Origin of the sequence: Labrys okinawensis (genome assembly GCF_002982075.1) — a bacterium.
Classification (GTDB): Bacteria; Pseudomonadota; Alphaproteobacteria; order Rhizobiales; family Labraceae; genus Labrys; species Labrys okinawensis_A.
Window position 1 is genome coordinate 57,672 of sequence record NZ_PUEJ01000013.1, and the last position, 57,328, is coordinate 114,999.

Genomic DNA, 57,328 nt, shown 5'->3' on the forward strand with positions numbered 1-57,328 from the left:
AGCCAGGCACCTGGCGCATCGAGGCCAGGAAGTTGGCGACGCTGGCGTGCGTTACTTCGACCCCCTTGGGCTTGCCCGTCGAGCCGGAGGTGAAGATGACATAAGCGAGATCCTCGCCTGCCACCCTGGCGCCTGAGGTGGGCAAGGGCTGGCGTGCGGCAATCGCATCGCGGTCGCGATCGACCAGGATCGTCATGGGCGCGGCCGAAGCGATGTCTTCATAGGCCGCCTGAGTTACCACGGCTGCGACGTCGGCCTCGGCCAGAATGCCATTGAGGCGAGCTGCCGGGTGATTGGTGGCAAGCGGGACATAGGCGCAGCCCGCCTTCAGCACCGCCAGCAGCGAGACGAGCATATCGAGCGAGCGATCGACCAGTACGGCGACACGGGCGCCCCTCCCGAGACCGAGATCGTGCAGATGCGCCGCGAGCTGGCCGGCCCGCCGGTCGAGATCACCATAGGTGAGTTGCTGGTCCTCGAAGAGTGCCGCCACGGCCTCCGGATTGACCGCCGTCTGTGCCTCGATCAGCCCATGAATGGTGAGCAGGCTTGGATCGGAAGGTGCCGGCAGGGAGGGCCCGGCCAGGGAGGCAGGCACATCGCCGGGGGCCAGCAACGGCAAACGCTCGATCGGCGTCGTGACGTCGTCGGCGATCGCCTGCAGCAAGGTGCGGTAATGCCCCAGCCAGCGGAGGATCGTAGCCTCGTCGAAGAGATCGGCATTGTAGTCGCAATCAATGCGCAAGCCGTTGGCGGATTCCGTCACATTCGCGAAGAGATCGAAGGTGGAGAAGCGCTTAGGGTTGGGGACGACCTCAGTCGTCAGGCCCGGAAAAGCCAGGTCTCCGCCCAGGCGTTCCAGATTGAACTGCACCTCGGCAAGCGGGAGCCGGCTGGCATCGCGCGGGAGCGTCAGCTTGCGCAGGATGGTGCCGAGCGTGCAACTGCGATGGTCATAGGCCTCGAGCACGCTCTGCTTGGTTTGGGCCAGAAACTCGGCAAAGCTCGTGCCGTCCTGCCAATTCGCACGCAGCGGCAGCAGATTGACGCAATGCCCGACCAGCGCCCGATCATCCTCCACCAGGGATTGGCCAGCCGCCGGTATGCCGACAACCACTTCATTCTGGCCGGCAAGGCGCCCCATCAGGATCTCGAAGGCAGCGAGCAGCGTGGCAAACAGGGTGCTGCCCCGTTTGGCCCCGGCCTTGCGGACCGCCTCATAGAGCGGCCTTTCGATGGCGAACTGGACCGAGCCGCCATTGAAGGTCTTGATCGGCGGCCGCGCGCGATCGCTGGGCAATTCGAGAGGCGGCGGCGCGGTGCGGAACTGCCCGACCCAATAGGCTTCGTCATCGGCCACTTCCTGCACGGTCTGGGCATAGCTGCTGAAGGGGAGCGGTTCGGCCAGCACGGGCTGACTATTCTCGACTCTGGCGCGATAGAACTCCGAGAGTTCGCCGATCAGCACATTGACGGACCAGCCGTCGCAGACGATGTGATGGGCGGTGAAGACGAGGACGTGCCGGTCCGGCGAGAGCCGAACCAGTTCGCCGCGGACAAGGGGCCCGCCAACGAGATCGAAGGCGGTCCTGGCATCCTGTTCGATCCGCGCCTTCAGAGCCTGCTGCGGCGAGGCTTCCCCGGAAACATCCACGAGCGGCAGGTCGAGATGGAGCTCGGGTGCAAAGCTCATGCGGGTGCCTGTCGCATCGAAGTGGATGCGCAGGGCATCGTGGCGCGCGATGACGTCGTTGAGGGATGCCCGTAGAGCCACTTCATCGAGGGGACCATCGAAACTCAGGCTGATCGACTCGTTGAAGGCACAGGAGGCCTCGTCGCCAAGCTGTGCCGACAGCCAAACTTCTGTCTGGGAAGCGGTCGGTGCAATCGGCCCCGTGATGGCAGCCGCCTTTGCTGCCGCTTCGGTCTTGTCGTCACCGCCTGAAAGCGGAGGACCGCCAGGAAGCATGCCGTCGGCCTGCATGGCCTCGATGCTCTCGCGGAAAGCCTGCACGATCCGAGCGACATCCTCGTCCGTATGCTCGGTGGTGAGAAAGCAGGGGAAGCCCTCGTGCACATAGATGCCGCGGGCACGCAGATGATAGTAGAGCAGGCTGCCGAAACGGTAGTCATGGCTCGGATTGATGTAGAACAGGCTGCCATAGCTTGGGACCGGCAGGGACAGGCCGCATTCGGTGAAACAGCGCGACAGCTGTTCGACCAGACGCCCCATCCGGGCCGAGACCTCCTCCTGCAGGGCTGGTCCCCTGGCTTTCAGATGCTCGAGCACGGCCTCGAGCGCGGCCAGGACCAGCGGATGGCGGACGAAAGTGCCGGCAAAGAAGGTGACGCCGACTTCCGGATAGGAGTCGTCGCCATAGCGCCAGGCGCCGCCGTCCAGCGCATCCATGAAGCTCGCCTTGCCGGCCAGCACGCCGACCGGCAGACCACCGCCGACCACCTTGCCGTAGCAGGCGAGATCAGCCTTGATGTCGAACAGATGCTGCATGCCGGCGGGATGCATGCGGAAACCCGTCACGACCTCGTCGAACACCAGCGCCGTGCCGGAGGCTTCGGTAATGGCGCGAACCTGCTTGAGGAATTCGACGGGGCGCAGGTCCGGACGGCGGCTTTGCACCGGCTCGACCACCACGGCGGCGAGTTCGCCGGCATGCTCGCGGATCCAGGCAAGAGCCTCCTCGGCGCCATATTCCAGAACGGTGACATTCTCCACCGACTGCGGCGGAATACCCGGCGCGACCGGAAGGGAGCGATGTTCGCCCTGACGGACCTGTCCCCTGACCAGAACTTCGTCGAACTGGCCGTGATAGTCGCCGGCGAACATGACGACGCGCTTGCGCCCGGTGACCGTACGCGCCACGCGCATGGCGGCCATCACCGCTTCCGAACCGGTGTTGCAGAAAGTGGCGCGTTCATTGCCGGTCATCTCGCAGAAGAGAGCCGCAACCTTGCCGGCCCTGGCGGATTGCGGACCGATGGCGAAGCCTTCCTGCAACTGCCGGTCGACCGCCTCGACCACGAAATCGGGGGCATGGCCGAACATCGTCTGGCCATAGCCGTTGACCAGGTCGATATATTCGTTGCCGTCGACGTCCCAGATGCGCGAGCCTTTCGAGCGGGCCGCGATCACGGGATAGACCATCTCCTTCCAGTCCGGATTGAAGCCGGAAGCGGCGCGGGGGTCGGCAAGGACGTTGCGGTAGTCCTGCGTCAACTGTTTTGAGCCGGGACTGCGGGTGTTCCAAAGCGAGGTCAGCGCCTCGATATGGCTGCGCTGGCGGGCATCCAGCCCCTGGTCCTGCGACTTCTGGCTGTTCTTGTAGACGCCGAAGCGCGAGGGCAGTTCCTTGACCGGAGCCGCATCGGCCCTGGGCACCGCGGCAGGCTGCGGAACGACTTCGGCCTGAAGCGGCGCCGCTGCCGCGGCGACGGGCGGAGCCATGACGGCCTGGACGGCCGGCGCCTGCAAAACCGCACCGCCGCGCAACACCTCGAGCTGTTGCTGCATCAGCTGGGCCATGACCTGCAACTGGTCGCGCATCAGGCCCTCCGCCCCGGCGCCCGTGCCGGCGAGCGGGATCGCTGCCGGAAGAAGCGGCGCTGGCTGGACGACCGGAGAAACGACGGCAGGCGCCGGAGCAACGGCCGGCGCCGCCGCTGCCGGGACCGGCGCAGCTTCGATGGGGGCCGGTGCGAACTTCTCGGGCGGCAACGCCGCTGCAACATGTTCTGTCAGGGCCTCGATGCTGCCGAGGTCCCCCAGAAGGGCACGGAAGGTGACCTTGAGGCCGAACTTGTTCAACAATTCCTGGGCAGCCTGGGTGAGGAACAGGGAATCGAAACCCATTTCCAAGAAGGTCGTGCCGGGTTCGGCGGAAGCCACGTCCTCGCCGGACAGATCGGCGAAGATCGAGATGATGGCGGCCTTGATGGTGTCGGTGCGGGCGGTCATGTCGGACATCACGGTTTGCTCGGGGAGCGGCATTGGGAGGATCGCGGCGGGCGGCGCATTTTGGGAAAGCGCCGCTTCGGATCGTGGAATAGCTTGCGGACTGGCCGCAGGCGCTGTCTCGCGCACCGGCGGTTCGATCCAGTAGCGCTTGCGTTCGAAAGGATAGGTCGGCAGGGACACTCTGCGCCGTGTGGGTCGGCTCGACTGCAAGGTCCAGTCGACGGCCGCGCCGGCAGTCCACAACCGGCCCAGGGCCTCGGCCATGGTCTCCAGGTCGGGCCGCTCGCGCGCCGCGTCGGGCAGGCAGGAAACCACCGCCCTGCCCCTTGCAGCACCCTGCAGAGCCAGTGTGGTCAAGGTGTTGCCGGCACCGACTTCGAGCAGGACCGCCGCTGTGTCCCCGAGCAGGAGCGACAGGCCGTCGGCAAAACGGACCGGCTCGCGGAAATGACGAGCCCAATAATCGGGGGATGTCGCCGCTTCACCCGTGATCCATTGGCCCGTGACGCCGGAGACATAGGGAATGGTCGGCGCCTTCAGCCCGATCTTGCGCACTTCCTCGGTGAAGGGCGTGATGATCGGATCCATCATGGGAGAGTGGAAGGCATGCGAGGTGTGCAGCCGGCGGCTGACGACACCACGCGCCTTCAGCTGCGCTTCCAGCGCATCGACGGCATCGTCCGGCCCGGCTGCGACACACAGAGCAGGGCCGTTGATGGCGGCGATGGCAAGATCGGCGCCCAGCAAAGGCGCAAGTTCGGCCTCGGACAACCTTACCGCGAGCATTCCCCCCGGCGGGAGGTCCTGCATCAGGCGGCCACGGGCCGCAACGAGCGGCAGCACCTCTTCGAGCGTAAAGACCCCGGCAAGGCAGGCCGCGACGAATTCACCGACGCTGTGCCCTATCATCGCGCTGGGCACGATCCCCCGGCTGATCCACAGCCGCGCCAAGGCATACTCGACCGTGAAGATCGCCGGCTGTGCATAGCAGGTGGCCGCCAGGCGCTTGTGATCGTCGGCCTCGCGCTTGGCGGGATAGAGCACTTCCTTGAGATCGCAATCCAGATGAGGGCGCAGGATCGCCGCACAACGGTCGATGTCGGCCCGGAAGCCTGCTTCGGCTTCATAAAGGCCCCTCCCCATATCGGGATATTGCGATCCCTGTCCGGGGAACATGAACACGACGCCCGCATCGCTGACGGCCTTGAAGGCCCGAGCAGCCGGGTCGTTCAGAGCAGCGACAGCCGCCGTCCTATCGCTGCAGGCCACCGACCAACGATAGTCGAAGGCCTTGCGCCCCACCTGCAGCGTATGGGCGACATCCGCAAGCTCCAGAGCCGGATTGGCGGCCAGCCGGCCAGCCAGCTCGGCGCGGGCCTTGGCCAGGGCGGATTCGCTTCGCGCCGACAGGGTAAGGACTTCGACATCCCGGCCCACAGCACGCGGCTCCAGCGACGGCGCCTCTTCCAGCACCACATGCACATTGGTGCCGCCAACGCCGAAAGCGCTGACACCCGCACGGCGCGGCTCGGGGCCCTCCTGCCAGTCCGTCAGCGCCGCATTGACAAAGAACGGACTGTCCTCGATGCCGAGGCGCGGATTGGGCGTCTTGAAATGCAGGGTTGCCGGCAGTTGGCGATTTTCGAGGCTGAGCGCCGTCTTGATGAAGCCGACCACACCGGCCGCCGCATCCAGATGCCCGACATTGCTCTTCACCGAGCCGATCGCGCAATACTGCCTGCCGTCGTCGCCGGTGGCCCGGAAGGCCTTTGTCAGGCCTGCAATCTCGATCGGGTCTCCGAGTGGCGTCGCGGTACCGTGGCATTCGACATAGCTGATCGAGCGGGGGTCTACCCCGGCATTGGCATGCGCCATCATGATGGCGGCGGCCTGCCCTTCCGAGCTCGGTGCGGTATAGCCGACCTTGGCGGAACCGTCATTATTGACGCCACTGCCGCGCACCACGGCATAGATGTGATCCCCGTCGGCAAGCGCGTCCTCAAGCCGCTTCAGCAGCACGGCACCGGCGCCGCTGCCGAAGACGGTGCCCCGGGCATCGGCGTCGAAGGGGCGGCAGCGCCCATCCTCCGACACCATGCCGCCTTCCTGGGTCAGATAGCCGCGCTTTTGAGGGAAGGTGATGGAAACGCCGCCGGCAATGACCATGTCGCTCTGGAACAGCAGCAATTGCTGGCAAGCCTGCGCGATAGCCATCAGCGAGGTCGAGCAGGCCGTATTCAGGCTGAAGCTCGGGCCGTTCAGGTTGAACTTGTAGGATACACGCGTCGCCAGGAACTCCCGGCTGGCGCCAAGCAGCATCGGGTATTGCCCGACCTGGAAGGCGTTGGTGAAGTCCTCCGAGACGTCGCGATTGCCGACGACATGATGGAGGAAATATGTGTTCATGCTGCAGCCGGCGATGACGCCGATGCTGCCAGGATAGCTAGCCGGATCATAGCCGCCATCCTCGAGCGCTTCCCAGGCGCATTCGAGGAAGACGCGATGCTGCGGGTCTGTCAGTTCCGCCTCGCGCGGATACATGCCGAAGAACTCTGCGTCGAAATATTCGACATCGGACAGGATCGGCCGGGCCCGTACGAAATTGGGCGCGCGCCGAACGTCCGGCCCGAAGGTATCTTCGAGTTCGCTGTCCTCGAAACGGGTGATCGATTCCACGCCGTTGCGCAGGTTCTGCCAAAACTCACCGACAGAACGGGCGCCGGGAAAACGGCCCGCCATGCCGATCACCGCGATGGCGTTGAGCGGAGGGTCGGAGATGGAGCTCACCTTGCCGCTCCCATTTGGCGTTGGCGCATGCGCTGGAGCGCCTCCGCCTGCTGGCGGGCGCGCAGATTTTCGGGCCTGGCCGCAGGGGCCGCGGCAGGCGCGGTGCTCGAGCGGATGAAATTGGCGAGAGCCGCGATGGTGGGACGCTCGAACACATCGCTCAGGCGAAGCTCGGGATGGATGCTTTCCTGGATTTCGGCGAGAACCGTGAGGATCTGCAGTGAACTGCCGCCCTGGTCGAAGAAGTTGACCTTGGTGCTGACGTCGGGCACGGACAGAACCCGCGACCAGATGGCCGCAATCTTCTGTTCAAGCTCGTCGCGCGCCTCGGGCACGATCGGACTGGTGGTAAAAGTCGGGCTCGGCAGCGCCTTGCGGTCGAGCTTGCCATTCTCGGTCATCGGCAATTCGCCGAGATCGACGAAGGCGAAGGGAAGCATGTAGTCCGGCAGCGTCTGCGCCAGATGCGCCTTCAGGGTAGCGGCATCCGCAGGCGTTGCCGAAGGCACGATATAGGCGACCAGCTTCGCCTCGCCAGGGCCGTCCGTGCGAGCAATCACGGCGCAAGCCGTTACGGCCGGGTGGCGCATGAGCTGATTTTCGATTTCCCCGGTCTCGATGCGGAAGCCGCGGATCTTCACCTGATGATCGCTGCGCCCGAGATATTCGAGATCGCCATCCGCCGTACGCCGGACGAGATCGCCGGTCTTGTATAGCTTTTCGACGGGCTGATCGTCCGAGGGACGCCAATCGATGAAACGCTCTGCCGTCAGCTCGGGACGGTTGAGATAACCGAGGCAGACTCCCTCCCCGCCGACATAGATCTCGCCTTCCTCGCCCACCGGCACAGGCTTGCGGTTCTCGTCGAGCACATGCACGGTCAGATCGGGGATCGGCACACCGATCAGGCTCGCCCTGGTGCCGTCGAGTTCGGCCGCAGACACCGGGCGGTAGGTCACGAAGACGGTGGTTTCGGTGATGCCATACATATTGATGATGCGCGGCTTGGTATCACCATAGCGGTTGAACCAGGGGCGCAGCATCTGGAACTCCAGCGCTTCGCCGCCGAGAATCACGTAGCGCAGAGCCAAGACGGATGCCTCCGGCCGGCGCCGGTCCACTTCGATCAAGGTGCGGAAGGCGGAGGGCGTCTGGTTGAGCACGGTCACTTTTTCCCGGACGAGCAGGTCCAGGAAATCCTCGGGCGAGCGGCTGACCCGGTGGGGCACCACCACCACACGCCCGCCATAGACCAGCGCTCCCCAGATTTCCCACACGGAAAAGTCGAAGGCATGCGAATGGAAGAAGGTCCACACATCCTCGGGACCGAAGCCGAACCAATGGTCGGTTGCATGGAAGAGCCGCACGACATTGTGGTGCGACAGCCTGCAACCCTTCGGGCGGCCGGTGGAGCCCGACGTATAGATGACGTAAATGAGCGACTGGGGATCGATCGCTATGTCCGGATTGGTAACCGGTTCGGCGCCGAGACTGCCGGCATCCTGATCCAGCAAAATCATCGGCAGGTCGCTCGGCGGCAGCGTCGGACGGCCCGTGGTCGTGGTCACGAATGCCAGCGGCTTGGCATCCTCCAGCGTGAAGGTCAGCCGCTCGCGTGGATAGCTCGGATCGAGCGGCAGATAGGCGGCACCGGATTTCATGATGCCCAGCATGCCCACGACCATGTCGATCGACCGCTCCAGGCCGATGGCGACCAGCGTGTTGGGCTTCACCCCCATCTTGAGCAGGCGGTGAGCGAGCTGGTTGGCACGAGCGTTCAATTCGCCGAAGGTGATCGAAACGCCGTCGCAGGTCACCGCGAGGCTATCCGGGCGAAGCGCGGCCTGCTCGCTGATCAATTGATGGACGGAAAGATTGGTCTGAAACGCCTTCACGGAGCCCCCATGCAAAATCGTGTAACAACCGCCCCGGAAGATCGCTCTGCCGCAGGCACGCCGCCAAGACGCCGCTACCGGCGCCCTGCAGCTCGAATGTGATATTCTTTGCTTTCCTTCGACTCCTGGGGCGGCGAGAGGTGCCGAGTCACGATAGAGCGCGAACCGGAGTACTCCGGCTTTCGAATGCGTCGCGTGCGCTTTCGCACATTCCCCGGCAAACCAGCCCCGTAATTGAGTCGAACATTCCCAGGTCAGCTATTGCCTTTCTCCGTCCAGATATGAGCGAGCAATATCTCAATATCCATGCGAACTTATGTTTCGAAATTCTGCGTGATTTTACCGTGAAACGAAAAAATCTTCACAGGTAGATTTTCGAACTTACAGGGTATATTACCTTCTACGAAGGAATTATTGGAGTGGTAGGCTCCCTACGCTTCCCTGACTGCGCCCAACCAAAATGAGGGTTTGCGGCAGGCAAGAAAACAGCTGAAGCTCAATGCAGACCCAAAGAACCCATCCAACGAAACACTGCCATTATTGTAGTGTTCGAAGATCACCGCCTCAATTCGGGAAATTGAATGCCCCTCCCCCACCCGATAGGCAAACTCGGACCAAAAGGAGTAGCGCCTATCGATCCCGCGGGCGCACACCACTAAGCCGATAGCCGTACGCTCCGGCTCTAAAGGTGGGAGCGACGGCGGACGCTTCGCAGCGACCGTTCCACACGGGAAAAGTTGCGCGCCGAGCTCAATGCTGATCCTCTAGAATCAATCAATCGCCGTGCCAGTAGAAGCCAAGCTTTCGATGCCCCCTCGTCCGCCCACTCCACCCGCTTCCCGGGACGTTCATGTCTGGCAATGGGATCTCGACGCCGACGAGGGTAGCCTCGACCGCAACTGGGAGATTTTGTCGGAAGAGGAACGCGTGCGCGCCGATAAATTCCGCTTCGAACGGCATCGTCGCCGCTTCGTGGCAGCGCGCGGGAGGCTCAGGCAAATTCTCGCCGATTACCTCGCAATGTCCCCGCAAGCGGTCGGATTCGGCTATGGCGACGAAGGCAAGCCCTTCTGCACCACCCAGCCCTCGGAATGGCGGATCTGCTTCAATCTGAGCCATAGCGACAATAGGGCAGCCCTCGCCGTCGCGAACGATTTCGAGATCGGCATCGACATCGAGCATGTTCGCACGATCGAGGACGGCGTCGCATTGCAAGTGTTCTCACCTGCCGAGCGCACGCAATTCGACGCATTGCCGCCCGGGGAGCGGCAAAGCGTCTTTTTCGAAAATTGGACCCGCAAGGAGGCGTGCCTGAAGGCGCTCGGCACGGGCTTTGCTCACCCGCCGACCCATTTCGAATTCGATCTTGCCATCGGGGGCGACACGGCACCCCGCTTCGTCGGTGGCGATGCCGAAGAAGCGAAATGTTGGCGCATTCGCGCTCTGAGATCCGCTATGAACCGCACTGGCTCGGTGGCAGCACGGCGCCTCGATTGGTCGATCGTCGAAATGAACTGACGGGCGGCACCGGCCACTATGCCGATACGCCGGACAGACGAACGCAAAGGGTCCGCACCCTTTGAGGCCTATGACACCTCGGCAAGCGCTACCGAAACCTGGCGAAGGGATCCGGCTCGCACCCGCGAGGCAATCGCAAGGAGCTGCAGCCAGGCGCCGCAGCTCAATGAACGCCTCTACCCACCCGTAACTGCGGCTTAAGCCGCAACCGCGTGGACCTGCGTCTCGGAGCGCAGAACCGAACCAGTGATCTGGCCGGCTGCAGCGATCCCGGCGCGCATCTCCTCGCTGATCTCGAAAAGACCGGCATAGGTCATCACGCGGCCGATTCTGGTGGGTACACCAATGATATCCGCCGGACAATTGGCGAGCTTGAAGATGCGGGCCATACGCGCATCGTAGACGGACACCACGAAATCGATGCCGGCAAGCATGCCGACCTCGACGATGCCGCACAGCAGCTCGGTCGTGACCGAATGCAGGCGGCGACTGCCGTCACTTGCCAGATCCGGATCGATCGCAAAGCGAGAGCTTTCCCAAATCAGCGGGCTCTCCACAATTTCGCCATCCGGCAGCAGTACTGAAAAGACGTCGCGCAGCATATTGGGACCAGTCGTCGGCAACAGGCGCAGACCACCTTCAACACGGCCCGTGTATTGATTTCGCGATATCAAGTAAACGGGGTCGCAATCATCGAAATAATCGATTTCGCGACCATTCGAAACGTTGACGTCCCAATCAAGCCTGTCTTTAAAGACCCTTGCACGCATCTGGTAAAGTGCATCCAGGGTTTCGGTATGTAAATGACGTTCGTAACTTTGAATGACTTCAATCATCGAACAGACCCTCCGTCGGAATCTGCTCGAATTTATTGGCCACTTATTCCCTTAGAAATACGGCGTATTTGACGGGTTACCTCGATCCGAAAAAAATGCTCATATTCATTGCCTTGGCGACGGCATGAGTAACATTGGTTGCATTCAGTTTTGCTCGAGCCAGATCGAGGTAAAAACGCACCGTCCGATCCGAAAGGGAGAGTATCGTCGCAGTTTCCGAGACTGTTTTGCCGCGGGCAACCCATTTCAGGCATTCGATCTCACGCGGAGAAAGATGGACTTCCTCTTCTTCAACGGCCTCCGTCCGCAGGATGGCATTGTGGATGTGGTAGGCCAAGACCTGGAAGTCGCGCTGGAACGCTCCCAACGTCTGATCCCATTCCTGATCGGAGACGTCGCTGGTGATGGTGAAGAGTGCGCGCTCGCCGTGGCGGCCGCGGATAGGGAAGGTCAGGCCCTGGCGCCCGAGCCCAAATTCGGCAGCCTCGCCGAAAAAGGCACGGAGCTTCGATCCCTTCAGGTCGAATTTGCGCCAGTCAATGGGCAGGACAGCCGAAAACCCCTCCCTTAGAACAGGATCTATTCTAACGTAATTTTCACTCTTATAGTGCTCAACCCAATCATCGGAGTAAGTAACAGCCAAATAGGGATCGTCGCCATTAGAGCTAGGAATATTTACAGCAAAATAAGCCGCTGTGCGCAATCCATAACTCTGAACAACGCGATTCAACATCCCTTTTACGTCGCGAGACGTCGGTACACTGCCAATCTCATCGACAATATCATAATATATCTTGTCGAGCGCTCTCATATGCCGCCCCCTAAACCTCGGGGCGGTATGATAGTGCAAAACGTAGCGGGATGCTAGTTCCTAGATTACTTCGCGAGCGCCTGGCGCGATAGGTTGAAGACTTAGATTATATACTTCAATGTCTCTTTAAATCTCGAAAGTAGAGCGGCAGCACTCTGAGTTCATTTCAGTCTGGTGTTAGTTAGTCGCTAATCAACAAAGGTTGATCGGTTGAGTATCTGTCAAGAAACGGCAGCCGTTTCAATCTTCGATACGACGATGTTTCGCCATTCCCGCGAACGGTGGGGTCGAACCGATGATAAACAAGGGTCACGACGTAATGCCTAAAGTTCAACAGAGTCAATCGATGGTCACCATTGATGACGACACCGGCACGATCACCATCGATCTGGTGGCTTATGGACCGGTGCGAATCGTGATGACGGCCGATGGTGACATTGAAGTCGAGGGACGTAGCATCCTGAACACGGCTCATTGGACGAGTTTTGGTAACGAGCTTCCCAAGCGAGCCTGACAGTCGCCGTCGCGAGCCTGGTTGAGATCGAATATATTCTGCCGATGATGGAAACCCGGGGCGGCCATGTCGCCACGGGTTTCGCTCGTGCCGTCCCGGCCTCGCCGAAACGGGTATTATTCATGGTATCTCCTCAGCAGTATCGGCAAGACCTGGCCTTCGCGCCTGCAGCTTACCCCCTCCTTGCGATTTGCCCGGGCGCGGCGCCACAGGTTCGATCGTATTTCCGCAAGCCTCCAATCCCGTCGATACTGTATATCTTCTCGGTGGTGCACGCTCCTTATCCGGATTCTAGCGCCGATCCGGCGCGCCCATCGATGCTGCTCTGCCCCCGTCCGTCACCGGTAGTGACGTAGCGCTATCAACAGGCGATCAGATTCGTTGCATAAGGCGTGGGGGATACCGCACCGCCCAACATACGCCGCCCGAGAGGTGGCCCCCCCATGCGGGGAAGCCGCCGCCCCCCGGGCATGGCTGGTACCATCCTGCCCGTTCTCGCTCGTGCCATGATCTGAAGGCAATGTGCGAAATCGCACATCGCAGTCCGGCGCCATGGTGTTTCTCACTCAGGCGGTGGGTGGTTGCCCTGGTGTCAAGAAACGGCGTCGAATCCAAGTCATTTCAAGCCTGCTTTCTTGGCTCAGGACGGCGACAAGTCTAATATTTCTCCAAAAAGAAAACTATCTTCGTCTTCGGTCGCGAGAATTTGGAAGTTTGACATTTTGCTGAAAGTCCTTGCCTATTTCGCAATTGGAGGAGGGGAAGCAGGTGAGATCGATCGGTGAAAGCGGTCTGGCACACGAGGGAGAGCGTTACTTGAGGATCCCCGTTAGTGTAATCGACAAGCGTGCCTTCTGGCGCGATTGTCTGACGATGTGCTTGACGACCTCCTCTGCAAATCTTGCAGCCGTCGGCTACGACACCATCGACGATTGGCTGACGTCCTCCACGCATGCCCCTTCGACGATCATCCTGCTATGCGCTACCAATGAAGAGGGCACGGCCCGGGCCATCCAGTCCGGGCTCGATCGCATCCTGTCCAGCGTGCCGGGTGCGCGCGTGGTCATCCTGTCCGACATCGACAATCCGGCCACCATGGTCTCCGCCTTGGAACGGGGCGCGCGCGGCTTTGTAACCATGAGCCTCAGCCTGGAAGTGGCCATTGAAGCAATTCGCATCGTGAATGTTGGCGGCACCTTCGTTCCCGCCAGCGGCCTGCTGTCGGCGCGCCAGGGCCTTACTGCCCCGACCGAGGGCCAATCTCCGGCTGCCGAGGGGCGGCCGCACTTCACCGAACGCCAATTGGCGATCATCGCCTGCGTGCGCAAGGGCGAACCGAACAAGATCATCGCCCACAAGCTCAACATGACCGAAAGCACGGTCAAGGTTCACATCCGCAATATCATGCGCAAGATCAAGGCCAAGAACCGCACCGAAGTTGCATTTCTTACCAACGAGTTGCTGCTTCCCAACGAAGCCTCGAACGATTGAGGCTCGCGCCGCTGCAGCGGAGCATAATGCCCATCGCTTCTCGGCCATGCCGCTGCCAAGACTTGCGACTGCCCTCCCCGGCTCCCTCAGCAACCCTTGTTCTTCGGCGCGATGACGGCTACTGGCTTGTCCGTCATCGTTGGAGTGCGCCCCATGCCCGGAACGATCCGGATTCTCGACGGCGGTATGAGCCGGGAACTGCTTCGCCTCGGCGCCGAATTGCGCCAGCCCGAATGGTCCGCCCTCGCTTTGATGGAAGCGCCCGACATCGTCCGACAGGTTCACGCCGAATTCATCGAGGCCGGTGCGGAGGTGATCACCACCAACAGCTACGCCCTGGTTCCCTTTCACATCGGCGAGCAGCGCTTTCGTGAGCAGGCGCCTGCCCTGACCAACCTCGCCGGCCAGCTTGCACGGCAGGCCGCCGATAGCAGGGCCGGCCGCAAGGTGCTGGTAGCGGGTTCACTGCCGCCGATCTTCGGTTCCTATGAGCCCGAACGCTTCGATCCTTCCCGCGTCCAGGACTATCTGGAAGTGCTGGTTGCCGGCCTCGCACCCCATGTCGATGTCTGGCTCGGCGAAACCCTCAGCCTGATCGCCGAAGGCGAAGCCGTGCGCCGGGCCGTTGCAGCCACGGGCAAGCCGTTCTGGGTCTCCTTCACACTGGCCGACGCGATGGGCGAGGAGAGCTCAGAACCGCGTCTGCGCTCCGGCGAAAGCGTGGCCGACGCCGCCGCCTGGGCGGCCGGATCGGGCGCAAGCGCCCTGCTCTTCAATTGCAGCAGGCCCGAGGTGATGGGGAAGGCCGTGCGCGTGGCTAATCGTGCCCTCCGCGAGCGGCAATCCGATATCGAAATCGGTGTCTATGCCAATGCCTTCGAAGAACAGGAGGGAGATGGCGCCGCCAACGAGACCCTGCACGGGACGCGCGAGGACCTGACGGCGACCGCCTATTCCCGCTTTGCCTGCGAATGGGCCGATGCGGGCGCCACCCTGATCGGGGGATGCTGCGGCATCGGCGCCCGGCACATTCATGATCTTGCCACCGCCCTGAGACGCTGAACGCTTCGCGCGGAGCGACCACCCGCGCCTGCCCGCGCAGAAGCGCCGCGTCATCATCGGCGGCCTAACCGGCTCGACCCAAGGCGATGGCCGATCCCGTGAAAGGCAAGACGAGATCATAGCCTGGAGGAGGCGGCGCGACCGGCGTGGTCGCCGCCGTTCCGAACTGGGTGATGCCCATGCCGACAGTCTGGGCAAGATCGTAGAGCTTGCCGGCAAATTCGAACGGATTGCTCGCGATCAGACGCGCCGAAAACACATTGGTGCCAAGGATGGCTCCGCTTGCTGATGTGAGGGAAGCGGCGACTGTGGTGCCGACCACGAGGCTGGTGCGGCGGAAGGTGGCGATGCATTCGCCCTGTGCGAAGGAGGCCGGATCGGCAAAGGTGGCCCCCGGCCGGCGCTGCAGATACAGCGAGAATTGGCCGACCGGGTCGAGTCCGAGCGAGAGCGCGCCATTGTCGATCCCATCCGCCTTGAACGGCGTGGCGGCGAAGGTGAAATGCGCACTTGTCTCCGACGGCTTGCCGTCGAACAGCGGCGCATCCGCAAACGGCAAATGCAGGAAGTAGCCGTAATCGGCCAGCGATCCATCATTGGCGCGGTAGAAACGGCCGGTAGCGTACCAGGCGAGTTCGGCGGTCATCAAAGCGGTCATGATGAGTCCTCGGCGGGAAAGGGGCGCCACTCTATAGACCGGGAGCAAAGCGCGTTCACGACCGTATGCTTGTTTGCTCTGAAATGGGGAACTCGAAAGATCGGGACGGCACCTCTGCAGTCGATGCCGCATCCTCGTCTCTCCTCAGGATCTGCTCGTTCCAGCCGGTCCACCGGCACTGGCCTGAGAAGGCTTCGACTTGACGGTGACCGTCGCCGTCTGGCCCGCCACCAGGCGAAACCCCTCGGGCAGCTTGTCGAGCGCCACGCGGATCGGCACGCGCTGGGCAAGGCGCACCCAGGAGAAGGTCGGGTTGATATTGGCCAGCAAGTTCGAGCCGTCGCTGCGCTCGCGATCCTCGATGCCGCCGGCGATACTCTCGACATGGCCGGTGATGACGGTCGGCTGGCCCATCAGGTGGATGTCGACCGGATCCCCTATCGCGATGCGGGGCAGCTTGGTTTCTTCGAAATAGCCCTCGACACGCAGCGAGTCGGTGTCGAGAAGAGCGGTCACGGCCTTCCCGGCCGTGACATAGTCCCCGGGATTGAGACTGAAGTTGGTGATCACCCCATTGACGGGTGCCTTGATCTCCGAGCGATCGAGATTGAGCTTGGCCACCGCCTGGTTGGCGAGGGCCTGCTGATAGTTGGCGCTCGCCACGTCCTGGCTTGCCAGGGCCTGCTCGATCTTCTGGGCAGACGCCACGTCCTTGCCGAGTTCGCTATAGCGCGCATAGTCCCGCTTCGCCTGCTCCAGCGTCGCCCTGGTGCCGGAAACGGCCGCATCGGCCTGCTGCAAGGCAAGCTCGAAGCGCTTGGGATCGATACGGACGAGGATGTCGCCGCGATGGACCTGCTGGTTGTCGCGGACCAGCACTTCGCTGACCAGCCCGGACACGTCCGGTGTGACGCCGACGATATCGGCGCGCACATGGCCATCCCGTGTCCACGGGTCGTTCATATAATAATCCCACAACCGCCAGCCGAAACCGGCGGCAAGGGCGACGACGATAAGGGTAATGAGAACTCGCCCCAGCGAGGCAAAAAAGCGTTTCACGATGCAAACCGTTGAAAGATTGAAAATAGCCCGCTCAGGACGATGACGAACAGCGCGAGATCGAACAGCGAGCGATGCCAGACGAGGCGGTAGACGCCGACCCTGGCCAGTACGGAACGAAGCAGAAGATTGGTGATGACGGCGAGGAGTGCGAGGATCATCAGGCTCGGCACATAGACGCCAAAGATATCGATGTCGGCGTTCACGATGCGAGCTCCAATTTGGGAAGGAAGGGCATGGCTGCGGGTGCGGCCAGGTTCACGGGCGCTGGCGAAGCGGGAAACAGAGCTCGCCGCAAGCCTACGAGCGCCTGCACGGCATTCCGGCGCAGGCTCGGCTCCACGCCCTGCGTGAACTCCGACAGGGTCTCGTCGATGATGCCGAGCAACGACGCTGGCGGATCGACCGCCCTGCCCGTCGCCGCGCGCTCAGCGTAGAAGCGGGCGATGGCGTCCAGCACTTGCTGCAGGCGCCGCCGCTGCGCGGATGACAGCTTGCCGCGCAGCCTCTGCAGGTCGAGCACATTGATGCCGACACGCAGTTCCACCAGAAGGTCGGCCGCCGCCACGTCCTCGCTGACGCCCTGGGCCAGCCGGGGCACCAACTGGCCGAGGCGATCGAACACACGTCCGGCAAAGGCCTCGGCATGGGCGTTGCGCCCGCCGCGCGAGGTCGCGGCAATATCCGCCCAGCCGGCCCTGACCAGGCGCCTGGCGACCATCGCCGCCCCGAAGGGCCTGGTGGCCAGGGTCCAGACCAAGGCGAAAGCACCGCCGAGGATCGAGGCGACGGACGAGTTCATGAACGCCGCGAACTCGGCACTGTAATTGGCCTGCAGCCCGACGAAGGATGCCGTGTTCACCGACAGAAGCATGGCGATCATGTTGAATTGCGGGCGCGAAACCAGCGTCCCGACCAGGATGAAGGGCACGGCGAACATCACCACCAGCCCGACATAGTCGTGGGCGAGCGGCAAAAGGGCGAAGAGATACACCGCCGACAGGCCGACGCTGACAGCCGTCCACACCGTGAAGCTGCGGATCTGGCTGACCGGGTTGTCGATGGCGGCAAAGAAGGAGCAGCCGATCGCCGTCATGATCACGCAGCCCGACCCCTCGCTCCAGCCGGTCCATATCCACATCAGGCCCGACAGGATGGTGGCAAGCACGACCGAGCCGGCCTGGAAGGTTAGCAGCGCATAGTCGTAGTGGCTGACCTTGCCGACGGTCCGGCGCATACGGAAGGTCGGGCGCCAACGGCTGATGCGGTCGCCGAGCTCGATCTGCCGCTGCAGCTGGCGGCAGTCCTCCCACAGATCGACCAGCTCCTTCATGCGCTCCAGCGTGCTCGACAGCACCAAGGCCGGCCATTGCGCCTCCTCAGCGCTTTCCAGGTCAGTCTTCGGCTCCAGCGCGGCGATGTCGGCGAGCAATTGATCGGCTTCACCGCGTTCATTACCCTCGCCCGAACGCATCCAATCGAGGAGGCGCATGCGCAAGGCGTCGATGCCGGCGATCTCGCCGCCGGCTTCGCGCAAGGCAGCCAGACGGTCTTCCAGAGAGGACAGCAGCGGCAGCAGCAACGCCATGCGTCCCCGCAATTCACGGGCGATGCGCACCGTCGCCTGGTTCGCGGTATCATAACTGAGCTGGCTGATCAGCATGTCCATCGCCCGAATGTCGGCGGCGAGGCGCTGGCGTTCCGGCGTGGCCCCGTTCCCGGCGCCATCGGTCAGCACGGTGCTCGCCCAGGCTCCCGCGTCGCGCAGCCAGCGCTTGATCTGCTGTCCGAGCACAGGCCCGATCCGGGTCGGAAAGAACAGGGAACTCACCACGGCGGCACAGACGATGCCGAGCGTGATCTCTTCGGCGCGCGAAACGGCGACGTCGAAGATCGTTTCGGGCGCGCTGACAGTCGGCAATGCGATCAGGGGAAGCGTGTAGCCGGCGAGCATGAAGACATAGCTGCGCGGCGTGCGATCCAGCAGGGAGACGAACAGGAAGACGCCGGTCCATAGGCCGACGACGATGATGAACAATTCAGGCGCCGGCGCGAAAATAGGCAGCAGCAGGATCGATCCGGACGTGCCTATGAAGGTGCCGAGGGCCCGATAGAGCGCTTTCGACGTGGTGGCCCCCGCCAGCGGATTGGCGACGACATAAACCGCCGCCATCGCCCAATAAGGGCGCTCCAGCCCGGCGGCCAGGGCGATATAGAGCGCCAGCATCGAGGCCGAGAACGCCTTGAGCGAAAAGACCCAGTCCCGGACCGTTGGTAGGGGGAAGCCGGCGGTCATGTCGCCGCCTCCGCCTGCTGGCGGGCTGATGCCTCCTCGATAGCCCGGAAAACGCGCAGCGTTGCCTCGATGTCGTCCTGCGGCAGATGGCCGAGAATGCGGCTGCGCAGGGCGACGAGTTCCTGCTCGATCACGCTTGTCACTCTCTCGCCCTCAGGAGTGAGCCACAATGTCTTGGCCCTACGGTCAGCCCCCTCCCGTTTTTCGATCAGGCCACTGGCGCAAAGCTGATCGAGAAGGCGCACCAGGGAGGGTCCTTCGATGCCGATCGCATCGGCGACCTCGGTCTGATTCACACCGCCGCCCATGCGCTCGATCTGGATAAGTGGCACCGCCGCAGCGTCAGAGACGCCATGGGTAGCAACGATGTCATGCACCAGGCGACGCCAATGGCGGCCGATCTGCTGGGTTTTACCGGTCAATGCGAAGCGCAGGGCGTCAATCTTTTCCATAGCTAATAATTAGCATCCTAATTAAATGGATGCAAACTATTTACGCCCGCTCTCATCGCCCGCCGAAAAACCTCCTGACAGGATCTGTCACTCAGGCATATAGAATGGCGATACCAAGACCAATGAGACGCCATGGCCCGAACGAGCCGCCTCCTCTCGCTCCTGCAGATCTTGCGCGGCAAGCGCCGCCCGGTGACGGCGGCCGTGCTCGCCGCGGAACTCGCCGTCTCCGAGCGCACGCTCTATCGCGACATCGCCGAGCTGGTCGCCCAGGGCGCGCCCATCCAGGGCGAAGCCGGCATCGGCTATATCCTGCGCCCTGGTCTGTTCCTGCCCCCGCTGATGCTCTCGGAAGATGAAACCGAAGCCATCGTGCTCGGCCTGCGCTATGTCGAGCAGCGCGGCGACGACACGCTCGGCCGCGCAGCCCGCGATGCACTCGCCAAGATCGAGGCGGTCCTGCCGCCGGCTGCGCAGGAAATCGCCCGCAATCCGGTGGCCCTGCCCGGGCCGAGCCACAGGAGCTTTCCCGACAACAGGGTCGCGATCGAGGTGTTTCGCAGCGCCATCCGCGCGCAGGCCAAGCTTCGCATCGATTATGGCGACCTCAACGGCCAGGCGACCACGCGCGTGATCTGGCCCATCGCCATCGGCTTCATGAATGAAGCACGCATGCTGGCGGCCTGGTGCGAATTGCGCCAGGACTTCCGCCATTTCCGCACCGATCGCATCGCGGCAGCCAGCGAGATCGGCGAGCGCTATCCCGGACGACGCAGCCAATTGGTGAAATCCTGGCGCGCCGCGATGGACGAAATCGCCAAGCGCTAGCCCTTTCCTCCGTACCGGCCATTCTTCCGTCTTGCCTCACCATGACAAACCGGGCAAAGGGCCGTGATGCGCATCCTGGTTCCCGGCGGTTACGGTCTGATCGGTTCGGCCATCGTCTCGGCCCTGCTCACGGCTGGCCACGAGGTCACGGGTCTCGGCCGTTCCGTGGGCCAGGCGCGCCTGCGCGAACCGCGCGTGCGCTGGCTGCAGCATGACCTCAAGGATCTCGTCAGCGCCGAGGCCTGGCGTCCGCTCCTGGCAGACGTCGACGCCGTGATCAACGCTGCCGGCGTGCTGCAGGACGGGCCCGGCGACGATGTCATGGTGACCCAATCGCTCGCCATGGTCGCCCTCTTTGAGGCTTGCGAACAGGTTGGGGTGAAGCGCCTCGTCCAGATCTCCGCCGTCGGCGCCTCGCCCGATGCCGCTACCGTGTTCATGCGCAGCAAAGGCATTGCCGACGAGGCGCTTGAAGGCTCGTCGCTCGACTGGACCATCCTGAGGCCCGGGCTGGTTCTGGGCTCCTCGGCCTATGGCGGCAGCGCTCTGCTGCATGCGCTCGCCAGCCTGCCCGGCTTCATTCCGCTGCCGCCGGCGCCATCGATCCGCAGCGTAGCGCTCGATGACGTCGCCGCAACGGCGCTGGCCGTCGTGGAAGGACGCCTCCCTCATCGGCGCATCTATGATCTCGTCGAGGACAGGGCGCATAGCCTCCAGGAAATCGTCGCAACGCTGCGGGCAAGGCTTGGGCTGCCGCCCGCCCGTTTTGCCCGCTGGCCGCTCTGGATCTTTCGCCTCGCCTTTCGGCTTGGCGACCTGGCGGGCCTGCTCGGCTGGCGCCCGCCGATGCGCACCACCTCGCTCGACCAGATCCTGGCCGGCATCGATGGCGATCCGACGCCGCTCGGCGCCGCCAATGGCCGGTCGCTCAAGGCCCTGCCCGAGATTCTGGAAGCCGTCGGCGGCACTGTGCGCGAACGCTGGTTCGCGCGCCTCTTCCTGCTCAAGCCGGTGATCGTTGCGACGCTGGGCCTGTTCTGGCTGCTCTCGGGCCTGATCGGTCTCATCGAGGCGGACAAGGCGAAGGTCGTGCTGACGCTGCGGGGTTTTGCGCCGACGACCGCGGCGCTCTTCGTCCATGGCGGCGCCCTTGCCGATCTCCTGCTCGGCGCGGCCATGCTCTGGCGACGAACCATGCCGGCCGCCGCGACCGGCATGATCGGCGTCACCCTTGCCTATCTCCTCGCCGGAAGCCTGTTCACGCCCGACCTCTGGCTCGACCCGCTCGGCCCCTTCCTCAAAACGCTGCCGGCGGCAGTGCTCGCTCTGGTCGCACTCGCCATCAAGGACGCCCGATGACCTATGCCGACCTGCTCCTCTGGCTCCATGTGATCGGCGCCGCCGTGCTGCTGGGCACCGGGGCCGGCATCGCCTTTTTCATGCTCGTCGCCCATCGCACCGATGACGCCCGGCTGATCGCCCACGTCGCCGGCACCGTCGTCACGGCGGACCTCCTGTTCACCGCCACCGCTGTCGTGCTGCAGCCCCTCACCGGTGCCCTGCTGGCGCAGGAGATCGGCTGGCCGCTGAGCTCGCCATGGATCCTGCTGTCGCTGGGCCTGTATGTCTTCACCGGCCTGTTCTGGCTGCCCGTCGTCGTCATCCAGGTGAAGATGCGCGATCTCGCCAGGAAGGCCGTGCAGGAGAATTCCGCCCTTCCACCAAACTATTACCGGCTTTTCCGCATCTGGTTTGCCTGCGGTTTTCCGGCCTTCGTCGCCGTGCTCGCCATTTTCTGGCTGATGCTGACCAAGCCGCAATTCGGATAAAGCGTTTTGCGATTTGGTGGAACCACCAAGAATCGCAAAGACGCGCCGGAACAAGGAGCTCGAGAAAATGAGCGTTCACGCTTGAACACACTTTGCTCTGGAGCAAGCGCAGCTTGCTTGTTCGCAATCCAGCGCCGACCTATACCCTCAACTTCGAATGCAGCCATCCAAGTGTGGAGGGACCATGCGTATCCTTGTTGTCGGCGCTGGAGCGACGGGTGGCTATTTTGGCGGCCGGCTGATGCAGGCGGGCCGTGACGTGACCTTCCTGGTTCGCCCCGCACGAGCGGAAAAGCTGCGGACGGAAGGCCTCCGGATCGTCAGCCCGTTCGGCAATGCCGAACTGGCACCGAAGCTGGTCACCACCGGCGACATTGCTGAGACCTACGACCTCGTGCTGCTCACCGTGAAGGCCTATGGCCTCGAGGCCGCGCTTGACGACATCGCGCCCGCCATCGCTTCCGAGACGATGATCCTGCCGGTGCTCAACGGCATGCGGCATGTCGATGTCATCAAGGCCCGCTTCGGCGAGAAAGCCCTCCTCGGCGGCGTCTGCCTGATCGCCGCCACCATCGACGGCGAAGAGCGCATCGTACAGCTCACGCCCATGCACAACCTCATCTATGGCGAGATGAGCGGCGAGCGGTCCGAGCGTATCAAGGCCCTCGATGCGACCATGCAGGGCGCCGGCTTCAACGCCAAGCTCTCCGACGACATCGAGCGCGACATGTGGGGCAAATGGATCACTCTCGCCAGCCTCGGCGGCATCTGCTGCCTGATGCGCGGCTCGGTCGGCGAGATCGAAGCCGCTCCGGGCGGCCTTGCCTTCGTGTTGCGCTTCTTCGACGAGGTGGTGAGCGTGGTGAAAGCCGTGGGGAAACTGCCTGGCGCGCCCATCCTCGACATGGCCCGCGCCATGCTCACCCAGAAAGGCTCGGCCATGGCCTCCTCCATGTATCGGGACCTGCAGAAAGGCGCGCCGATCGAAGCGGATCAGATCATCGGCGACCTGCTGACGCGGGCACAGGAAGCAGGAATAGAAACGCCTTTGTTGTCAGCGGCCTATACAAATCTGGCAATCTACCAGGCAAGATGAAGTGAAACCCGGAAAGCTGTCCGCGCGTGAACGACCGGCTCGATGGCCCGCGCTGGGTGAGCATGAGCCTCGATTGAGCCCGCGATGGCGGATCTGCCGCCGCAGTGCTCCGTGCCGCCGCGCCCCACAGCGAGTTGTCCTGCAAAATCGCGGCTGAGGATGGCCATGTGAACACTCACGCTGACAAAAAGCTAACAAAATCATTCGTTTCTGCGCGGAAGGCGAAGCAGCTTCACAGCGGCTGCCCGAGAAAACCGACTACCTTAGCAGCAGACCCATAAATCAAAAATATAATAAATATCAACACGTTAAGGCATTATTTCAAACAAGCGACCTCATTGAGGCACAGGCTAATGTCCGTGGGCCAGGCCGCACTCACCAGCGCAACAGGCGACGGCCGGCGACATATCCCGCGACAGTGACGAGACCTGCCGCCAGGCTGTACCAGGTGGCTACGAAGAGCGGGCTGTCGTCCACGCAATGGCTGGCATAGAGCGTCGCGGCAATGCCGCTGGCGGCCAGACCGGCCACCGCCCCCGCCCTGCCGGGGTTCTCGGGAGCGCCTTGGCGCAGGGCATAGAGCATGCAGGCCAGCGGCCCCAGCGCCAGCAAAGGTATCAGCATCAGGCAATAGCGGGCATTCACGCCCACCCAGCGCGTTCCCCAGGTCGCGGACGGCATGACCACCAATTCCACCACGACCGCGCCGATCAGGAGCAAGGGAGCAATCACCAGGGCAAGGCGCCATCCGCCGGATCGTGCACCCGGCCTGACCAGGCGCAGAATCAGGCCGCAGGCTGAAACAGCCAGGGACGCCGTCACAACGAATTTGAACAGGAAGCGCCAGGTCTCGGCCGCCGCCGCGATATCGGGACGGGGCCGGAATCCCACGAAGAAAATTACGGCCGACAAGGCCGTGCCGACGATCACCGCCAGTCCGAAAGCCCTGCCGAGGGACCATCCGACCGGCGCGTCCTCGGAAATGGCATTGATGAGATCGTCGGTCTTCACGGCTTCTCACTCCGATAGAGCGCTGCGAGCTTCTTGAGGCCCCGATGCAGGGCGACTCGAACGGCCACCTCGGTCATGGACAGCCGGCCGGCCATCTCCCGGATGCTGACGCCACCGAGGGAGATAGCCTCCACGATGTCCCGTTGCGGCGGTTTCAGATGCGCCAACATTTTCTCCGCCTCATGCTGCGACAGTCCGGATGCCGGCTCCTCCGCTTCGAGAACCTCGATCACGTCCTCGATCGGCACCATCACCTGCCGCCCCCGGCGGCGCATGGTATCGATCATCTTGTTGCGCACGATCGCCGACAGCCAGGGACCGAGCGGGCGCGAGGAATCCCAGGTTCCGCGCTTGAGGTGAATGGCGAGCAGCACTTCCTGAACGACATCCTCGATTTCCGCCGGCGGCGCGCCGAAGCGCTCGCAATAGCGGCGCGCCGTGCCGCGCAGATAAGGGATCACCGCCTGCAGGAACCGCCGATAGGCCGGTGCATCTCCGGCGATCGACTGCCGCAACCATGCCGCCCACTCCTCTTCGCGCATGGAATTATGCACGAGCCACCCTCTCTACGGCCGCTCTCACGGCTTTGTTACCGAATGACGGCACCGACTCACTGAGCCGCTGTCGCCTCGGCATAATCGTCCAGCACCGCGCGTATGGCCAGAGACAGGCAGGCCGCCATGTCGAGCCGGCCCGCATGCTCCGCCGCGGCCGGCAGGAACTGGTGTACCAAAGTGGGTGGCAAGGTGCGTCCAGAGAGCGCCTGCGCCAGGCGCGCGACGGCGCCTGCCGCGGCCGGATGCGGCCAGTAGTAGCGGATGCGGTCGCTATAGCTGTAGTGGCGCAGCACATGCTGGCTGGCGGCATCGCCCTGATAATAGCGCTGCCAGTAGCCGGGTTCGGCCAGCATCAGGGCCTCCATCGCCTTGGCCAGCGGGCGCTCGCCATAGGAGGCATCGAGTTCCCCGGCGATGAGATCGAGGCCGTAGAGCGCCTCGCGCCAAGCAAAGGTCAGACCAGGCCCGACCTTGAGGATGGCAAAGCCGTCGGCTACCAGCCTCGCCAGCTTCTCCCGCGGCTGGTAGTCGGTGGAATGGGCCTCGAACACTAGAGAGGGTTCGTCGCCCAGCACGCCGACGAGATCGCGGGCCTTTTCGGGCTGGTAGACCACCACGTCTTCATGCCCGAACTCGACACCGGGTTGCACAACCAGGCCGATCACACGTTCCAGCGCCGCCTCGACGCCCTGCTGGCGAAACACGGTCCGGTGGGTTTCGATAGTCTGGCGCGCCGCGGACGCGGCCGTCGGCTGCAAGCCGTCGAGCGCGTGCCAGGCGCCCCCCGGCACAGGCACCTCGGTGCCGATGATATAGACCGGCAGGGGCAGGCCGTTGTCGCGGGCGGTCTGCTCCGCGACCTTGGTCAGGCGGGCGGCACGCCTTGCCGTGGTCTCGTCGTCGAGCGCCTCGGGCTCGCCCTTGCAGCCCATGCTGGCATCGAGATGGATCTTGCCGAACCCTGCCGCGACATAGGCCGCCATCATGGCCTCGGCCTTGGCCATCGCCTCCTCCGCCTCGAGATGGCGCCAAGGATTGGGGCCGAGATGGTCACCGCCAAGGATCAATCCGGCGGTTTCGTAACCGGCCACTTCAGCCTTCTCGAATACGAAACGCCTGAAATCGGCCGGGGTCATGCCGGTATAGCCGCCCTCCTGGTTCACCTGATTGCAGGTCGCTTCGATCAGGACCTCCCGCCCGCGTTTGCGGCCATGCGCCAGCGTCGTCCCGATCACGTCCGGATGGGCAGAGCAGATGGACGCGATACCCCGCGATTGTCCAGAGCGCCGCGCGGGGGCGAGGTCGAGAAGCGTGGTCATGTCGAGTCTCCGTGAACGATGGATCGCGATCAGGCCGAGGCCCGCATCATCAGTTGGGCTTCGAGCCGCAATTGCTGCTGCCCCTGCAGAGATTCCCCGCCCTCGACCTGGGCGAGCAGCAGCTCGACGCCGAGATTGCCGAGGCGAAAGAAATCCTGCGCCACCGTGGTCAAGGGCGGGCAGCCGAAGCGGCTATAGGGCTGGTCGTCATGACCGGCGACGCGCAGGCGGCAATCGGCCTCACGCCCGACTTTCAGGCCGCGCTGGAAGGCGGCGGCCATCACCCCTACGGCGATGCGGTCATTGGCGCACAGCACCGTCGAGGTCGGAAACCCGGCCCCGTCGATCACCTGCAGCGCCTCTGCATAGGCGATTTCCTCGAAACGCCAGTCCGGCCTGCCAGCCACGGTGATGATCTCGGGCTGGAAGCCGAGCCGCTCCATGGCCTGGACATAGGCGTTACGGCGTTCGGCGGCATTGTGATTGACCGCCGGCATTTCGAAGAAGCTGGGCGGCGTCCCCGTGCGGCAGAGATAATCGGTGATCAGGCCGATGCTCTGCTCGTTGTCGGTGCCGACGAAGGGGGAGCCGTCCTGCAGCGAGGAATCGAGATAAACGACAGGAATATGGGCGCGCAGGGTCTCCATCCGCGTCGCGTCGGTATAGGCGCCGAGGGGAGCGATGATCGCTCCGGCGATCTTGAGCGACAGCAGCGTCTCCACCGAGCGCGCCTCATGCAGGGCATCCCCGCGCGACGACAGCACCAGGACGAAATAACCGTCCTGCGCACAGCGCCGCTCGATATGGCGCACCATCTCAGAATAGAACATGTCCGAGGTGTCGGGCACGATCACGCCGATGATCTTGGGACGTTTTCGGTTGAGGTTCACCGCAAACAGGTTCGGCCGGTAGTCATATTTGGCCAGCGCCCGTTCGATACGGATTCGGGTCGATTTGCGTACGCTGCCGGGATCGTTGAAATATTTCGAGACCGTCGGCCGCGAGATCCCGCTGAGTTCGGCGAACTCGGCCATGTTCCTGATCTTTCGCACCGCCCTGCTGCTCCCCCTCCGCTCGATCGTTCTTATTTTTTACATGAGTAAACAATATTATTTTTTACACGTCGTAAAATTCCATCGTAGGATTTCTGTTTTCTTTGATCCAAAATAAAAAATTATTATTTATTTTCAATTGGTTGGCTTACATTCCTTACGACCAGACAGGATGTATTTTGTCAATTTTATCACGCGCAATATCTTTAATTGACGCCTACGGGGCGAAACCATAGTCTGACAATTCACAAAAGACAAAAACAAATTCAGGGAGGGAGACGGCTCCGCAGGCGCAATCGCACCTGCAGCGCCCGGCCATTCTCGGCATCCTTTCCTCAACTCGATCGGCGGGTCTGCCCGCCGTAGCCGGCTGGATACCTCGCGTCAGAGGAGGGTCCCTGCCGGAGGGATCGACCACTTCGTCAAACCGAGGAAACGACATGAGGAAACTGCTTACGGCCCTCGCGGCTGTCGCCATCGGGGCCAGCGTGCTCGCCGCTCCGGCGCAGGCCCAGGACAAGAAATACACCATCGCCCTCATTCCGGGCCTGACCACCGACGCCTTCTACATATCGATGCGCAAGGGCGCCGAGGCCGCCGCCAAGGTGGTGGGAGCAGAACTCGTGTTCCAGGGCGCGCCCGATTTCAATCCGGTAACGCAGACACCGGTGCTCGACGCCGTCATCGCACGCAAGCCCGACGCCATCCTGATCGCGCCGACGGACAAGGTCCAGCTCGTCCAGCCCCTGAAGAAGGCCGCCGACGCGGGCATTCCGGTGATCACCGTCGATACCTTCATCGGCACCGGCAAGTACCAGACCGGTGCGGGTGACGCCGACTTTCCGCTCTCCTATGTCGCCTCGGACAATATACTGGGCGGCCGCATCGCGGCCCGTGCCCTCGCCAAGGCCATCGGCGAGAAGGGCAAGGTCTATGTCTCCAACGTGAAGCCGGGCATCTCGACCACCGACCAGCGCGAGGAAGGCTTCAAGGATGAGATGAAGAACTACCCCAACGTCACTGTCCTTGAAACGCAATTCAACGACAACGACGCCAACAAGGCCGCCTCGCAGATGCAGTCGGTGTTCGCCCGCAATCCCGATCTTGCCGGCGTCTTCGGCGCCAATCTGTTCTCCGCGCTGGGCGCCGCCAACGGCGTGCAGCAGGCCGGCCAGAGCGGCAAGGTCCGCGTCGCCGCCTTCGACGCCCCGGCCTCGATCGTCGACAATATCAAGTCGGGCCTGGTTGATATCGCCATCGCCCAGCATCCGGCCGAGATCGGCTATTTCGGCGTGCTTTCCGCCTATGCCCATCTCACCGGCCAGTCGATCCCTGCCTCGATCGGCACGGGCTTCACCGTGATGGACAAGTCCAACGTCGACAAGCCGGAAGTCGCTGCCTTCATCTACAAGGAATGAGGCTTTCCCTGCATCTGCGCCGCCGGGGATCCTGGAGCAAAATGCTCCGGCCCGGCGGCCTCTTTATGTCCCCTGAACGGAGCGCCTGATGTCGGCAGCCCAATCTTCCCTCAGCCGGGCGCAGCCCGCGGCAGGACCCCATCCCATCCTTCTGCGCATCGCGGAGCTCAGGGCCTGGCTCTTCCTGGTCCTGCTCCTGGTCTTTTTCGAGTGCTGGGCCCGCATCGCCTATGGCTCGACCTTCGTATTCTCGGTCCCTACCCTGCAGTCGATCTCGATCTATGCCGTCGCGCCGCTCCTGCTGGCGCTCGGCTCGACCTTCGTGATCATCTCGGGCGGCATCGACCTGTCGATCGGCTTCATCATGGGGCTGTCGGCGGTGGTGGCGGCCCATACGGCCAATCTGATGGGCACCTCCATGCCGCCCTTCCCCGCCATGCTGGTCGGCATCGCGGCCGGCGTCGCCGTAGCGACCATCCCCGGCTATATCAACGGCCTCCTGATCTCGAAACTCCGGGTGCCTCCCTTCATCGGCACGCTGGGCATGTATGGCGTGGCGCGCGGCATCGCCTATCTGCTGGCCGGCGGCACCACCGTCCCAGTTTCGAACGGCTGGTTCGCGGCGCTCGGCAATGGCCGCTTCTACGGCGTGCCCGTGGTGGTGATCGTGGCAGCGCTCTTCCTGATCCTGATGCACTATCTGCTCTCGCAGACGCGCTTCGGCCAGCACACCTACGCCATCGGCGCCAGCGAGCAGGCCGCGCTTCGCGCCGGCATCAATGTCAGCCGCCACACCCGCAAACTCTATGTGCTGTCGGCCGTCTGCGCCGGCATCGGCGGCGTGCTCTATGCGGCCCGCTTTACCGCCGGCGCCGCCCAGGCCGGCGAGCCTCTCCTGCTCGATTCGATCGCCGCCGTGGTGATCGGCGGCGCCAGCCTGTTCGGCGGTTCGGGCTCGATCTCGGGCACGCTGGCCGGCGCCCTCGTCATCGCCGTCATCCAGTTCGGCCTCGTCTACATCAATGTCGAACCCTTCTGGCAGTTCGTGTCGGTGGGCGTCGTCATCATCGTTTCCGTGCTGGTCGACCAGGCCCAGCGCAGCATCGCCGGAGGCCGCCGTTCATGAGCAACCAGCCCCTCCTCGACGTGCGCGACGTCTCCAAGCATTTCGGCGGCGTGACCGCGCTCAATGGCGTCTCGCTCCAGCTCAATGCCGGCGAAGTCGTCGCTCTCGCCGGCGACAACGGCGCCGGCAAGTCGACGCTGATCAAGACCATCTCGGGCGTCTACCAGGCCGATGGCGGCGAAATCCGGCTGAAGGGGGAAGTCGTGAAATTCGCGACTCCCGAAGCCGCGCGCGGCCACGGCATCGAGACGATCTACCAGGACCTTGCTCTGGCCGATAATCTTTCCATCGGGGCCAACATCTTTCTGGGACGCGAGCCGATGACGAAAGCCTTCGGCTTTCTGCCCGTGCTCGACCGCAAGAAGATGGCCAAGGCGGCGCAGGAGACCATGGCGCAGCTCGACTTCCATGTGACGCGCCTCGATGCTCCGGTGGGCAATTTCTCCGGTGGCCAGCGCCAGGCGGTCGCCATCGGTCGGGCGGTCTATTGGAACGCGCAGGTACTGATCATGGACGAGCCCACCGCGGCGCTCGGCGTGCCCGAGCAGCGCAAGGTCGTCTCCCTGATCCAAACCCTCAAGGCCCAGGGGCGCGGCATCATCTTCATCTCGCACAATCTGCAGGATATCTTTGCCGTCTCCGACCGGATCGTGGTGCTGCGCCGCGGCACCCTCGCCGGCGAGCGCAAGATCGCCGAAACCAATCATGACGAGATCGTCAAGCTCATGGTGGGCGGCTAGGAAGTGCTAGGAAACAACTGAAGCGCGACCTTTGTCATGCCCTGCAACGACAAAGGTCGAGCCAATTCGATTGGTTTATCTGCCGACGAGAATGTGAACAGGCCCGGGCTTCTCAATTGCGGGGGGGCATGAGATGAAATGCTGGTGACCCGCTGGCTTCTCATATCCCGCCTGCTCTCGATCTTCATGATCGTGAGCCTGCTGATTGCTCCCATGGCGCCTTTCTCGGCAGCCGTGGCGGCCATGCCTATGCCGGCGGCTGACCAGGCAACCATGGCTGCCGACATGCCGTGCTGCCCCAAGGGCAAGCCCTCGCTCCCCGGGGGGCAGAAATCCTGTCCCGTCGCTCTGGTCTGCCTGGCCAAATGCACGGCTGGCGACCCGATCGCCGGATTGATCGTGGCGCCTGCCTTCGAAACCGGCACGCTCGCTTTCTTCGGCAATGATCGCGACAAGACACCTTTCGTGACGGCGCCGCCGGACCGACCTCCCCGCCTCTGAATTCATCCATGGCTCCGCTGGAGCCACTCGTCGCACAGCGTCCGGAGGACGCCGTTGCCCAACCACCGGCGTTTTTAGGACGCCGGTGGATCTGGACGAATTTGGAAGCATCGCAACATGACATCATCAGCCATCAAGCAGGCGGCCATCCCCGCCCTGATCGGGTTTGCCTGGACAATCGCCGCGCCGGCCCAGGCCGGCATCGAAGATTATGAGTTCCAGCTGATCCAACCGGAGATCCGGCAGAGCGAAAGCGCCGAAATCGCCGTCCGCCTCGTCGACAAACGTTCCGGCAAGCCTATCCCCGACGCGGTAATCTTCGCGTCTCGCCTCGACATGGCGCCGGATGGCATGGAGACCATGAAGGCGCCGATCGAGCCGCTCGCTTCCAGCCAGGCCGGCATCTATCGCTTCAAGGCCAGACTGGGCATGGAGGGCGGCTGGCGCTTGTCGCTCGCGGCCAAGCTGCAGGGCGAGACCGGCACGCTCCAGGCCAGGCTCATCTTCAGGGCCGTGCCATGAAGCGAGCCGGCACGACCGTCCTCTTCCTCGCCGCGATCCTCGCGGCGGGGGCGGGAGGCTATTGGGTCGGGCGACAGGGTTTCGCCCATCCCATGCTGCGGCAGATCCTGCCCCGGCTCGACGAGGCCTTGCTCCCGGCAAACACCCAGCCGGCGCCTACCGGACCGGTGATCTATTATCGCGCGCCCGATGCATTGCCGGCCTATTCGGCCATCCCAGCCAAAACCGCCGACGGTCGCGATTTCCTCGCCGTCCACGCCAGCGAGGATGTGGGTTTCGACAAGCCCTCGGTCGAGACCGCCACGGCGTCCGCATCATCGCGGCAGATCCTCTATTACCGAAACCCCATGGGCCTGCCGGATACCTCGCCGGTGCCGAAGAAGGATTCCATGGGGATGGATTACATCCCGGTCCATGCAGACGCAGGCGAGGAAGCAGGAACGGTCAAGGTCGCCTTGGGCAAGCTGCAGCAGACCGGCGTTCGCACCGAGACCGCCGCCAGGCGTTCGCTCGTTCGCCCGTTGCGGGCTCCCGGGAGCGTGCAGCTCGATGAACGCCGCATCAGCGTGGTGACGACCCGCGCCGATGGCTTCATCAACCAGGTCGCCACCGTGACGACCGGCGAGCGGATCGTGAAGGGTCAGGCGCTCTTCCAGCTCTATTCGCCTGAGATCGCTGCCGCCAGCGCGCAATTCCTGACAGACCTCGGCAGTGGCGGACGGGGAAGCCTCACCGGCGGCGGGCGCCAGAGACTGGAGAATCTCGGAGTCCCCGCCGAGGCCATCGCCGACCTCGAACGCAGCCGAAAGGTACCGCTGTCGATGACGTGGCGGTCTCCGCGCGACGGCATCGTACTGCAGCGCAGCGCCAGCGAAGGCATGAAGGCGGCAGCCGGCGACATCCTCTTCCGCCTCGCTGACATCTCGACCGTCTGGGTGCTCGCCGACGTGCCCGAATATGAACTCGGCGGCATCCGGCCGGGCGCCTCGGCGACGATCCGCATACGCAGCCTGCCGGGCCGGAGCTTCGAGGGGCGCGTTTCCCTGCTCTACCCCGAAGTGGCCAGGGAGACCCGCACCGTGCGGGCCAGGATCGAATTGGCCAACCCGGACGGCCTGCTGCGGCCGGACATGTACGCCGATGTCGAGATCGCGGCCGGCGATGCCAATGAGGTGGTCGCGGTTCCCGACAGCGCCGTAATCGACACCGGCACTCGCCAGCTCGTCATCCTTGCCAAGGGCGACGGACGCTTCGAGCCCCGCACTGTCGAGACCGGCGACCGGGGCGGCGGCTTTACCGAGATCCGCCACGGGATCACGGAGGGCGACCGCGTGGTGGTATCAGCCAATTTCCTCATCGATGCCGAAAGCAACCTCAAGGCCGCACTGAACGGCATGACCAGCCCGGAGGTAACGCCATGATCGCCCGGCTCATCGCCTGGTCGGCGCGCAACCTCGTGCTGATTTTCGTCGGCACCGCCTTTGCCGTAGCGGCCGGCCTCTACGCGTTGAAGACCCTGCCTCTCGACGCCATCCCCGATCTCTCGGACGTCCAGGTCATCGTCTACACCGACTATGCCGGCCAGGCCCCGCAGGTCGTCGAGGACCAGGTCACCTATCCCCTCACCTCGGCGATGCTGACGGTGCCGAAATCCAAGGTGGTTCGCGGCTTCTCCTTCTTCGGCGTCTCCTTCGTCTATGTGATCTTCGAGGACGGCACGGACCCCTATTGGGCCCGCAGCCGCGTACTCGAATATCTCAACGCCGCCGCCCAGCGCCTGCCGGCCGGTGTTACCCCGACCCTCGGTCCCGACGCCACCGGCGTCGGCTGGGTCTATCAATATGCCGTCGTCGCCAAGGAGACGTCGCTCGCCGAACTGCGCTCGCTGCAGGATTGGAAGCTGCGCTACGCCGCCTCCAAGGCAGAGGGCGTGGCCGAGGTCGCCAGCGTCGGCGGCTTCGTCAAGCAATACAGCATCGTGGTGGATCCGCTGCGGCTGCGAGCCCAGGGCATTTCCTTGTCGACGGTGCGCGATGCGGTCAGGACCAGCAATCGCGACGTGGGCGCACGCACGCTGGAACTCTCCGAATTCGAATTCATGGTGCGCGGCCGTGGCTATGTTAAATCGCCGGCCGATCTCGAGGAGATCGTACTCAGGACCAGTGCCGGCGTACCTCTTCGTCTCAGGGACGTCGCTCGCGTCGAGATCGGTCCGGACGAGCGCCGCGGCATCACCGAGCTCAATGGCGAAGGCGAGGTGGCGAGCGGCATCGTGCTGCAGCGCGTCGGCGCCAACGCACTCACGGTCATCGACAGTGTCAAGCAGCGGCTGGCCGACATAGCGGCAAGCCTGCCCAAGGGAACCGAGATCGTACCCGTCTATGATCGCTCTCACCTGATCGAGGCGGCGATCGAGACACTCAAGGGAACGCTGTTCGAGGAGAGCGTGATCGTCGCCCTCGTCTGCATCGTGTTTCTTCTTCATCTGCGCAGCGCCCTCGTGGCCATCCTCATGCTGCCCGTCGGTATCCTCATGGCCTTCGCGGCCATGAAGCTGATCGGCCTCGGCTCCAACATCATGAGCCTCGGCGGCATCGCAATCGCCGTCGGAGCCATGATCGACGCCGCCATCGTGATGATCGAGAATGCCCACAAGCATCTCGAACGCGCCGCACCCGGCCAGTCCCGCATTCAGATCCTGACCAATGCCGCCGGCGAGGTCGGTCCGGCCCTGTTCTTCAGCCTGCTCATCATCACGGTGTCCTTCCTGCCGATCTTCACGCTGGAATCGCAGGAAGGGCGGCTGTTCGGGCCGCTTGCCTTCACCAAGACCTTCGCCATGGCCTCCGCCGCCCTCCTGTCGGTCACCCTGGTACCGGCCCTGATGGTGGTGTTCGTGCGCGGCAGGATCATTTCCGAGCACAAAAACCCGGTCAACCGGCTGCTGATCTGGCTCTACCGGCCCGTCATTCACGGCGTCCTGAAAGCCAAGACTCTCACCATCATTCTTGCCTTGGCGGCGCTTGCCGCCACGGTCTGGCCGGCGCGCCAGCTCGGCTCTGAATTCATGCCGACGCTGGACGAGGGCACGCTGATGTATATGCCGACCACCCTGCCGGGTATCTCGATCACCAAGGCCGGTGAATTGCTTCAGATGCAGGACCGCATCATCAAGTCGTTTCCCGAGGTCGCCTCTGTCTATGGCAAAGCGGGACGTGCCTTGACGGCGACCGATCCCGCGCCCACCGAAATGTTCGAAACCATCATCAACCTCAAGCCGAGAGAGCAATGGCGGCCGGGCGTCACCCTCGACAACCTCAAGACGGAAATGGACAGGGCGCTGCAATTTCCAGGTGTGTCGAATGCCTGGACCATGCCGATCCGCGCCCGCATCGACATGCTGTCCACCGGCATCCGCACGCCGGTCGGGGTTAAGGTCTTCGGCACGGACCTTGCCGAGATGGAGAAGATCGCCCGCCAGATCGAGAGCATCCTCAAAACCGTGCCGGGCACCTCCAGCGCCTATGCCGAGCGGGTCATCGGCGGTTACTATCTCGACATCGTGCCGGACAGGGATGCGCTCGGCCGCTACGGCCTCACCATCGGGGATGTCCAGGACGTCATCGCCACGGCACTTGGCGGCGAGACCGTGACCACGACCGTCGAGGGCCGGGAGCGCTATGGCGTGAACATCCGCTACCCGCGCGACCTGCGTTCCAGCCGCCAGGCGATTGCCGCAGACGTGCAGGTTCCCCTGCCCGGTGGCGGCACTATACCGCTGGGCGAGGTGGCGAAGATCGAACTGACACGTGGTGCGACCTCCATCCGTACAGAGAACGGCCTACTCGCGACCTACATCTTCGTGGATATCGCAGGGCGCGATCTCGGCGGTTATGTCGCCGAGGCGCAGAAGGCGGTAGCCGCGCAGGTCACGCTGCCGCCGGGCACTTCGATCGGCTGGAGCGGCCAGTATGAATATCTCCAGCGGGCAGAGGCCCGCCTGAAGATCGTCGTGCCGGTCACGCTGCTCATCATCTTCCTGCTGCTCTATCTCAACTTCCGCAGCCTGACGGAAACGCTGATCGTCATGCTGTCGCTGCCCTTTGCCCTGATCGGCGGCATCTGGCTGATGTGGTGGCTCGGCTTCAACATGTCCGTTGCGGTTGCCGTTGGATTCATCGCTCTGGCGGGCGTGGCTGCGGAAACAGGCGTCGTCATGCTGATCTACCTGCAGCAGGCATTGGCCGAAGTGGAGGCGGAGCGATCCAGCAAGGACCTGCCCTTTACCAGGGCAGATCTTCGCGAAGCGATCATGCTGGGTGCCGTGGAACGGGTTCGCCCCAAGATGATGACGGTCATCGCCATCATGGCTGGGCTCATCCCCATCCTGTGGAGCACGGGGGCCGGATCGGAGGTGATGCAGCGCATCGCGGTTCCCATGATCGGCGGCATGGTGTCCTCGACCCTGCTGACCCTCATGGTCATTCCCGCCATCTATGGCATCATCAAGGGTTGGCATCTGCCCTCCGGCCGAAACCCGGAGGTGGATGCATCGAAGGCGGCCCGGACAATCGATGCCCGAGCCGCCTGACGCCTACGCCGACCTCATACAAATGCGCTCAGCGCAAATCCATGCTCGCCTCGAGCTTGTCGAGGCTGCGTAAGAGCACCTCGGCCTCCGGGCCGAGGGCTGCCAGCATCGTGGCTTCGAAAGCCAGGGCCCGCGGCACGATCTCGGTATAGACGCGCCGGCCCAGCGGCGTGAGGCTGAGGATCTCCTCGCGCCTGTCCTCGACATTCTCGCGGCGCCTGAGCCAGCGGCGTTCCTCCAGCGCCCGCACGGCCCGGCTGACCTTGGTCTTGTGCATCGAGGAATGCGCACCGATCGCCTTCGCACCCATCTCCTCAAATTCGCCCAATGTCGCCAGCACCCGCCATTCGGGCACCGTCAGGTCGTAGTCCGGACCGTAAACGGTCCGGAAGTCGCGTGATACCACCGCGCCGATGCGGTTGAGGCGATAGGGCAGAAAATTCTCGAGCGTGAGCTTGGCCATCCTTTGATAGTTACATTATCGACAGTTACGATTGCAACTTGATAATGAAGCGGTCGTCTCTGCCCTAACGGCCGCATAACCAACGATCGGGGATCGGGAGGATGAAGATGACTTCGATGGCGTCTCGCCTGAAGGTAATGCTTGCCGCTACATTAGGTTCGACACTGGAATGGTATGATTTCTTCATCTTCGCCGCGAGCACGGTGCTCGTTTTCAACAAGGTGTTCTTTCCCGCGGACGACCCCTTTGTCGGCACTCTTCTCGGCCTCGGCACCTTTGCCGCCGGCTTCCTGGCCCGCCCTTTCGGCGGCATCGTCTTCGGCGTGATCGGTGACCGGCTCGGCCGCAAGAACACGCTGATCGTCAGCCTGCTGATGATGGGCGTGGCCACCGTCGCCATCGGCCTCCTGCCGACCTATGAGAGCATCGGCGTCGCAGCTCCCCTCCTGCTTCTGCTCATCCGTATTTTCCAGGGAGTAGCCGTCGGCGGCGAAGCAACCGGCGCCCTGACCATCGTGGCCGAATCCATGCCGGCTCAAAATCGCGGCTTCTGGACCAGCTTTCCGATGGCAAGCGGCCCGGCCGCCAATGTCCTCGCCCTCGGCGTTCTCGGCCTCGTCCAGCTCTGGCTCGGCGAGGAGGCCTTCCTGGCCTGGGGCTGGCGCGTCCCCTTCCTGCTCTCGGTGGTGCTGATCGTTCTCGGCTTCTGGGCCCGCCGACAGGTGGATGAATCGCCAGCCTTCCTGGAGATCAAGGCGGAAACCGAAGTAGCCCATGCGCCGCTGGCCGAAGCCTTCTCGACCCAGAAGGTCTCGATGGCCAAGGTCTTCTTCGTCAAAGCGGCCGAAAACACCCTGCTCTATCTGTTCTCGACCTTCGTGCTGTTGCTTGCGACAACCAGGCTCGGGCTCAGCCGCGCCCAGGCCATCGATGTCGTCCTGATCGCCTCGCTGGCTTCTCTGCCCGTCATTCTCGGTGCAGGCTGGCTCAGCGATCGCATCGGCCGCCGGCCCGTGATGATCGCCGGCTTCATCGGGGCGACCATTGCCGCCTTCGCCCTGTTCACCCTGGCGCAGGGCGCCTCGCCATCGGCCCTTTATCTGCGCGCTGTCCTTGCCCTGTGCACCCATGGTTTCCTGCTCGGCGGCCTTGCGTCCTACGTCACCGAGATGTTTCCGACGCGGGTGCGCTACACCGCTCTTTCCGCATCCTATCAGGCCGCTTCCGTGCTCGGCGGTTCGGTCGCCCCCCTGATCGGCGCGCTCCTGATCGAGCGGACGGGCACGCCCATGTCGGTTGCGGTCTATGCGGCGGCGATGGTGGTGCCGGCCCTGTGCGTGCTCATAGTGACGCCCGAGACACGCGGTAGAAGCGTTGATGACGACGGCCTCGGCCATCCGGTCGCCGCTGCCTTCAGCAAGGAGGATCTGTGATGTCGGCCACAACTTTGATAGTTACAAATGCAACGATTATATCGGCATCAGTCGAATTGAGGAGGTGATCATGAATCTCCAGTCTCCCAAAACCGGTTCCGATCGAGATGGCTCGGTCGCCAGCGCCATCCAGGCCGGCTATATGTCTGGCTTCGGCAACGGTTTCGAAACCGAGGCACTGCCGGGCGCCTTGCCCCTCGGCCGCAATTCTCCGCAACGCTGCGCCTATGGGCTCTATGCCGAGCAACTGAGCGGCTCCCCTTTCACGGCGCCGCGCACCACCAATGAGCGCTCCTGGCTCTACCGCATTCGCCCGACGGTGAGCCATTGGGGCGAGTTCGCCAAGGCCGATATCGGGCTCTGGCGTACGGCACCCGCGCCCGAAATCGATCTGCCGATCGCGCCGCTGCGCTGGGATCCGCTGCCGATCCCGGCGGAGCCGGTTTCCTTCCTCGAGGGCGTGCGCACCCTGACCACGGCCGGCGATGCCACCACCCACGCCGGCATGGGCGCCCATGTCTATCTGATCACCCGCTCGATGGTGGACGAGTATTTCTATGATGCCGACGGCGAACTGCTTTTCGTGCCGCAGCAGGGTTCGCTGCGTCTATGGACGGAATTCGGCATCATCGACATCGAGCCGGGCGAGATCGCCGTCATTCCGCGCGGCGTGAAGATCCGGGTCGAACTCAAGGACGGTCCCGCCCGCGGCTATCTGTGCGAGAATTATGGCGGGGCCTTCACGCTGCCCGAGCGCGGGCCGATCGGGGCCAATTGCCTGGCCAATCAGCGCGACTTCCTCACCCCGGTCGCCGCCTATGAGGACCGGGAGGTCCCTTCCCGCCTCCATGTCAAATGGGGCGGCATTCTCTGGTCCGCCACGATCAACCAATCGCCGCTCGACGTGGTGGCCTGGCACGGCAATTACGCGCCCTATAAATATGACCTCAGGCGCTATTCGCCGGTCGGGCCGGTGCTCTACGACCATGCCGACCCCTCCATCTTCACCGTGCTGACCTCGCCGTCGGAAACGCCGGGCACGGCCAATATCGATTTCGTGATTTTCCCGGATCGCTGGCTCGTGGCCGAGAACACGTTCCGTCCGCCCTGGTACCATATGAACGTGATGAGCGAGTTCATGGGCCTGGTCTATGGCCAATACGATGCCAAGACCGGCGGCGGTTTCGTGCCGGGCGGCGCCTCGCTGCACAACATGATGCTGCCCCATGGGCCCGATCTCGATGCCTTCGAGACGGCAAGCCATATCGAGCTCAAGCCGCACCGGCTGGAACACACCCTGGCCTTCATGTTCGAGAGCCGTTTCCCGCAACGGGTCACCGCCTATGCAGCCAGTTCCGATGCCCTGCAGAAGGATTATGGCGGCTACGGCCACAAGATGACCAAGCATTTCGATCCGAGCAGGCCGTGATGATTGAACTCGACCAGACACACGATCCCAAGCTGACGAGCTGGGTTGCTTCGGCGAACGGCCATGCCGATTTCCCGATCCAGAACCTGCCGCTCGGCATCTTCAGCCCGGGGGGAGCAACACCGCGCGCCGGCGTCGCCATCGGCGACGCCATTCTCGACCTGCGCGCCGTTCTCGACGGCGGCCTTCTCAGCGGCTCAGCCGAACGGGCGGCCCAAGCTGCGCGGGGGAACGATCTCAACAATCTGCTGGCGCTGGGCGCAGGGCCCCGCCGCGCCCTGCGCCAGGCGGTATCCAACCTGCTGGCCGAGGCCAGTTCCCTGCGATCGAGGGTAGAGCCGTTGCTGTACAAGGCCTCGGACTGCCTGCTCGATCTGCCGGCCCGGATCGGGGACTACACCGATTTTTATGTCGGTATTCACCACGCCACCACTGTGGGCAAGCTGTTCCGGCCCGACAATCCGCTCCTGCCCAATTACAAATATGTTCCTATCGGTTATCACGGCCGCGCTTCGTCAGTGCGTCCCTCGGGAATTCCACTCATCCGGCCGCTCGGTCAGGCGAAACGGCCCGAGGCGGAGACACCCACTTTCGGCCCCAGCACAAGGCTGGATTACGAGCTCGAACTCGGCGTCTGGGTGGGCCCCGGCAACGAACTTGGCGTTCCAATCGGCATCTCCGCCGCAGCCGATCATCTTGCAGGCCTCTGCCTGCTCAACGACTGGTCGGCCCGCGACATCCAGGCCTGGGAATATCAGCCTTTGGGGCCCTTCCTCGCCAAGAACTTCGCCACCACCATATCTCCCTGGATCGTCACCGCCGAAGCACTCGCCCCCTTCCGGATCGCACAGCCGCCGCGCCCGGCAGGCGATCCCACGCCACTGCCTTATCTCACCGACGCCGCCGATCAGGCGGAGGGTGCCTTCGACATCGAACTCGAGGTGCTGCTGACCACCGCCGAGATGCGTGCCCGCGGATTGACGGCCCATCCGCTCGCTCGCTCCAATGCCCTGCACATGTATTGGACGGCGGCGCAGATGATCACCCATCACACGTCCAATGGCTGCAATCTGCGTCCCGGCGACCTCCTCGGCACGGGCACGATCTCGGGTCCGGGCCAGGATGGCTGCGGCAGCCTGCTCGAGGCGAGCCAGGGCGGCAAGAATCCCATCCGCCTCGAAACGGGCGAGGAGCGGCATTTCCTCGAAGACGGCGACGAGGTGCTCCTCCGGGGCCGCTGCCGGCGCGAAGGTTTCGCCCCCATCGGCTTCGGGGAATGCCGTGCAGTGATCCGTCCGGCGCTGTAGTCTCGTCGTAAGGATATAGGCTGGCGCGGCTTTGGTGGGCCGATCTCCAGACCGGCCTTGTTATGAGCGATATGGTTCGCAAAAAGATACCGATCCCGCTCCATCTTTCGATGGAGCTGAGGAGATCGGCACACCGGGTTTCGCGCGTATCGGCTCCACCCCTCGCCACGACAGGAAGGCAGCACGCCCATGAAACTTTACACTTATTGGCGCTCCACCTCCTCTTATCGGGTCCGGATCGCGCTTGCCCTCAAGAACCTCGACGCCGAGCATGTTCCCATTCATCTCGTGCGCAATGGCGGCGAACAGCATGCCGAGGCCTATCGGGCGATTAATCCGCAGGAGCGCGTACCGACACTCGAACTCGACGACGGCGCGGCTCTGACGCAATCGTCCGCCATCCTCGAATATCTCGAGGAGACATATCCTACGCCGCCATTGCTGCCTGCCGACCTTACGCAGCGCGCCAAGGTGCGGGCCGTCGCCGCCATCATCGGCAGCGATATCCAGCCTTTGCACAATCTCAGCCCGCTGACCTATCTGCGCCGGACGCTCGGCCAGGCCGAGCCGGAAGTCAGCGCCTGGATCGCAACCTGGGTCGGCTCAGGTCTGAAAGCCGTCGAGGCGCTGATCGGCGATGGCCCCTATTGCTTCGGCGACGCACCGAGCCTGGCCGACGTCTACCTCATCCCGCAGCTCTATGCCGCCCGCCGGTTCGACGTGCCGCTGGATGACTATCCCCGCATCCGCCGCGTCGAGGCCGAGGCCGAAGGGCATCCGGCCTTCGTCAAGGCGCATCCGGCGAACCAGTCCGACGCCGAATGAGAGTGTAGTTGTCCTCAATTGCTCATGAGGAAAGAAATGACTTTTTCTCTATATCTCTTTGTTTAAACGAAATTTCCCTCTCTCGGCGTCGACGCTTGCAGCTCGTGCCTTCACAGCTTCACCCCCTCCGTAATCAGCCCGCGCGTGATGCTGCCGGTGGTCGGCAGCAGCGGGATGAGGCAGGCCTGGAGGGCATGGTAGATGTCGACCTTGCCGTAGAACGGGCCGGTGTTGGGCTGGAGGTCGTCGCCAAGCTGGGGGAACCAGCCGCCATGCACCTTGTCGATGAAGCGCGCGGCGCTGAAGTTCCAGATAGTGCGATACCATTCCTCGTAGAAACCGTCTCCATCGGTGGCGTTGAGGAACGCCGCCGCGCCGATGCCCTCGCAGCAGGGCCACCAATAGCGATCGCGAATGCGCGGCGCACCGGTCCAGTCGAGCGTATAGAAGAAGCCGCCCTTCTCATGGTCCCAGCCGTCCTTGACGGCCTGACGGAACAGGTTCCCGGCGGCGTCGGGCAGCCAGGTGAGCTTGCGCCCGCCCAGTTCCCAGAGCTGCAGCAGCAACCGCGCCCATTCGAGCCAATGACCCGGCGTGGTGCCATAGGGGCGGAAGACCGGGCTGCCGGAATAGTCCTTGTCGAGTTGCCAATCCTGGCTGAAATGCTCGGGCAGATGCCAGCCGTTCCCGGCGGCATGGCGCCGCACGATCAGATCGGCGATGCGCTCGGCCCTGCCGAGATAGGCATTGTCGCCGGTCGCCTCGAAGGCCGCCATCAGGGCCTCCGTCAGATGCATGTTGGAGTTCTGGCCGCGATAGGTGTCGAAGGGCTGCCAGTCGCGGGTGAATTCCTCGGCCGTGGCGCCCGGCCCCTCCTCCCAGAAATGCTCGTCCAGCACGGTGGAGATATCGGTGAGGAGACGGTCGGCATCGGGATGGCCGGCGACCTTGGCGCTCGAGGCCGCCAGCAGCACGAAGGCATGGCCATAGGCCTGCTTAGTGTCGTCGGTCGGGCCCTCATAGCCGACACCCCAGAAATAGCCGCCTTTGTCCTTGTCGCGATGGCCGTTCCAGATGAAGTCCATGCCGTGATCGATCATCACGTCGGCACCGGGGCGCCCCATCAGCTGGGCGATGGCGAAGCAATGCACCATGCGGGTGGTCGAATGGATCTGCCGCGTCGGCGGGCTGCCGGCCGGCTGTCCTGGCGCGAACGGCTTGCAGGCCATGTCGAGGTCGTAGAAGCCGCCGAGGGGGTTGAGGCTGTTCCGCTCGAACACGGAAAACAGGGCTTCGGCCTGCTGCAGCAGCCAGGCCCGATGGGTCGACAACGTCACCCATTTCGGCGTGGCGGAAGCGGAAGCGGCGGACGTCATCGGAAGTCTCCTCGATACGGCACGGATTGGGGCGTCGTTCCCCTGCTTAGAACAGCTCGGGCGCCTGCGCCACAGATTGGTATGAGGAAATGGCGGCTGAGAACGTCGACCGAGCACGGGAATGCCCGTTGCTGCTGGCTGGTGTTGAATGAGATGAGGCGGTTTGAGATGAAGCCCTTCGAGCACCGGGAGGACAGGATGGAGCGAACCATGCGCCTTGCGACACAGGCGGATCTTCCTGCGGTCGAGCGCATCATCGAGGCAGCCTACTCTCCCTATATCGCCCGCATCGGCCGTAAACCCGGACCAATGCTCGATGATCATGCGGCATCGATCCGCGACCGGCATGTGCACCTCATCGAACTCGTGGGGGAGATTCAGGGCATTCTCGTTCTGATTCCCGAGGGTGACGCCCTGCTGCTGGACAATATCGCCATTGCTCCTGCAGCCCAGGGACAGGGTCTTGGTCGCAGCCTGCTGCAAGCTGCCGAGAGCATGGCCCGCAATGCCAGCTATCGCCGCATCCGGCTCTACACCAACGAGGCAATGACGGAAAACATCGCGCTCTACACGCGCCGCGGATATATCGAAACCCATCGCGCCGAGGAAAAAGGCCTGCGCAGGGTCTATATGGAGAAAGACCTGAGCTGATGCAGCCGGATATCCCTCACGCCGCGCCAATGCTTTCCAGTCTGGCCGCGAGAACGGCGATTTCCAACGGCGTGAAAACCTCGAGACCTTCCGCCCGCAGGAGCGCCGCCGTCACGCCAGCGCCGGCATGTTTACGCCCGGCAAACGCTCCATCATAGATGAAGGCACTCCCGCAGGACGGACTTCCGTCGATCAGGAGCGCGAAACGGCAGCCCTCCGCCCGCGCCAAGGCCAGGGCACTCCTTGCTCCGGCGAGATAGAGAGCAGTCACGTCCGCACCGGTGAGATCGACCACGCGTGCCGTGCCTGCCAGCACGTCGCTGCCGGACAAGCCCCTATCGATCTCGGCGGGAGGCCGGGGCACGCTGAATCCTCCGGCGAGTTCGGGGCAGACGACCACGAGACGCCCTTCGTCGCGCCAGCGTGCGAGGTTCGGATGATCCAGCGTCTTCGCGGCTCCGTCATAGCGTACCGGCCGCCCAACGAGGCAGGCACTCACAAGAATCTTGGCCGTCATTGCCCCCTATCACTCCTGCCCATCTGCCCCGTGATAGGAGTAAGCCCTTGCTGCCGCAACCGCCAGCTCCGGATTGAGGCTCGCCGACTGTCGACTCGGCAACCGAACGACATCACGGTACCGCCCTGGTATCAGTCCGGTCACATTCCGGTTCTATGCTCGGGAAGCTGGTATTGGGATTCAGCATGCGGGCCAGACCAATAGCGCGAATTTTCTTAGAATTAGCATATATTAGACAGGCTCAGGTCAGACAATTTTCGACCATCCAAGCAGTGAATCGATTTATCTCGGCGCAAGAGCCATGCAGGCCGTTTTTTGTATTGATGCCTGTAGCCAGCTTTGTTAGGAGGCGGCGCAAGCTTGCGATGAAGTTATGGGGTTGCAAACGCCTTATTTGCCTGGAGATGCTTAACGTTAGCATCCAAGCGCAGATTTCGATTGCAAAAACGTAACGTCATATAGGTAAATACCAGCCGGAGGAGGAAGACGAGCGCTCCCTTCTCCGGCTTTTCTTTGCCTGACGGTCCACGCTCCGCCCGCCCCTCCCGAGCGTCGGCCGGCAGGATGTCTTTTCGCCTCCGCCACGACGATGTCCGCAAACGCGCTGCACCGCCTTTCGAGGGCGCCCCCGGCCGAGAGGCGCTCAAGACAAGGGTATGATGCCAATTGCCTTCTCCCCTAAGAACGGGCGAGTAGGCCCTCACCGGCAGCCTTATCTACAATCCCTTCATCTTGCTCGCCCCTTAGAGCAAAACGCGTTCAAGTGTGAACGCTTATTGTCTCTAACTCTTTGTTCCGACGCGTCTTTGCGATTCGAAGTGATTCCGTCAAATCGCAAAACGCTTTAGGTCAACGTCCGTGGGAGTTCTGCCTCCCCTTGCAGGGCAGGCCTTCGACGCCGGCAAAGCGTGCCCTGGATCCCAAGGCTTCTTCTATGCGCAGGGCCTCGTTCCATTTGGCCATGCGTTCCGAGCGGGCGAAGGATCCGACCTTCAACTGTCCGGCACGCCAGCCTATGGCGAGATGGACGATGGCGACGTCCTCGGTCTCGCCTGAGCGGGCCGACACGATGGTGCCGAAGCCGGCACGCCGTCCCGCCTCGCAGGCTGCCTTGGCCTCGCTGACCGTGCCAGCCTGGTTGACCTTCACCAGCACCGCGTTGACGGTCTGGTTTCTCGCCGCCTGTTCGACCAGCCCGGCATTGGTGACCAGGAAATCATCGCCGATGACCTGAATGCGATGGCCCACGGCCGCGGTAAAGCGGGCCAGTCCTAGAGCATCGTCCTCGGCGAAGGGATCCTCGATCGAAAGGATGGGATAGCGCTCGCACCAGCCCAGGAGATAATCCGCCAAGCCATCCCGATCGAGTTCGCGCCCCTCCAGGCCGAGCCGATACCGCCCGTCGCGGCCGAATTCGGAAGCGGCTATATCGAGCGAGATCGCGACTTCGTCGCCCGGGGTGAAACCAGCGCGCTCGATGGCCAGCACCAGCGTATCGAGTGCCTCTTCATTGGAGTTGAAGGCCGGCCACCAGCCTCCTTCATCCGCAACGCCCTGCAGCAGGCCACGCTCGGCCATGATCTTTCCGGCCGCAAGGTAGACCTCGGCCGTGATCTCCAGCGCCTCGGCGAAGCTCACCGCCTTCGGCGCCATCACCATGAAATCCTGGATGTCGGTGCGGCGGCCGGCATGGGCGCCTCCGCCGAAGATCTGGATCTCCGGCAGGGGAAGGCTGACCTCCCCCTCCCCGGCCAGATATCGCCACAACGGCAGGCCTCGGCTCGCGGCGGCCGCGTGCAGCACGGCGAGCGAAACCGCGACGGTGGCATTGCCGCCGAGTCTCTGCTTGGTCGGCGTGCCGTCCAGTGCGATCAGCGCCGCATCCAGCCCCGCCTGATCGAACGGGTCGCGGCCCATCAGCAGCGGAGCGACCTCCTCGCGGATACCGGCGAGAGCTCCCTGGACGTCGAGGCCTCCCAGCTTTTCGCCGCCATCCCGCCGTTCGAGCGCCTCACGGCTACCCCGGGAGGCGCCGGCCGGGGCGATGCCCCGCCCGATTGTGCCATCGCTGAGTTCGACTTCGGCTTCGACTGTCGGACGACCGCGAGAATCCCAGATCCGGCGCGCAACAAGTCTACGAATGGCTATATCGGTCATTGGCGGATCCAGGCATTGGCGATGGCGATCAGATCTTGCTGCGGGTCGGCGATCAGGGGTCTGGCAAAGCGGCGCACGGCCTCGCGTTCATCCGCATGCGCCAGATATTCGACGGGCGACTTGCCATCCACCCGCGCCAGAAACAGCACCGGCAGCAGGGCAGCGGTCCTGGCCTCGAGATCGGCGCGGTCTTCCCAGTCGATCCTGTCGAAATAGGCGCTGACCAGGGCTTCGAAGGCACCGCGATAGGCCGCGCGCGGCACGCCCCGCCGCGCGCCCTTCAACAGGAGATGATTGAGGCAGAAGGCGAGATCGAAGGCCGGATCGCCAAAGCAGGCACATTCAGCGTCGAGAAAAACCGGGCCTTTCTGCCCGCACAGAATATTCTTGGGGCTGACATCGCCGTGAATCAGCGCCTTCTTGTTGGCGAGCGTGCGAGTGGCGACGGCCTCAATCTTGCCAGCCAGGTCGGGATGAGCGCGGGCCGTGGCAATGAGATAAGGCTCGATGCGGATCGGCTGGAAGGTCGCATCATTGGCAAAACGGGCTGCCAGGCCCGCTTGCCGCGCGCTGGCGGCATGAATGAGGCCTAGATCGGCGCCGACGCGGCCCGCAAAGGTAGCGTCGACTCGCTGCGCCAGCAAATCGACCTTCCAGACCGGGTTGAGTTCGGGAGGCAGAAAGGCCATTGCGAACAGGCCGAGTTGTTCGTCCTGGCCAAGCAAGGTCGGCACGCCGTCGGGCAACCACTGGCCGACCTGACGGATCCAGGCCGCCTCTGCGGCATTGCGGTTCGTCGGCGCCTCCCAGACGGCAGCCACCTTGAGGCGGGCCAAAGCCCGCTTGATGCAAAAGCGCCGGCTCGGCGTTTCGACCAGGTGGATGTCGGAGGAAACTCCCCCGGTCAACGCCGTAAAGCGCGCCTCCTCTCCCGGCCCGAGCAGTCCCATACGGCGCAACGCGGCGGAGATCGTCAGCGCGGCGTCTTCGGAGAGGTGATCGGAATGCGCCATCTGATCCTCATCCAGCCGCAGGACGCAGGCCATCGAGCACGGCCCGGATGAGCGCCCGCCATTCCTCTCCATCCGCCCCCGCCGCAATCGACAGTGCCGCCCTGTCATAGACCGCAGACAGAAGCAGTGCCGCCTCATCGACAGGCACCGGCCGCAACGCCCCGTCTGCAACCGCGGCGGCAATGCCTTCGCGCAGCGTGCGTCCGCCATGGCTGGCATCGATGGCATCCATCGTTTCCCGTCCCAGCACGGCCGGAGCCTCGATCAGCAAGAGCCGGGTACGCCCCGGCTCTGACATGGCGGCCAGAAAAGCCTCCCCGCCCGCGATCAGCGCTTCCATTGCCCCCAGTTCTGCCGGTGCCGCCCGCTCGATCTCGTCGGCCAATGCGGCATTCTCCGTCTCCACGACTGCGCGGAACAGCGCCTGCTTGTCAGCGAAATGATGATAGAGCGCACCGCGCGTCACGCCTGCCTCCGCCACCAGTTCAGGCGTCCCCGTGTCAGCATAGCCCTTGGCCACGAACAAGCGCCGGGCAGCCGCAATCAAGGCCGTTCGAGTTCTGAGCGTGCGATCCGGATTGGTACGTCGGCCACCTTCTTGCATACATGCAGCCTGTATGTTAATAAAAACATTCAGTCTGCATGTTTATAGGAGAGGCGCAGGAATGTCCATGAAGATCACCAGCTACTATCCCGTGATCATGACCAAACAAGTGGCCGCGACTGCGGCTTTCTATGTCGAGCACCTGGGTTTCCGGATCCTGTTCGAAGCCGACTGGTATGTGCATCTGCAATCGGAGGCCGACGAGACGGTCAATCTCGCCGTGCTCGATGGCGATCATCACACCATTCCCGAACAGACGCGCGGCGGGCAGGCCGGCGGTCTTCTGCTCAATTTCGAAGTCGGCGATGTCGATACCGAATATGCAAGACTCAAGCAGGCGGGCCTGCCAATCCTGCTGGACTTGCGCGACGAGGCGTTCGGGCAGCGTCATTTCATCACGGCCGATCCCAATGGCGTGCTGATCGACGTGATCAAACCCATTCCACCCACGCAAGAATTCGCCGGCAATTATGCGTCCAATGCCGCACCCCAGTGAGATCGGGCAAGCGGAAGGCTGCCATCGAAATCGCTGCGCCTCTGCGGCAGGGAACAATCCGGCCCGACAACGGTCATATGGATTCAACAAGGTTGCTGGATAAGCAGCTTTCACGACGCCTCATGCGCGTCATCACGGGCCATCATAGGAGCTTTGGATGTCCGATCTCATTGTCATCGGCTTTGATTCCATCGATGAAGCAGACAAGGTCCTGCTCAAGCTGGATGCGCTGAAGAAGGAATATCTGGTCGATCTCGAAGATGCCGTGGTGGTTACCCGCAATGCCGAGGGCAAGGTTCATCTCAAGCAAAGCATCAACCTGACCGGCATCGGCGCGAGTTCCGGCCTGCTCTCCGGTGCGCTGTGGGGTGGACTTGTCGGCCTGCTCTTCCTCAATCCGCTGGCCGGTTTCGCCATCGGCGGCGCCGTCGGCGCGGGCGTCGGCGCCCTCTCCGGTTCGCTGGCGGATTATGGCATCGACGACGACTTCATCAAGTCGCTCGGCCAGACCATTCCCAACAATTCCTCGGCCCTGTTCGTGCTGGTCCGCAAGGTTCAGCCAGAGAAGGTGCTGGCCGAGTTCAGCGGCCTCAAGGGGCGGGTCATCAAGACCTCGCTGTCGCCGGAACAGGAGCAGAAGCTGCAGGAAGCTTTGTCGGCAGCGCCCGCCCCAATTAGCGGCTGAGTTCGTTTTTCTCCCATGCAGCGCGGCCAGCCCGACAGCCGGCCGCCGACACTCTCGCCTCGGTTCCGTAGCCGGCAGCGGCGTCCTCAGCGCGCCGCTGCTTCCAGCCAGGCAAAATCGCTTCGCGTCATCCGAACGGGCGGCGAAGCGGCATCGCAGGCCGCCCCGCGCGCGGCGGCGGATGATGAATCTCATCCATACGACGTCTCATCGTCCTTTGACGGGGATTCCTGCTCCCTGCGGCTACGACAATCCTTGCGAACGGAAAACTTTGCACTGGTTTGAAAGATTTTGATCGTATATGAGTGTCATTGAAATGAATGCGACTCGCCGCTGCGAGGAAGCGGCGGCATTCATCGCCAGTCCAAGGAGCCTATGCGATGGCCTACCCCCAAACCCGCCTCGACCAGAAACTGCGCAACATTCGAGCGGGCAACTACAAGCGTTCCGACTTCATCATCGCCGATGCCAAGGACGGCGACATGGGCTCCGGCCTGGCCGCGACCGGCTTTGCCCGCAGCGCCGATGGCGGCCAGGGCCGCGTGCGTACGCGCAGCGAATTTATCGACCAGATCCAGGCCATCGTCGAACAGGATATCGTCGACATCATGCTGGTGTCGGCCTCCAATCTCGAACTGCTGCATGAGCGCGGCGTCTTCCGCAATTCGGCGGTGAAGCCCGCCATTCGCGCCAATGACACCACCGATTGCTGGGGCGGCGTGCGTCACCAGGCCTATACCAAGCACCCCTCCCGCCATTTCCGGACCGCCAACCTTTCGCGCGCCATGTACGGCACCAACGAGCCTGCGATCGGCGCTCCCGTGATCGGCACCGATCTCGGCCTCTATTCGGTGACATTCCTCAACGACATCGATCACGATTACGAGGCGCTCGATGCCTTCGCTGCTTTCCGCGAAGAGGCCGCCGATAACAATTTCAAGTACTTCTTCGAGGTCTTCAATCCCAATGTCGATTGCGGCCTCGATCGCGAGCAGATCGGCGAATATATCAATGACAGCATCCTGCGCTGCCTTGCCGGCGTGACCAAGGCGGACCGCCCGCAATTCCTCAAGATCGTCTATAACGGCCCCAAGGCCTTGGAGGAATTGGCGAGCTTCGATCCCAGCCTGGTGGTCGGCGTGCTCGGCGGGGGCGCCGGCACCACCCGCGATACCTTCGAATTGCTGCACCAGGCCGAAAAATATGGCGGCCGCGTCGCCTTGTTCGGCCGCAAGATCAACCTCGCCGAGGACCCGCTCGCGCTGCTGGCGCTGATGCGCCAGGTTGCCGACGGCAGCATCGCGCCGGACGAGGCCGTCAAGGCCTACCATGGCGAACTGTCCAAGAGCGGCCTCAAGCCCAAGCGCAGCCTGGAGGATGATCTGGCGATCGCCGAGGACGTGCTCAAGCCGGCAGCCCTGAAGAAGGTGGCCTGACGATCTTCACCGTTCGGCCTGCCAGGCCGATTTGGCAAGGCGGATCCCGTCGATCCGCCTTTTGTCCATCTGGGAAGCAACGTGCTTCGATGGCAGAATCTGCAAGATTGTGCCTAAGTCTGGCCTGTGTGGTCCTGCGGCGCCGGGGTGGTCCATCCCCTTCGGGGCCGTATCGATGATCCACACGCCTAGAGCAAAGTGCGATTTCTCCGAATCGCACTTTGCTCTCTTATTCCTTGTTTTGACGCGTTTTCTTAATCGAAAAGTCTGTCAACTTTTCTGGAAAACGCTCTAAAGGAGCCCGCATTATATGGAAGCCCCCACCAAACGCGTCGAGATCATCCCCGCCAAAAGGCGGGCGCTCATTCTGGAGCATCTGCGCATCAACGGGGCGGCCTCCATCCAGGAACTGGCCGACTCGATCGGTGGCTCGCAATCGACCATTCGCCGCGACCTCGAACATTTGATGGAAGGTGGCTATCTTGAGCGCACCCATGGCGGCGCCCTGCTGGTGCCGCCATTGCAGGCAACGTTCGAACGTGAATCGCAGATCAACGCCCATATGCAGCGCGCCCAGAAGATCGCCATCGGCGCCGAGGCGGCCTTGCGCATCAACAATCGCGAGAGCGTGATCTTCGAAGCCAGTTCCACCGTGATGGAAGTAGTGCGGGCCGCCGCCCTGCGCGATCTTTCCCTCACCGTCGTCACCAACAGCCTGGAGATCGCCCAGGTGAGTTCCGACGTACCGAGCTGGCGCGTGATCATGCCGGGCGGCACCATTCGGCCCGGCGGCTGGCGCTCGCTCTGGGGCGAGCCGGGCGAGAGCTTCTTCAACACCGTGCATGCCGATGTCTGTGTCACCGGCGCCTATGCCGTCAGCGGCAATGTCCTCACCGACGCCGCGCTCGAAGTCGCCTCGCTCAAGCGCAAGATGATCCAGTCTTCCCGCCGCACCATCGTAGTGGTCGACAGCTCGAAATTCTCGGCGCCTTCCTTCTCGACTTTCTGCGAGCTCTCCGCCATCGACGAATTGATCACCGATGACGGCATCAAGCCCGAATATCTGGAAGCGCTTCAGAGCTACGGCACCAAGGTCACCGTCGTGCCGATGAAGGGGACGGCACCGCGATAGGCCGCTCTCATCAGCGACCTGTTGCCTTCCAAGGCGAGGCGGGCTCCTTGCTGCGCTTACGCCGCGCTACGCGCAGCGGCAAGTGCCTCGCCGGTCTCGTCCAGCGCCGCCTTCAGCTTGGCAAGCAGCCAGCTCGCAGCAGGGCCGAGAGCGGTATCCGTGCGCCGGATACTCTGCAGAGGGTAGAGATTGCGGTCCCAGCCCGTCATGGCCAGGCGCACCAGCCGGCCAGCGGCGATGTCGTCATTCACCATGTCCTCCGGCATGCTGCCCCAGCCGATGCCCGAGCGGAGCAGCATGAATTTGGCGCCGAGATCGGCGATGCGCCAAGTCTTCGAGCTGACCACGCCGAATTCCTGTCCCTCGGTGAATTTGGAGCGATCGGTCAGGACAAGCTGCACATGCTCCTGCGCCCTGACATCGGCCTCCTCGCTGCCGAGCCCGGCCAGAGGATGCGAGGGAGAGGCCACGGGAATCAGGCGGATGGAACCGATGCCGCGCCGCTCGATGCCGATGATGTCCCGCGAGAGCGGCCCACCGACACCGAGATCGGCAATGCCATCCAGCACATGTTGGGTGACGGCGCCGAGCGCCTCGACATGCAGGCGCAGCGACACGGTGGGAAACTCCGCCTGGAAGGCGTTGAGCACCCGCACCAGGGCGCAGGGCGGCAACATGACATCGACAGTCAGCGTGACCTCGGCCTCCAGCCCGGAGGTGAGCCCCTTGGCCTTGGCGATCAGGCTCCCGACACCGCGCGCCACGACGCGAGCCTCGGCCAGCATGGCCTTGCCCCCTTCGGTGAGCTGGGGCTTGCGGGTGGACTGGCGATCGAAGAGCTCCAGGCCGAGCTGGGCTTCCAGATTGGCAATGGTATAGCTGACCACCGAGGTGGCCCGCCCGAGCTGGCGAGCCGCGCCCGCGAAGCTGCCGGCCTCGACGATGGCCAGGAAGACCTGAAGCTGGTCGAGCGTGGGACGGGGATCTGACATATCAACTTTCTCGAACCTATTTGTCTATATTATCCATATTTTCCTGGACATCAATCTTTGAGATAACGGCGTCAAGTTCAGATGAGGTGCACGCCATGTCTATCACCAGCCTGTTGGACTGCCTGTTCGGACGCAAAGCCAGTTTCCCTGCCTCCGCCAAGGAGCAGGCTTCGCCGCTTCCGAAGATCCATATCGTGGCCCTCGCCCCCTCGGGTGCCACGGATGCATTGGCCAAGGCGCTGGAAAGTGCGCACTTCACCGAGATCAAAGGCTGAGGGGATAGTCCCGTTCACCGCCTCCCCAATCATAAAGAGAAACTGCCATGTCCTCAGACGTTCGCTACACCCCCTTGCTCGGCCGCGTACTGATCGCGGCGATCTTTCTTCTCAGTGGCTTCGGCAAGCTGACGGCGCCTGCCGCCACGGCCGGCTACATCGCAGCCGTCGGCCTGCCGCTTCCCTATCTCGGCGTCATCATCGCCATCCTGGTCGAGCTTGTCGGCGGCCTCCTGCTGATCGCCGGCTACCAGACCCGCCTCGTCGCCCTTGCCATGGCGGTGTTCTCGGTCGCCGCCGCCGCTTTCTTCCATAACAATCTGGGCGATCAGAACCAGTTCATCCACTTCTTCAAGAACATCGCCATGGCCGGCGGCCTGCTCCAGATCGTGGCCTTCGGTGCCGGCAGCCTCAGCGTCGACGCCGTGCTCAACCGGAAAACCGTTGCGACCGCCTGAGGAGGAAGGCCGGGCCGGCCCGGCCTTGCGTCGCCAACTGCCAGACGGATCGCAGCGGTCCGTCTGGCCTTTTGGCAACGCTGTTCCATTCTCCGAGGGAAGCGCTACGACATCTCAACGTTTTCCCATCTAACCATCGAGATTGTCGCGGTAGCCATGCCGGCTCGTTTCGGGCATGGAAAGCCGCGATAGAACCTTCCGCCCATGATGGCTCCTCCCCGCCGTCAAGAAGATAGAGAAGACACCTCATGTCCAAAACCTTCATCGACCATATCAAGACCCGCCGCACCCAATACGCCCTGGGCAAGACGCTGCCCAAGAGCGAGGAAGAGATCAGCAGATTGATCCAGGACGTGATCAAGCATGTGCCTTCCTCCTTCAATTCGCAGAGCTCGCGCGCCGTGATCCTGTTCGGCAAGCAGAGCGACAAGTTCTGGCATCTGACGAAGGAAATTCTGCGCAAGATCGTGCCGGCCGACAGCTTCGCCTCGACCGAGGCCAAGATGGATTCCTTCGCCGCCGGCGCCGGTACCGTGCTGTTCTTCGAGGACCAGGACGTGGTGAAGAGCCTGCAGGAGAAATTCCCGCTCTATGCCGACAACTTCCCGGTCTGGTCCGAGCAGTCCGGCGGCATGGCCCAGTTCGCCGTATGGACGGCGCTGGCCGAGCATGGCATCGGCGCCAGCCTGCAGCATTACGCGCCGCTGGTCGACGAGGCCGTGCAGAAGGAATGGGATGTGCCGAAATCCTGGAAGCTGCGCGCCCAGATGCCCTTCGGCTCCAACGAACAGCCCTTCCCCGAGAAGAGCTTCATGAACGACAATGACCGCTTCAAGGTCTTCAGCTGAAGACAGGAGACCTTGCCCACCCGCACCGGTCTAACAGACGGAAAAGGCCGCTCCAGCAGCTAATACGGTTCACTTAAGCAGGAACCGCTCCGAATTTGTCATAGTCGGGCTTGACCCGGCTACCCAGAAGCCGCACGGACGAACCGTCGGGGAGCTGGATTGCCGGGCCAAGCCCGGCAATGACAAAGGTCGAGCACCCCGAAACGCTTAAGTGAACTGCATTGGCTCCAGCAGCGGCCTTTTTGCTCCATGCATCGAACTTACGCATGGCCTTGAACCCGGATGAGCGCGACGTCGGTGTGCCGACCTCCTCAGCTCCATCAAGAGATGGAGGGGGATCGGATTTCCTTGTCGGCACAGGTTCCGAGAATGTCGATCTGGAGATCGGCACCCCAATCCCTCTAAGTCTTCGGCAGGTCCGGGCTCGCCGTGCGTGCCACCATCGGTTTGCCATCGATCAGGATGGGCGTGCGCACGGAAGGAATGGAACCGCCCTTCACGCCTGGATGCGGCAGGTCGACGATCATGCCGCGATGGGTGGCCTGGGGATCATGCAGGGCATCGGCGACCGAATTGATCGGGCCGGCCGGCACGCCGACCTTTTCCAATGATGCCAGCAGATCCGCCTTGGTGCGTCGCCCGGTCAATCCGGCGATCAGGGCCGCCAGGGTGTCGCGGTTGCGGACCCGATCCTTGTTGGTGAGATAATCGGGGTGGGCTGCGAGATCCTGGATGTTGAGCACGCCGCAGAGCTTGACGAACTGGCTGTCATTGCCGCAGGCGATGATGATGTGGCCGTCGCTGGCCGGAAACACCTGATAGGGCACGATGTTGGGATGGGCATTGCCCATGCGCGTCGGGCTCTTGCCGGAGGCGAGATAGTTCATCGCCTGGTTGGCGAGCACGGAGAGCTGCACGTCGAACAGCGACATGTCGACATGCCCGCCCAGCCCCGTCATCTCGCGCCGCCGCAGAGCCGCCTGCACGCCGACTACCGCATAGACTCCGGTGAAGACGTCCGCGAAGGCGACGCCGATCTTCTGCGGTTCGCCTTGGGGATCGCCGGTGAGATCCATGATGCCGCCCATGCCCTGGATCATGAAGTCATAGCCTGCCCTGGAGGCATACGGACCATCCTGTCCAAATCCCGTGACTGAGCATGTCACCAGGCGCGGATTGATCGCCTTCAGGCTTTCGTGGTCGAGCCCGTATTTCTTGAGACCGCCGACCTTGAAATTCTCCAGCACGACATCGGCGTCGCGCACGAGGGCGCGGACCTGGTCGGCCCCTTCGGCCGTCTCGAAATTAAGCGCAAGCGAGCGCTTTCCCCGGTTGCAGGAATGGAAATAGGCCGCACCGAGATTCTCGCCGTCTTCCGTGGTGATGAAGGGCGGGCCCCAGGTGCGGGTATCGTCGCCCTGCCCCGGCCGCTCCACCTTGATGACCTCGGCGCCGAGATCGGCGAGGAGCTGCCCGGCCCAGGGTCCGGCCAGAATGCGGGCGAGTTCGAGGACGCGCACGCCATGGAGCGGCTTGGGCGGATTATGGGCGGGAAGGTCCGACAGAGGTGTCCACATGATGGCGACAGGGGCTTTCGTGTAAAAAATTCGGGGGAATGCGTCAGGCGGCGGCCGGGAAGGTGGGAGGCCGCAGCCCCTCGATCCATTTGGCCAACGCCAGCACGCCGCGGTCGTCATGGCGATGGCCGACGATCTGCACGCCGGCCGGCATGCCGCTGGCGCCGAGGCCCATCGGCACTGAAATGACCGGACATGAACTGGTCAGGTTGAAATGGCCGGTCATGTCGACCGACTTGAAACGGCCGTCGGGCAGGATCTCGTCACGCTCGCGCCGGGCGGGATCGGCAAAGGGCGCGGTCGTGCAGGTGGTGGGGCACAAAAGGGCATCGTATCCCCTGAGCACTTCGGCAAAAGCCCGCCACAGAGCGGTGCGACGGTGCTCGATGGCTCTCAGCTTGACGGCATCGAGCTTGCGGCCGGCCTCGATTAGCGCGACCACGTTCGGATCGAGATCGCCCCGATGCCCTTCGAGGAGATGCCCGACATCGCCCGCAAAGCAATAGGCCCACAGATCCTCCCAATCGAGGACCGATTGCACGCTGAACGGGGTCTTCACCCAGGCTACCTCGGCACCGGACCGGGCGAGATCGTCGACGAGCCGGTGGAACAGGTCGGCAACCTCGTCCGAGATCGCATGGGTGTCGAGATCGAGCGAAACGGCAAGGCGCGGGCGGGCCGGCGCCGGCGCGACGGGAAATGCCGGTGGCAGGGCCGGCAGGGACAGGGCGTCCGCGTCATCCGGTCCTTCGCTGACCGCCAGGAACAGGGCGGCGTCATCGACGAAACGCGCCAGCGGCCCGAAATGGGCGAGCGTGTCATATTGCGTGCGCAGGATATCCATCGGGATACGCCCGAAGCTCGGCTTCAGCCCGACCACACCGCAGAGCGAAGCGGGAATGCGCACCGAACCGCCCATGTCGGTGCCTTCGGCCAGCATCACGCAGCCGGCGGCGACCGCTGCCCCCGAGCCACCCGAAGAGCCGCCCGCGCTGAACTCGGTATTCCAGGGATTGCGGGTGATGCCCCACAGGGGGCTCTGGGTATGGCCGGAATAGGCGAATTCCGGCGTGGTGGTATGGCCGACAATCACGGCTCCGGCCGCCTTCAGGCGACGCACGATCACCGGATCACGCTCGGCGACGTGGTCGCGAAAGACCTTCGAGCCGAAAGTCGTCAGCTTGCCGGCGATGGGGGTGAAATCCTTGATGCCGATCGGCACGCCGCACAGGGCCAGTCCCGCCCGCTCGGCAAGAGGCAGCGCGTCGACGCGGGCGGCCTGCTCGCGCGCCTCTTCGGCATAGATCTCGGTGAAGCAATTGATCCGCGGTTGCGCCAGGGTCGACCGGGCCAGGCTGGCCTCGACGGCTTCGAGCGCGGACGCCTTGCCGTTCCGGATCGCTTCGGCCAGTGCAACCGCGCTGTTCAATTCCGCCATGGCTCCCCCCTCAGACTCAACGGGCCTCAACCTAGCGGCAGAAACCTTATCGCGGTAGGGGCTGCGACGTCGCTGCTGGCCATGGTCCTGGCCTTCGCCATCGAGCCTTAGCTGCGCAGCGAACGCCATGCCCCCAGCGCCCTTTCGCGAGCGATCTTGTGATCGACGATGGGAAGGGGATAGGTCTTGCCGAGGCGGATGCCGGCCGCATCGAGCTGTGCGGACGAGGCTGTCCAGGGGCGGTGAACGAGGGGAGCGGGCAGGCGTCCGAGCT

At 63.4% G+C, this 57,328-nt stretch carries 51 protein-coding genes (2 of these 51 only partly in view); 27 read left to right on the plus strand and 24 right to left on the minus strand.

The window, feature by feature from the left end; genetic code table 11:
• Together C5L14_RS26650 and C5L14_RS26655 are read right to left on the minus strand one after the other, a co-directional pair.
• Positions 1–6,760, minus strand: the 5' portion of a protein-coding gene (locus C5L14_RS26650) for a hybrid non-ribosomal peptide synthetase/type I polyketide synthase (RefSeq protein ID WP_105865093.1). The gene continues 1,292 nt to the left of window position 1, outside the view; the window shows 6,760 of its 8,052 coding nt (coding positions 1–6,760); its start codon is at positions 6,758–6,760; the stop codon falls past the left edge of the window.
• Complete coding sequence (locus C5L14_RS26655) at positions 6,757–8,655, minus strand: amino acid adenylation domain-containing protein (protein WP_146127028.1); 1,899 nt, start codon at positions 8,653–8,655, stop codon at positions 6,757–6,759. The genes C5L14_RS26650 and C5L14_RS26655 overlap by 4 nt, the downstream gene beginning before the upstream one ends.
• An 807-nt stretch (positions 8,656–9,462) precedes the next feature.
• On the opposite strand from C5L14_RS26655, the gene C5L14_RS26660 reads away from it, so the two are divergent.
• Entirely contained in the window at positions 9,463–10,173 is a 711-nt protein-coding gene (locus C5L14_RS26660) for a 4'-phosphopantetheinyl transferase family protein (protein WP_105865095.1), read from the plus strand.
• 197 nt (positions 10,174–10,370) lie between these two features.
• Here the strand turns inward: C5L14_RS26660 and C5L14_RS26665 are convergent, their stop codons facing one another.
• Positions 10,371–11,009, minus strand: coding sequence for an acyl-homoserine-lactone synthase (locus tag C5L14_RS26665; protein ID WP_105865096.1), 639 nt, complete (start codon positions 11,007–11,009; stop codon positions 10,371–10,373).
• Between the two features lie 76 nt (positions 11,010–11,085).
• Positions 11,086–11,820, minus strand: a complete 735-nt coding sequence (locus C5L14_RS26670) for a LuxR family transcriptional regulator (protein ID WP_082980089.1) — start codon at positions 11,818–11,820, stop codon at positions 11,086–11,088.
• 346 nt (positions 11,821–12,166) lie between these two features.
• On the opposite strand from C5L14_RS26670, the gene C5L14_RS30500 reads away from it, so the two are divergent.
• The 3 genes from C5L14_RS30500 to C5L14_RS26685 all read left to right on the plus strand — a co-directional run bounded on the left by C5L14_RS30500 (position 12,167) and on the right by C5L14_RS26685 (position 14,887).
• On the plus strand, positions 12,167–12,334 hold the full coding sequence (locus tag C5L14_RS30500) for a hypothetical protein (protein ID WP_156771738.1): 168 nt from the start codon (positions 12,167–12,169) through the stop codon (positions 12,332–12,334).
• A gap of 879 nt (positions 12,335–13,213) precedes the next feature.
• A complete protein-coding gene (locus C5L14_RS26680) occupies positions 13,214–13,825 on the plus strand; it encodes a LuxR C-terminal-related transcriptional regulator (RefSeq protein ID WP_181161348.1) in 612 nt (203 codons plus the stop codon).
• 153 nt (positions 13,826–13,978) lie between these two features.
• Positions 13,979–14,887 carry a homocysteine S-methyltransferase family protein gene (locus tag C5L14_RS26685; protein WP_105865099.1) on the plus strand — a complete coding sequence of 303 codons (909 nt, stop codon included), beginning with the start codon at positions 13,979–13,981 and terminating at the stop codon, positions 14,885–14,887.
• Between the two features lie 64 nt (positions 14,888–14,951).
• On the opposite strand, the gene C5L14_RS26690 is transcribed toward C5L14_RS26685, so the two are convergent.
• The 5 genes from C5L14_RS26690 to C5L14_RS26710 all read right to left on the minus strand — a co-directional run bounded on the left by C5L14_RS26690 (position 14,952) and on the right by C5L14_RS26710 (position 19,352).
• Positions 14,952–15,545 (minus strand): hypothetical protein, encoded by a 594-nt coding sequence (locus C5L14_RS26690; RefSeq protein ID WP_105865100.1) that lies wholly within the window; start codon positions 15,543–15,545, stop codon positions 14,952–14,954.
• A gap of 144 nt (positions 15,546–15,689) precedes the next feature.
• Positions 15,690–16,604 (minus strand): efflux RND transporter periplasmic adaptor subunit, encoded by a 915-nt coding sequence (locus C5L14_RS26695; protein WP_105865101.1) that lies wholly within the window; start codon positions 16,602–16,604, stop codon positions 15,690–15,692.
• Positions 16,601–16,810 (minus strand): DUF1656 domain-containing protein, encoded by a 210-nt coding sequence (locus C5L14_RS26700; RefSeq protein ID WP_105865102.1) that lies wholly within the window; start codon positions 16,808–16,810, stop codon positions 16,601–16,603. Before C5L14_RS26700 ends, C5L14_RS26695 begins: the two co-directional genes overlap by 4 nt.
• The gene (locus C5L14_RS26705; RefSeq protein WP_105865103.1) at positions 16,807–18,900 is read right to left on the minus strand and encodes an FUSC family protein; all 2,094 of its coding nucleotides are present in this window, start codon (positions 18,898–18,900) and stop codon (positions 16,807–16,809) included. Before C5L14_RS26705 ends, C5L14_RS26700 begins: the two co-directional genes overlap by 4 nt.
• The gene (locus C5L14_RS26710; RefSeq protein ID WP_105865104.1) at positions 18,897–19,352 is read right to left on the minus strand and encodes a MarR family winged helix-turn-helix transcriptional regulator; all 456 of its coding nucleotides are present in this window, start codon (positions 19,350–19,352) and stop codon (positions 18,897–18,899) included. Before C5L14_RS26710 ends, C5L14_RS26705 begins: the two co-directional genes overlap by 4 nt.
• Positions 19,353–19,484: 132 nt before the next feature.
• On the opposite strand from C5L14_RS26710, the gene C5L14_RS26715 reads away from it, so the two are divergent.
• From C5L14_RS26715 to panE, 4 genes are all read left to right on the plus strand, one after another.
• Complete coding sequence (locus tag C5L14_RS26715; protein WP_105865105.1) at positions 19,485–20,180, plus strand: helix-turn-helix transcriptional regulator; 696 nt, start codon at positions 19,485–19,487, stop codon at positions 20,178–20,180.
• Positions 20,181–20,246: 66 nt separating this feature from the next.
• The gene (locus tag C5L14_RS26720) at positions 20,247–21,539 is read left to right on the plus strand and encodes an SDR family oxidoreductase (RefSeq protein WP_105865106.1); all 1,293 of its coding nucleotides are present in this window, start codon (positions 20,247–20,249) and stop codon (positions 21,537–21,539) included.
• Positions 21,536–22,009 carry a DUF2269 family protein gene (locus C5L14_RS26725; RefSeq protein WP_105865107.1) on the plus strand — a complete coding sequence of 158 codons (474 nt, stop codon included), beginning with the start codon at positions 21,536–21,538 and terminating at the stop codon, positions 22,007–22,009. Before C5L14_RS26720 ends, C5L14_RS26725 begins: the two co-directional genes overlap by 4 nt.
• Positions 22,010–22,193: 184 nt before the next feature.
• The gene (gene panE / locus C5L14_RS26730; protein ID WP_105865108.1) at positions 22,194–23,105 is read left to right on the plus strand and encodes a 2-dehydropantoate 2-reductase; all 912 of its coding nucleotides are present in this window, start codon (positions 22,194–22,196) and stop codon (positions 23,103–23,105) included.
• A 375-nt stretch (positions 23,106–23,480) separates the two neighbouring features.
• Here the strand turns inward: panE and C5L14_RS26735 are convergent, their stop codons facing one another.
• The 4 genes from C5L14_RS26735 to C5L14_RS26750 are packed head-to-tail and all read right to left on the minus strand — an operon-like array spanning position 23,481 to position 27,026.
• Positions 23,481–24,116, minus strand: a complete 636-nt coding sequence (locus C5L14_RS26735) for an NrsF family protein (protein WP_105865109.1) — start codon at positions 24,114–24,116, stop codon at positions 23,481–23,483.
• The gene (locus C5L14_RS26740) at positions 24,113–24,670 is read right to left on the minus strand and encodes a sigma-70 family RNA polymerase sigma factor (protein ID WP_105865110.1); all 558 of its coding nucleotides are present in this window, start codon (positions 24,668–24,670) and stop codon (positions 24,113–24,115) included. Before C5L14_RS26740 ends, C5L14_RS26735 begins: the two co-directional genes overlap by 4 nt.
• A gap of 56 nt (positions 24,671–24,726) precedes the next feature.
• Complete coding sequence (locus tag C5L14_RS26745; RefSeq protein ID WP_105865111.1) at positions 24,727–25,992, minus strand: D-tagatose-bisphosphate aldolase, class II, non-catalytic subunit; 1,266 nt, start codon at positions 25,990–25,992, stop codon at positions 24,727–24,729.
• A gap of 29 nt (positions 25,993–26,021) precedes the next feature.
• Positions 26,022–27,026 carry a LacI family DNA-binding transcriptional regulator gene (locus C5L14_RS26750; RefSeq protein WP_105865112.1) on the minus strand — a complete coding sequence of 335 codons (1,005 nt, stop codon included), beginning with the start codon at positions 27,024–27,026 and terminating at the stop codon, positions 26,022–26,024.
• A 458-nt stretch (positions 27,027–27,484) separates the two neighbouring features.
• Between C5L14_RS26750 and C5L14_RS26755 the strand changes: the two genes are divergently transcribed.
• From C5L14_RS26755 to C5L14_RS26785, 7 genes are all read left to right on the plus strand, one after another.
• Positions 27,485–28,462 carry an ABC transporter substrate-binding protein gene (locus C5L14_RS26755; RefSeq protein ID WP_105865113.1) on the plus strand — a complete coding sequence of 326 codons (978 nt, stop codon included), beginning with the start codon at positions 27,485–27,487 and terminating at the stop codon, positions 28,460–28,462.
• An 88-nt stretch (positions 28,463–28,550) separates the two neighbouring features.
• Positions 28,551–29,588, plus strand: a complete 1,038-nt coding sequence (locus tag C5L14_RS26760) for an ABC transporter permease subunit (RefSeq protein WP_105865114.1) — start codon at positions 28,551–28,553, stop codon at positions 29,586–29,588.
• Entirely contained in the window at positions 29,585–30,328 is a 744-nt protein-coding gene (locus tag C5L14_RS26765; RefSeq protein ID WP_105865115.1) for an ATP-binding cassette domain-containing protein, read from the plus strand. The genes C5L14_RS26760 and C5L14_RS26765 overlap by 4 nt, the downstream gene beginning before the upstream one ends.
• A gap of 144 nt (positions 30,329–30,472) precedes the next feature.
• Positions 30,473–30,829, plus strand: coding sequence for a hypothetical protein (locus C5L14_RS26770; RefSeq protein ID WP_146127030.1), 357 nt, complete (start codon positions 30,473–30,475; stop codon positions 30,827–30,829).
• 117 nt (positions 30,830–30,946) lie between these two features.
• On the plus strand, positions 30,947–31,351 hold the full coding sequence (locus C5L14_RS26775; protein ID WP_105865117.1) for a FixH family protein: 405 nt from the start codon (positions 30,947–30,949) through the stop codon (positions 31,349–31,351).
• A complete protein-coding gene (locus C5L14_RS26780; protein ID WP_105865118.1) occupies positions 31,348–32,772 on the plus strand; it encodes an efflux RND transporter periplasmic adaptor subunit in 1,425 nt (474 codons plus the stop codon). Before C5L14_RS26775 ends, C5L14_RS26780 begins: the two co-directional genes overlap by 4 nt.
• Positions 32,769–35,942, plus strand: coding sequence for an efflux RND transporter permease subunit (locus tag C5L14_RS26785; RefSeq protein ID WP_105865119.1), 3,174 nt, complete (start codon positions 32,769–32,771; stop codon positions 35,940–35,942). The genes C5L14_RS26780 and C5L14_RS26785 overlap by 4 nt, the downstream gene beginning before the upstream one ends.
• 28 nt (positions 35,943–35,970) lie before the next feature.
• Here C5L14_RS26785 and C5L14_RS26790 read toward each other — a convergent pair whose 3' ends face one another.
• Complete coding sequence (locus C5L14_RS26790) at positions 35,971–36,405, minus strand: MarR family winged helix-turn-helix transcriptional regulator (protein WP_105865120.1); 435 nt, start codon at positions 36,403–36,405, stop codon at positions 35,971–35,973.
• Between the two features lie 101 nt (positions 36,406–36,506).
• Between C5L14_RS26790 and C5L14_RS26795 the strand changes: the two genes are divergently transcribed.
• The 4 genes from C5L14_RS26795 to maiA all read left to right on the plus strand — a co-directional run bounded on the left by C5L14_RS26795 (position 36,507) and on the right by maiA (position 41,399).
• Positions 36,507–37,838, plus strand: coding sequence for an MFS transporter (locus tag C5L14_RS26795; protein WP_105865121.1), 1,332 nt, complete (start codon positions 36,507–36,509; stop codon positions 37,836–37,838).
• A gap of 70 nt (positions 37,839–37,908) precedes the next feature.
• A complete protein-coding gene (hmgA, locus tag C5L14_RS26800; RefSeq protein ID WP_105865122.1) occupies positions 37,909–39,267 on the plus strand; it encodes a homogentisate 1,2-dioxygenase in 1,359 nt (452 codons plus the stop codon).
• On the plus strand, positions 39,267–40,574 hold the full coding sequence (fahA, locus tag C5L14_RS26805; RefSeq protein ID WP_105865123.1) for a fumarylacetoacetase: 1,308 nt from the start codon (positions 39,267–39,269) through the stop codon (positions 40,572–40,574). Before hmgA ends, fahA begins: the two co-directional genes overlap by 1 nt.
• 189 nt (positions 40,575–40,763) lie before the next feature.
• Positions 40,764–41,399, plus strand: a complete 636-nt coding sequence (gene maiA, locus C5L14_RS26810) for a maleylacetoacetate isomerase (protein ID WP_105865124.1) — start codon at positions 40,764–40,766, stop codon at positions 41,397–41,399.
• Positions 41,400–41,509: 110 nt separating this feature from the next.
• Here the strand turns inward: maiA and C5L14_RS26815 are convergent, their stop codons facing one another.
• Positions 41,510–42,775, minus strand: coding sequence for an AGE family epimerase/isomerase (locus tag C5L14_RS26815; RefSeq protein ID WP_105865125.1), 1,266 nt, complete (start codon positions 42,773–42,775; stop codon positions 41,510–41,512).
• Positions 42,776–42,943: 168 nt separating this feature from the next.
• On the opposite strand from C5L14_RS26815, the gene C5L14_RS26820 reads away from it, so the two are divergent.
• On the plus strand, positions 42,944–43,426 hold the full coding sequence (locus C5L14_RS26820; protein ID WP_245443602.1) for a GNAT family N-acetyltransferase: 483 nt from the start codon (positions 42,944–42,946) through the stop codon (positions 43,424–43,426).
• A gap of 16 nt (positions 43,427–43,442) precedes the next feature.
• On the opposite strand, the gene C5L14_RS26825 is transcribed toward C5L14_RS26820, so the two are convergent.
• From C5L14_RS26825 to C5L14_RS26840, 4 genes are all read right to left on the minus strand, one after another.
• Positions 43,443–43,943, minus strand: coding sequence for a DUF523 domain-containing protein (locus C5L14_RS26825; protein WP_105865126.1), 501 nt, complete (start codon positions 43,941–43,943; stop codon positions 43,443–43,445).
• A gap of 849 nt (positions 43,944–44,792) precedes the next feature.
• Positions 44,793–46,100: a phosphopyruvate hydratase gene (gene eno, locus C5L14_RS26830; protein WP_105865127.1), complete on the minus strand. Its 1,308-nt coding sequence runs from the start codon at positions 46,098–46,100 to the stop codon at positions 44,793–44,795.
• Positions 46,097–47,113 (minus strand): phosphotransferase family protein, encoded by a 1,017-nt coding sequence (locus C5L14_RS26835; RefSeq protein ID WP_105865209.1) that lies wholly within the window; start codon positions 47,111–47,113, stop codon positions 46,097–46,099. Before C5L14_RS26835 ends, eno begins: the two co-directional genes overlap by 4 nt.
• 7 nt (positions 47,114–47,120) lie before the next feature.
• Positions 47,121–47,717, minus strand: coding sequence for a TetR/AcrR family transcriptional regulator (locus C5L14_RS26840; RefSeq protein WP_105865128.1), 597 nt, complete (start codon positions 47,715–47,717; stop codon positions 47,121–47,123).
• Between the two features lie 67 nt (positions 47,718–47,784).
• Here C5L14_RS26840 and C5L14_RS26845 point away from each other — a divergent pair, with 67 nt between their 5' ends.
• The 4 genes from C5L14_RS26845 to C5L14_RS26860 all read left to right on the plus strand — a co-directional run bounded on the left by C5L14_RS26845 (position 47,785) and on the right by C5L14_RS26860 (position 51,466).
• Positions 47,785–48,213, plus strand: coding sequence for a VOC family protein (locus C5L14_RS26845; protein WP_105865210.1), 429 nt, complete (start codon positions 47,785–47,787; stop codon positions 48,211–48,213).
• A 157-nt stretch (positions 48,214–48,370) separates the two neighbouring features.
• Entirely contained in the window at positions 48,371–48,898 is a 528-nt protein-coding gene (locus C5L14_RS26850) for a DUF1269 domain-containing protein (RefSeq protein WP_105865129.1), read from the plus strand.
• 380 nt (positions 48,899–49,278) lie between these two features.
• Positions 49,279–50,334 (plus strand): hypothetical protein, encoded by a 1,056-nt coding sequence (locus C5L14_RS26855; protein ID WP_105865130.1) that lies wholly within the window; start codon positions 49,279–49,281, stop codon positions 50,332–50,334.
• 310 nt (positions 50,335–50,644) lie between these two features.
• Positions 50,645–51,466 carry a DeoR/GlpR family DNA-binding transcription regulator gene (locus C5L14_RS26860; protein WP_105865131.1) on the plus strand — a complete coding sequence of 274 codons (822 nt, stop codon included), beginning with the start codon at positions 50,645–50,647 and terminating at the stop codon, positions 51,464–51,466.
• A 56-nt stretch (positions 51,467–51,522) separates the two neighbouring features.
• Here C5L14_RS26860 and C5L14_RS26865 read toward each other — a convergent pair whose 3' ends face one another.
• Positions 51,523–52,458, minus strand: a complete 936-nt coding sequence (locus C5L14_RS26865; protein WP_105865132.1) for a LysR family transcriptional regulator — start codon at positions 52,456–52,458, stop codon at positions 51,523–51,525.
• A gap of 95 nt (positions 52,459–52,553) precedes the next feature.
• Here C5L14_RS26865 and C5L14_RS26870 point away from each other — a divergent pair, with 95 nt between their 5' ends.
• The 3 genes from C5L14_RS26870 to C5L14_RS26880 all read left to right on the plus strand — a co-directional run bounded on the left by C5L14_RS26870 (position 52,554) and on the right by C5L14_RS26880 (position 54,039).
• Complete coding sequence (locus C5L14_RS26870; RefSeq protein WP_105865133.1) at positions 52,554–52,733, plus strand: hypothetical protein; 180 nt, start codon at positions 52,554–52,556, stop codon at positions 52,731–52,733.
• Positions 52,734–52,780: 47 nt separating this feature from the next.
• Positions 52,781–53,191 carry a DoxX family protein gene (locus C5L14_RS26875; protein ID WP_105865134.1) on the plus strand — a complete coding sequence of 137 codons (411 nt, stop codon included), beginning with the start codon at positions 52,781–52,783 and terminating at the stop codon, positions 53,189–53,191.
• Positions 53,192–53,439: 248 nt separating this feature from the next.
• Positions 53,440–54,039 carry a nitroreductase family protein gene (locus C5L14_RS26880; RefSeq protein ID WP_105865135.1) on the plus strand — a complete coding sequence of 200 codons (600 nt, stop codon included), beginning with the start codon at positions 53,440–53,442 and terminating at the stop codon, positions 54,037–54,039.
• A 73-nt stretch (positions 54,040–54,112) separates the two neighbouring features.
• Here C5L14_RS26880 and C5L14_RS30160 read toward each other — a convergent pair whose 3' ends face one another.
• The 4 genes from C5L14_RS30160 to C5L14_RS26895 form a co-directional block, all read right to left on the minus strand.
• On the minus strand, positions 54,113–54,307 hold the full coding sequence (locus C5L14_RS30160; RefSeq protein WP_146127031.1) for a hypothetical protein: 195 nt from the start codon (positions 54,305–54,307) through the stop codon (positions 54,113–54,115).
• Positions 54,308–54,440: 133 nt separating this feature from the next.
• Positions 54,441–55,616, minus strand: coding sequence for a CaiB/BaiF CoA transferase family protein (locus C5L14_RS26885; RefSeq protein WP_105865136.1), 1,176 nt, complete (start codon positions 55,614–55,616; stop codon positions 54,441–54,443).
• Positions 55,617–55,659: 43 nt separating this feature from the next.
• Positions 55,660–57,054, minus strand: coding sequence for an amidase (locus C5L14_RS26890; protein WP_181161349.1), 1,395 nt, complete (start codon positions 57,052–57,054; stop codon positions 55,660–55,662).
• Positions 57,055–57,161: 107 nt separating this feature from the next.
• Positions 57,162–57,328: the end of a deoxyribodipyrimidine photo-lyase gene (locus C5L14_RS26895; RefSeq protein WP_342588437.1), read on the minus strand. 1,300 nt of this gene lie beyond the right edge of the window; 167 of the gene's 1,467 nt are visible here — the last part of the coding sequence; its start codon lies off the right edge, out of view; the stop codon is at positions 57,162–57,164.

Coding starts and splice junctions, on each gene's coding strand:
- C5L14_RS26660 (WP_105865095.1), top strand. CDS start 9,463: ATGCCCCCTCGTCCGCCCACTCCACCCGCTTCCCGGGACGTTCATGTC.
- C5L14_RS26665 (WP_105865096.1), bottom strand. CDS start 11,009: ATGATTGAAGTCATTCAAAGTTACGAACGTCATTTACATACCGAAACC.
- C5L14_RS26670 (WP_082980089.1), bottom strand. CDS start 11,820: ATGAGAGCGCTCGACAAGATATATTATGATATTGTCGATGAGATTGGC.
- C5L14_RS30500 (WP_156771738.1), top strand. CDS start 12,167: ATGGTCACCATTGATGACGACACCGGCACGATCACCATCGATCTGGTG.
- C5L14_RS26685 (WP_105865099.1), top strand. CDS start 13,979: ATGCCCGGAACGATCCGGATTCTCGACGGCGGTATGAGCCGGGAACTG.
- C5L14_RS26690 (WP_105865100.1), bottom strand. CDS start 15,545: ATGACCGCTTTGATGACCGCCGAACTCGCCTGGTACGCTACCGGCCGT.
- C5L14_RS26705 (WP_105865103.1), bottom strand. CDS start 18,900: ATGACCGCCGGCTTCCCCCTACCAACGGTCCGGGACTGGGTCTTTTCG.
- C5L14_RS26710 (WP_105865104.1), bottom strand. CDS start 19,352: ATGGAAAAGATTGACGCCCTGCGCTTCGCATTGACCGGTAAAACCCAG.
- C5L14_RS26715 (WP_105865105.1), top strand. CDS start 19,485: ATGGCCCGAACGAGCCGCCTCCTCTCGCTCCTGCAGATCTTGCGCGGC.
- C5L14_RS26720 (WP_105865106.1), top strand. CDS start 20,247: ATGCGCATCCTGGTTCCCGGCGGTTACGGTCTGATCGGTTCGGCCATC.
- C5L14_RS26725 (WP_105865107.1), top strand. CDS start 21,536: ATGACCTATGCCGACCTGCTCCTCTGGCTCCATGTGATCGGCGCCGCC.
- panE (WP_105865108.1), top strand. CDS start 22,194: ATGCGTATCCTTGTTGTCGGCGCTGGAGCGACGGGTGGCTATTTTGGC.
- C5L14_RS26745 (WP_105865111.1), bottom strand. CDS start 25,992: ATGACCACGCTTCTCGACCTCGCCCCCGCGCGGCGCTCTGGACAATCG.
- C5L14_RS26750 (WP_105865112.1), bottom strand. CDS start 27,026: ATGGCCGAGTTCGCCGAACTCAGCGGGATCTCGCGGCCGACGGTCTCG.
- C5L14_RS26755 (WP_105865113.1), top strand. CDS start 27,485: ATGAGGAAACTGCTTACGGCCCTCGCGGCTGTCGCCATCGGGGCCAGC.
- C5L14_RS26760 (WP_105865114.1), top strand. CDS start 28,551: ATGTCGGCAGCCCAATCTTCCCTCAGCCGGGCGCAGCCCGCGGCAGGA.
- C5L14_RS26765 (WP_105865115.1), top strand. CDS start 29,585: ATGAGCAACCAGCCCCTCCTCGACGTGCGCGACGTCTCCAAGCATTTC.
- C5L14_RS26775 (WP_105865117.1), top strand. CDS start 30,947: ATGACATCATCAGCCATCAAGCAGGCGGCCATCCCCGCCCTGATCGGG.
- C5L14_RS26780 (WP_105865118.1), top strand. CDS start 31,348: ATGAAGCGAGCCGGCACGACCGTCCTCTTCCTCGCCGCGATCCTCGCG.
- C5L14_RS26785 (WP_105865119.1), top strand. CDS start 32,769: ATGATCGCCCGGCTCATCGCCTGGTCGGCGCGCAACCTCGTGCTGATT.
- C5L14_RS26790 (WP_105865120.1), bottom strand. CDS start 36,405: ATGGCCAAGCTCACGCTCGAGAATTTTCTGCCCTATCGCCTCAACCGC.
- C5L14_RS26795 (WP_105865121.1), top strand. CDS start 36,507: ATGAAGATGACTTCGATGGCGTCTCGCCTGAAGGTAATGCTTGCCGCT.
- hmgA (WP_105865122.1), top strand. CDS start 37,909: ATGAATCTCCAGTCTCCCAAAACCGGTTCCGATCGAGATGGCTCGGTC.
- fahA (WP_105865123.1), top strand. CDS start 39,267: ATGATTGAACTCGACCAGACACACGATCCCAAGCTGACGAGCTGGGTT.
- maiA (WP_105865124.1), top strand. CDS start 40,764: ATGAAACTTTACACTTATTGGCGCTCCACCTCCTCTTATCGGGTCCGG.
- C5L14_RS26815 (WP_105865125.1), bottom strand. CDS start 42,775: ATGACGTCCGCCGCTTCCGCTTCCGCCACGCCGAAATGGGTGACGTTG.
- C5L14_RS26820 (WP_245443602.1), top strand. CDS start 42,944: ATGAAGCCCTTCGAGCACCGGGAGGACAGGATGGAGCGAACCATGCGC.
- C5L14_RS26825 (WP_105865126.1), bottom strand. CDS start 43,943: ATGACGGCCAAGATTCTTGTGAGTGCCTGCCTCGTTGGGCGGCCGGTA.
- eno (WP_105865127.1), bottom strand. CDS start 46,100: ATGACCGATATAGCCATTCGTAGACTTGTTGCGCGCCGGATCTGGGAT.
- C5L14_RS26835 (WP_105865209.1), bottom strand. CDS start 47,113: ATGGCGCATTCCGATCACCTCTCCGAAGACGCCGCGCTGACGATCTCC.
- C5L14_RS26840 (WP_105865128.1), bottom strand. CDS start 47,717: ATGCAAGAAGGTGGCCGACGTACCAATCCGGATCGCACGCTCAGAACT.
- C5L14_RS26845 (WP_105865210.1), top strand. CDS start 47,785: ATGAAGATCACCAGCTACTATCCCGTGATCATGACCAAACAAGTGGCC.
- C5L14_RS26850 (WP_105865129.1), top strand. CDS start 48,371: ATGTCCGATCTCATTGTCATCGGCTTTGATTCCATCGATGAAGCAGAC.
- C5L14_RS26855 (WP_105865130.1), top strand. CDS start 49,279: ATGGCCTACCCCCAAACCCGCCTCGACCAGAAACTGCGCAACATTCGA.
- C5L14_RS26860 (WP_105865131.1), top strand. CDS start 50,645: ATGGAAGCCCCCACCAAACGCGTCGAGATCATCCCCGCCAAAAGGCGG.
- C5L14_RS26865 (WP_105865132.1), bottom strand. CDS start 52,458: ATGTCAGATCCCCGTCCCACGCTCGACCAGCTTCAGGTCTTCCTGGCC.
- C5L14_RS26870 (WP_105865133.1), top strand. CDS start 52,554: ATGTCTATCACCAGCCTGTTGGACTGCCTGTTCGGACGCAAAGCCAGT.
- C5L14_RS26875 (WP_105865134.1), top strand. CDS start 52,781: ATGTCCTCAGACGTTCGCTACACCCCCTTGCTCGGCCGCGTACTGATC.
- C5L14_RS26880 (WP_105865135.1), top strand. CDS start 53,440: ATGTCCAAAACCTTCATCGACCATATCAAGACCCGCCGCACCCAATAC.
- C5L14_RS30160 (WP_146127031.1), bottom strand. CDS start 54,307: ATGCGTAAGTTCGATGCATGGAGCAAAAAGGCCGCTGCTGGAGCCAAT.
- C5L14_RS26885 (WP_105865136.1), bottom strand. CDS start 55,616: ATGTGGACACCTCTGTCGGACCTTCCCGCCCATAATCCGCCCAAGCCG.
- C5L14_RS26890 (WP_181161349.1), bottom strand. CDS start 57,054: ATGGCGGAATTGAACAGCGCGGTTGCACTGGCCGAAGCGATCCGGAAC.